This is a genomic window from Streptomyces narbonensis (assembly GCF_014649015.1).
Taxonomy (GTDB): Bacteria; Actinomycetota; Actinomycetes; order Streptomycetales; family Streptomycetaceae; genus Streptomyces; species Streptomyces narbonensis.
Window position 1 is genome coordinate 456,195 of record NZ_BMSF01000002.1, and the last position, 57,671, is coordinate 513,865.

Genomic DNA, 57,671 nt, shown 5'->3' on the forward strand with positions numbered 1-57,671 from the left:
GGTCTCGCCGCGCTCCTCGTGGACGCCGTCGACGGCGGGGCCTCCGTGGGCTTCCTGGCGCCCCTGGAGACGGCCGGGGCGGCCGCCTGGTGGTCGGGCGTCGCCGAGGACGCCGCGGCGGGCGTACGGGACGTCTGGGCCGCCCACGCACCGGACGGGACCCTGACCGGTGTCGTGACCCTCGTCCGTACCGGCACCGCCAACGGCCGGCACCGCGGCGAGATCGCCCGGCTCCTCGTCCACAGCTCCGCCCGCGGCCGCGGCCTCGGCCGGCGCCTGCTCGACACGGCCGAGGCCCACGCCGCCGCGACCGGCCTCACCCTGCTCGTCCTGGACACGCAGACCGACAGCCCCGCCGAGCGCCTCTACCGAGGAGCGGGCTGGACCGCCGCCGGCACGATCCCGGACTTCGCCGCCGACCCGGCCGGCACGCTCCGCCCCACCACGCTGTACTACAAGCGCCTCGGCTGAAGGCACCCGCCGCCGGGCACACGAAAGGGCCCCGGGAGGCTTGTCGCCTCCCGGGGCCCTGCACGTACCACTCGTTCGTTCCGCTAGCGCAGCTGCGCCGCGCGGGCCTCCCGGCTCTCACGCCGGTTGCCGCGGAAGGTGTTCACCCGGCGGGCCGTCGCGAAGAGGGGGATCACGGCGCCCATCACCACCTGGAGCGCGCACCCGGTCTGGAGCAGGAACGCCCCGCCCGGGGCGTCGAACGCCCAGGCGGCCAGCATGCCCATCGCTCCGACGATCCAGGCGAGCATCGCCACCGCGAGGACACCCCGCGGCTTGGGGTACTCGACCCGGCTCACCATCAGCCAGGCCACGCCGATGATCGCGAGGAGCGTCGGGACGAACGGCAGCTCGAGCAGCACGATCGAGACGACCGTCAGCGCGCCGAAGGGGCTCGGCATGCCCTGGAACATGCCGTCCTTCATGGTCACGCACGAGAATCTCGCGAGCCTCAGCACCACGGCGAGCAGCACCGCGACCGCGGCCACCGCCGAGACCTTCTGCTGCGCGCCGTCCGGCACCGCGACCATTCCGTACACGAGGACGAAGTAGGCCGGGGCCAGACCGAAGCTGATGAGGTCCGACAGGTTGTCGAGCTCGGCGCCCATCGGCGAGCTGCGGAGCTTGCGCGCCACGATGCCGTCGAAGAGGTCGAAGATCGCCGCGGCCAGCATCAGGATCACGGCGGTGGCGGCGCTGTTGCGCGCCATGCCGGTCTCCGTGCTGCCGGTGAGGTGCGGGATCAGGATGCCGGTCGTCGTGAAGTAGACCGCCATGAATCCGCACGTGGCGTTACCGAGCGTGAGGGCGTCCGCTATGGACAGCCTCAACGACAGCGGCATCTCCTCGGCCTCTTCGGCCGCCTCCGCCTCGGCGTCGGCAGCCCATTCGGCAGCCCGTGTGTCGGGATCAATCACGGTCAATGCGAGTCACCCCCGCGGTCGTGGTCTGGCCGACCTCGACGGCGACCTCGACACCCTCCGGGAGGTAGATGTCGACCCGCGAGCCGAAGCGGATCAGACCGATCCGGTCACCCTGCTCGACCTTCGTCCCCTGCGGGATGTACGGCACGATGCGTCGTGCCACGGCACCCGCGATCTGGATCATCTCGATGTCGCCGAGCTCGGTGTCGAAGTGCCAGACAACGCGCTCGTTGTTCTCGCTCTCCTTGTTGAACGCCGGGACGAACCCACCGGGGACGTGCTCCACGGAGGTCACGGTGCCGGACAGCGGCGCGCGGTTGACGTGGACATTCAGGGGGCTCATGAAGATGGCGACCCGGGTGCGCCCGTCCTTCCACGGCATGATGCTCTGCACCACACCGTCGGCGGGGGAGATGACCCGGCCCTGAGCGATCTCGCGCTCGGGGTCGCGGAAGAACCAGAGCATGCCGGCCGCGAGAGCGGTGGTCGGCACGGCGATGGCCGCGGCGCGCTTCGACTTGCGGGAGCGCACGAGGCTGAGCGCCGCGGTGGCCACGGTCGGCAGAAGCCACGGCGATGCTCCGCGTGCGATGCGTACGCCCTTGGGGCTGTCGCGGTGTGCAGAGGTTCGACTGTCGGGCATGGATGACCTTCGTAGCGGATGATGCCGCACGGGCAATGGGGGACGGCGGCTTTCCGGCGATGCTATCGGTTGCGGGGCGCAACTGGGCAAGCCAGGAACCGAGTCGACGGCCGGAAGACGAACACAGGGTGTGATCTTCTTCGCGGCCGAACCGACTCAAACGCGACAATCAACCCTGGAAGCGGTACTCCTCGAGCAGCCGACGACCAATGATCATTTTCTGGATCTCGGCGGTACCTTCACCGATGAGCAGCATCGGCGCCTCACGGTAGAGACGCTCGATCTCGTACTCCTTCGAGAACCCGTACCCGCCGTGAATGCGGAAGGCATCCTCGACGACCTCCTTGCAGTATTCGGAGGCGAGGTACTTCGCCATCCCTGCTTCGAGGTCGTTTCGTTCCCCGGAGTCCTTTTTGCGTGCTGCGTTCACCATCATGGCATGAGCGGCCTCGACCTTGGTAGCCATCTCGGCAAGCTTGAACTGAATCGCCTGGTGTTCGGCGATCGGCTTGCCGAAAGTGTGACGTTGCTGGGCATACGAGACACCCAGTTCGAAAGCACGCTGCGCGACACCGCAACCACGCGCCGCCACGTTCACACGGCCGACTTCCACGCCGTCCATCATTTGGTAAAACCCACGGCCCGTCGTGCCGCCGAGCACCCGATTGGCCGGAATGCGCAGTCCGTCCATGATGAGTTCGGTCGTGTCGACGCCCTTGTAACCCATCTTGTCGATCTTCCCGGGAATGGTGAGGCCGGGGCGGACCTCTCCGAAGCCGGGCTCCTTCTCGACGAGGAAGGTCGTCATCGACTTGTGGGGCGCGGTGCCCTCCGGGTGTCCTTCGTCACTTCGGACGAGAACGGCGACCAGCGTTGACGTCCCGCCGTTCGTCAGCCACATCTTCTGGCCGTTGAGGACGTACTCGTCGCCGTCCTTCACCGCCTTCGAGGTGATGGCGGACACGTCCGAGCCGAGGCCCGGCTCCGACATCGAGAAGGCGCCGCGCGTCTCGCCGGCCGCCATCCGCGGAAGGAAGTACTCCTTCTGCTCCTGCGTGCCGTGCTGCTTCAGCATGTACGCGACGATGAAGTGCGTGTTGATGATGCCGGAGACCGACATCCAGCCACGGGCGATCTCCTCCACGCACAGCGCGTAGGTGAGCAGCGACTCGCCCAGGCCCCCGTACTCCTCGGGGATCATCAGACCGAAGACGCCGAGCTCCTTGAGCCCGTCCACGATCTGCTGGGGGTACTCGTCGCGGTGCTCCAGCTCCGTCGCGACCGGAATGATCTCCTTGTCGACGAAATCCCGGACGGTGGCGAGGATCTCCTGCTGGACATCGGTCAGACCGTGGGTCTGGGCGAGACGCGCCATGGCTACTTCTCCGACTTCTTGGAGGGCTCGATCAGCTCGGGGCGGCCGGGCTGCTCGCCGCCGCGCTCCTTGATGTACGTCTCGGTGGGCACCATCACCTTGCGGCGGAAGACGCACACGAGGGTGCCGTCCTGCTTGTAGCCCTTGGTCTCGACGTAGACGATGCCGCGGTCGTTCTTCGACTTCGACGGCGTCTTGTCCAGGACCGTCGTCTCGCCGTAGATCGTGTCGCCGTGGAAGGTCGGCGCCACGTGCCGCAGCGACTCGATCTCCAGGTTGGCGATGGCCTTGCCGGAGACGTCCGGCACGGACATGCCGAGCAGCAGCGAGTAGATGTAGTTGCCGACGACGACGTTCTTGCCGAAGTCCGTCGTGTTCTCGGCGTAATTCACATCCATGTGCAGCGGATGGTGGTTCATCGTCAGCAGACAGAAGAGGTGGTCGTCGTACTCGGTGACCGTCTTTCCGGGCCAGTGCTTGTAGACGGCACCGACTTCGAACTCTTCGTAGGTACGGCCGAACTGCATGGTGCTACGCCTCCGGGATCTCGAACTTGCTGGTGCGCTGCATACCGGCGGCGCGGCCCTTGCCGGAGATGACCAGGGCCATCTTGCGGGAGGCCTCGTCGATCATCTCGTCGCCGAGCATCGCGGAGCCCTTCTTCCCGCCGGCCTCGGACGTGTAGTAGTCGTACGCGTCGAGGATGAGCTCGGCGTGGTCGAAGTCCTCCTGCGACGGCGAGAAGATCTCGTTCGCGGCGGCGACCTGGTCCGGGTGCAGCACCCACTTGCCGTCGAAGCCCAGGGCGGCGGCGCGCTGCGCGACGGCCTTGTAGCCCTCCGGGTTGCGGATCTGGAGGTAGGGGCCGTCGATCGCCTGGAGGTTGTTGGCGCGGGCGGCCATCAGGATGCTCATCAGGATGTGGTGGTAGGCGTCGGCCGGGTAGCCCGGCGGCTGCTCGCCCACGACCAGCGACTTCATGTTGATGGAGGCCATGAAGTCGGCCGGGCCGAAGATGATCGTCTCGACGCGCTGGGAGGCCTGCGCGATCGCGTTGACGTTGACGAGGCCCTGGGCGTTCTCGATCTGCGCCTCAATGCCGATCTTGCCGACCTCGAAGCCCATCGTCTTCTCGATCTGGGTGAGCAGCAGGTCGAGCGCGACGATCTGCTGGGCGTCCTGGACCTTCGGCAGCATGATGCAGTCGAGGTTCTGGCCGGCGCCCTCGACGACCGTGACGACGTCGCGGTACGTCCAGTGGGTCGTCCAGTCGTTGACCCGCACGACCCGGGTCTTGCCGGTCCAGTCGCCCTCGTTGAGGAACTTCACGATGGTGTGGCGGGCCTCGGGCTTGGCCAGCGGCGCGCAGGCGTCCTCCAGGTCGAGGAAGACCTGGTCGGCGGCGAGGCCCTGGGCCTTCTCCAGGAACCGCGGGTTGGAGCCGGGGACCGCGAGGCAGGAGCGGCGCGGGCGCAGACGGTTCACGGGGCTGGTCATGCGGGGACCTCCGTACTTTCAAGGGGGCTGAGCTTGTTCGCTTGCCGGATCTCGTCGACGATACGGCCGATGATCTCCGTGATGCCGAAGTCCTTCGGGGTGAAGACGGCGGCGACACCCGCGCGCTTCAGATCTGCGGCGTCGGCGTTCGGGATGATCCCGCCGACGATGACCGGCACATCGGTCGCGCCGGCCTCGCGGAGGCGGTCGAGGACGTCCGGGACCAGCTCGGCGTGCGAGCCGGAGAGGATCGACAGTCCCACGCAGTGCACGTCCTCGGCGAGCGCCGCGTTGACGATCTGCTCGGGGGTCAGCCGGATGCCCTGGTAGACCACCTCGAAACCGGCGTCACGGGCGCGTACGGCGATCTGCTCGGCGCCGTTGGAGTGCCCGTCCAGGCCCGGCTTGCCGACGAGCAGCCGCAGCCGTCCGGCGCCGAGGTCCTCGGCCGTGCGCGCCACCTTCTCCCGCACGAGAGCCAGCGGCGTGCCGGCCTCGGCCGTCACCGCGACCGGGGCCGAGGAGACACCGGTCGGCGCCCGGAACTCGCCGAAGACCTCGCGCAGCGCCTCGGTCCACTCTCCGGTGGTGACCCCGGCGCGGGCGCACTCGAGGGTGGCCTCCATGAGGTTGCCGGTGCCCTTGGCGGCCTCCTTGAGGCGTTCGAGGGCCTTGCAGGGGCGCGGGTGGTTGAACGGCGGCTGGTAGCGGTTGTCCCGCCAGGTCTTCAGCGAGCCGACCACCCGGGCCTCGACGGCCGGGTCGACCGTCATGATCGCGGTGTCCAGGTCGGCGGTGAGGGGGTTCTCCTCCGTCGACTGGAAGATGTTGACGCCGATGATCTTCTCGTCGCCGGCCTCGATCCGGGCGCGCCGTTCGGCGTGCGAGGAGACGAGCTGCGACTTGAGGTAACCGGACTCGACGGCGGCCATCGCGCCGCCCATCTCCTGGATCCGCTCGATCTCGGCCAGGCACTCCTCGACGAGCGAGTCGACCTTGGCCTCGATCACGTGCGAGCCGGCGAAGATGTCCTCGTACTCCAGCAGGTCGGACTCGTGGGCCAGCACCTGCTGGATGCGGAGCGACCACTGCTGGTCCCAGGGCCGGGGCAGACCGAGCGCCTCGTTCCAGGCGGGCAGCTGCACGGCCCGGGCGCGGGCGTCCTTGGAGAGCGTGACGGCCAGCATCTCCAGGACGATCCGCTGGACGTTGTTCTCCGGCTGGGCCTCGGTCAGACCGAGCGAGTTGACCTGCACGCCGTAGCGGAACCGGCGCTGCTTCTCGTTCTCGATGCCGTACCGCTCGTGGGTGATCTTGTCCCAGATGCGGCCGAAGGCGCGCATCTTGCACATCTCCTCGATGAAGCGGACGCCCGCGTTCACGAAGAAGGAGATACGGGCGACGACCTCGCCGAAGCGGTCCGCCGGGACCTGACCGGAGTCGCGGACCGAGTCGAGCACCGCGATCGCGGTGGACATCGCGTACGAGATCTCCTGGACCGGAGTGGCCCCCGCCTCCTGCAGGTGGTAGCTGCAGATGTTGATCGGGTTCCACTTCGGGATGTTGTTGACCGTGTACGCGATCATGTCCGTCGTGAGGCGGAGCGAGGGGCCGGGCGGGAAGACGTGCGTCCCGCGCGACAGGTACTCCTTCACGATGTCGTTCTGGGTGGTGCCCTGGAGCTTGGTGATGTCCGCACCCTGCTCCTCGGCGGCCACCTGGTAGAGCGCCAGGAGCCACATCGCCGTGGCGTTGATGGTCATCGAGGTGTTCATCTGCTCCAGGGGGATGTCCTGGAACAGCCGTCGCATGTCACCGAGGTGCGAGACGGGGACGCCGACCCGGCCGACCTCGCCGCGGGCGAGGATGTGGTCGGGGTCGTAGCCCGTCTGCGTCGGCAGGTCGAACGCGACCGAGAGGCCGGTCTGCCCCTTGGCGAGGTTGCGCCGGTACAGCTCGTTGGACGCCTCGGCGGTCGAGTGACCGGCATAGGTCCGCATGAGCCACGGCCGGTCCTTCTGGCGCTCAGTCATCTCTGTGATCCCGGGGGTCAGATGTTACGGAAGCGGTTGATGGCGTCGATGTGCTTCTCGCGGAGCTCCGGGTTGCTGACGCCCAGGCCCTCCTGCGGCGCGAGCGCGAGGACGCCGACCTTGCCCTGGTGCAGGTTGCGGTGGACGTCGTAGGCGGCCTGGCCGGTCTCCTCCAGGGAGTAGACCTTCGACAGGGTGGGGTGGATCTTGCCCTTGGCGATCAGGCGGTTCGCCTCCCAGGCCTCGCGGTAGTTGGCGAAGTGCGAGCCGATGATCCGCTTGAGCGACATCCACAGGTAGCGGTTGTCGTACTCGTGCATGTAGCCCGAGGTGGAGGCGCAGGTGGTGATGGTGCCGCCCTTGCGGGTGACGTACACGGAGGCGCCGAAGGTCTCGCGGCCAGGGTGCTCGAAGACGATGTCGATGTCCTCGCCGCCGGTCAGCTCACGGATCTTGGAGCCGAAGCGCTTCCACTCGCGCGGGTCCTGGGTGTTCTCGTCCTTCCAGAACTTGTAGCCCTCGGCGTTGCGGTCGATGACCGCGTCGGCGCCCATCGCGCGGCAGATGTCGGCCTTCTCCGGGGAGGAGACGACACAGATCGGGTTGGCGCCGCCGGCGAGGGCGAACTGCGTGGCGTACGAGCCGAGGCCGCCGCTCGCGCCCCAGATGAGGACGTTGTCGCCCTGCTTCATGCCGGCGCCGTTGCGGGAGACCAGCTGGCGGTACGCGGTGGAGTTGACGAGACCCGGGGAGGCCGCCTCCTCCCAGCTGAGGTGACCGGGCTTCGGCATCAGCTGGTTCGACTTGACGAGGGCGATCTCGGCCAGGCCGCCGAAGTTGGTCTCGAAGCCCCAGATGCGCTGCTCGGGGTCGAGCATCGTGTCGTTGTGACCGTCGGAGGACTCCAGCTCGACCGAGAGGCAGTGCGCGACGACCTCGTCGCCGGGCTTCCAGCTGTTGACGCCGGGGCCGGTGCGCAGCACGACGCCCGCGAGGTCGGAGCCGATGACGTGGTACGGCAGGTCGTGGCGCTTGCTGAGGTCGCTGAGGCGGCCGTAGCGCTCCAGGAAGCCGAAGGTCGACACCGGCTCGAAGATCGAGGTCCAGACCGAGTTGTAGTTGACCGAGGAGGCCATCACGGCGACCAGGGCCTCGCCCGGGCCGAGCTCGGGCAGGGGCACGTCGTCGAGGTGCAGCGACTTGCGCGGGTCCTTGTCGCGGCTGGCGAGCCCGGCGAACATCTCGGCCTCGTCCTTGTGGACGGTGATGCCCCGGTACGACTCGGGGAGCGGGATGTTCGCGAAGTCGGCGGACGTGGCGTCCTTCGACTGGATCGCGGCCAGGATTTCCTTCACGGGTTGCCTCCGGCGGTGAGCGTCCTGAGGGAGGGACGCCTGGGGGTTACGGCGGGAAGTGCTGCTGCTGTGGAGGTGTGCCGTCGGTTCGGCTCAGGTGGTGCGGTGGCGCGGCGCTGGTGGCGCGAGGGTGCCTGTGACGCAGGCGTCCGGGCGCACGAGCCGTCGGCTTGTGGGGACAGCCGGCGAACGAGGTGTTCTCTGCTCGCCGGCCGCCCGGACAACATCAACGTATGACACGCCGTGCCACCGCACAAGGCACTCGGTGCCAACAATTTCACTCAGATGCAATCCGCCCGTCACGGATGAGCGATGATCGATCGAAATCCGCCCTGAACTGGGACGATACGAAGAAGGCCGCCCCCGGAAACCGGGGGCGGCCTTGCTCCGTGGAGCGGGTCGAGGGGCTCGCGAGCCTCCCTCAGGGTTCTTCTCAGGGGTTCTTGAGGGCCTGCTGGATCGTGCGCATGACCTCGTCGAGCGGGGCGTCCGTGCGGGCCACGGCGACGACCACGTCACCGGTGGTGGAGGCCCTGGCGGCCGGCGCCTGCTCGGCCTGCTGGGACGGGGCCGGCCGGCCCGCGCCTATGCCGCTGCCGAAGGTGTCCCGGACGATCGCGAAGGCGTGGTCCAGCTGGGCCTCCACATCGCCCTGGCCGCCCGCCCGCAGCCAGCGGCGCAGCACGTGGTTGTGCGCGGTGACGACCGCCGAGGCGGCCACCTCCGCGAGCAGCGGGTCGTCGTTGCCGTCGTGGTGGTCGCGCTCGTCGAAGTGGCCCAGGAGATAACGGGTGAAGAGCCGCTCGTAGCGGGCCACCGAGGCGATCTCGCGCTCCCGCAGGGTCGGCACCTCGCGGGTCAGCCGGTAGCGCTCCACGGAGACCGCGGGGGAGCCCGCGTACATCTTCATGACTTCCTTGATGCCGCGGCACACGGTGTCGAGCGGGTGCTCGTGCGGCGGGGCGGCGTTCAGCACCGCCTCCGCCCGCACCAGCGTGTCGTCGTGGTCCGGGAAGATCGCCTCTTCCTTGGAGCGGAAGTGGCGGAAGAAGGTCCGCCGGGCGACGCCGGCCGTGGCCGCGATCTCGTCGACGGTCGTCGCCTCGTACCCCTTGGTGGCGAAGAGCTCCATCGCCGCCGTGGCCAGTTCCCGGCGCATCTTGAGCCGCTGGGCGGCGGCACGGGTGCCCGCCGCGCTCTCCGGAGCGTCGGACGGGGACGTGGCACGGGGTGTCTTCGCGGCCTTGGGCATGGTCCGAACGTACTGCATCGGAGTGGGAGTGTGCCCAGGTGGGGGCGGGGAGCCCCCCGGGGCACCGGTGGTGCCCGGGGAGCTCATCAGGCCGCCCCAGCCCGCGGTGGGCTGCTCAGCGGCGGGCATATTCGCGGAAGCCGCGTCCCGTCTTGCGGCCGAGGCAGCCGGCCGCCACCAGGTGCTCCAGGAGCGGGGCCGGGGCGAGGCCCGGGTCGCGGAACTCGCGGTGCAGGACCTGCTCGATCGCGAGCGAGACGTCCAGGCCGACCACGTCGAGCAGCTCGAACGGGCCCATCGGGTAACCGCCGCCCAGCTTCATCGCGGCGTCGATGTCGTCGAGGGTCGCGTAGTGCTGCTCGACCATCTTGATCGCGTTGTTCAGGTACGGGAAGAGCAGCGCGTTCACGATGAAGCCGGCGCGGTCGCCGCAGTCCACCGGGTGCTTGCGGATCTTCGCGGTGACCTCGCGGACGGTCGCGTGGACGTCGTCGGCCGTCAGGACCGTACGGACGATCTCGACCAGCTTCATCGCGGGCGCCGGGTTGAAGAAGTGCATCCCGATGACGTCCTGCGGGCGCGAGGTGGCCCGGGCGCAGGCCACGACCGGCAGCGAGGAGGTCGTGGTGGCGAGCACCGCGCCGGGCTTGCAGATCTTGTCGAGCCGCGCGAACAGCTCCTGCTTGATCTCCAGGTCCTCGGCGACCGCCTCGACGGCCAGGTCGACCTCGGCGAAGGCGTCCAGGGTGCCGGCCGCGGTGATCAGGGCCAGCGTCGTGTCACGGGCCTCGCCGGTCATCCGGCCCTTGTCGACGGAGCGGGCCAGGGACTTGGCGATCCGGGCCTTGGCCGTGTCCGCCTTCTCCTGCGAGCGGGCGGCGAGGACGACCTCGTACCCGGCCTTGGCGAAGACCTCGGCGATGCCGGAGGCCATGGTGCCGGAGCCGGCGACGCCGACCGAGCGGACCTCGCGGGCGGCGCCCGCGTCGGCGGAGGTCAGCGGGGTGAGCGCGTCCCGCACGACCTCGCCGGAGCCCGGCGCCTCGTACGTGTAGAAGCCGCGGCCCGCCTTGCGGCCGGTCAGGCCCGCCTCGCTGAGCTGCTTGAGGATCGGGGCGGGGGCGTGCAGCCGGTCGTGCGAGGAGGCGTACATGGCCTCCAGGACCGTACGGGCCGTGTCGACGCCGATCAGGTCGAGCAGCGCCAGCGGGCCCATGGGCAGGCCGCAGCCCAGCTTCATCGCCGCGTCGATGTCCTCGCGGGACGCGTACTTGGCCTCGTACATCGCGGCGGCCTGGTTCAGGTAGCCGAAGAGCAGCCCGTCCGCGATGAAACCGGCCCGGTCGCCGACCGCCACCGGCTCCTTGCCGAGGTCCTGGGCGAGCCGGGTGACGGCGTCGACGGCCCGCGGGTCGGTCAGCACGGAGGAGACCACCTCGACCAGCTTCATCGCCTGCACGGGGGCGAAGAAGTGCAGGCCGAGGACCCGCTCGGGGTGGGCCGAGTCGGCGGCGAGCCGGGTGACGGAGAGCGCGTTCGTGCCGGTGGCGAGGACGGCGTCCGGACGGACGATCCCGTCGAGCGCCCGGAAGACCTCCTGCTTCGCCTCGTACGACTCGGGCACGACCTCGATCACGAGGTCGGCCTCGGCGGCCGCCTGGAGGTCGGAGAAGGTGCGGAAGCGGGCCAGGACGTCCTGCCGCTCGTCCTCGGTGATCCGCTCGCGGGCCACGGCGCGGGCGGTGGAGGCCTCCAGGGCGGCGACGGCCCGGGCGGCGGCGGTGTCGTCGATGTCGATGCCGATGACCTCGCGGCCGGCCCGGGCGAGGACGTCGGCGATGCCGGTGCCCATGGTGCCGAGACCGACGACGGCGATGGTGGAGAGAGGGGTGTCCATCAGGGGACTCCAGGGAGGAAGAGTGACGACTGAGGGCAGTGCGCGCGCGAGGTGAAAGGGCGCGGGAAAGACCGAGGGCGAGGCCCTGGAAGTAAGGGGGATGCCCTGAGGAGAAAAGGCGACGGACTCTGTCCCGGAGCCACGTCGAACTGCCGAACCGACGAAACATTCACGACGGCTGCGTCACCAGGCCGTTGTGAGGAGCGGGGGGTGACCCGCTCACCTGAGACTAACCGGCCGGTAACGAGCGCGCCAGTCCCGGCAAGTTGAGAAAATGTGATCTGGATCGCGGATAGGCTCGGATTCATGGAAATCTCCGAGGATCCGGAATTCTGCTCGATGATCGATCGATTGCGGGACGAGATCGAGAATGACTCCGGAGAAGTCCCGGCGGCATTCGGAGAACTCGCCGGAACCGACGACCCGGAGGAACTCCACCAGGTCCTCACCGCGCCCGGACAGCCGCTCTGGGCCCGCGAGATCGCCGCCTTCAAGCTCGGACTCGCGGGCGACCCGCGCGCCTTCGAGGCGCTCGTCCTCCTCCTCAACCACCGCGACGCGGAGCGCTGTGTCACGGCCGCCCACGCCCTGGTCCGGCTCGGCGACCCGCGGACCGCGCGCGCGGCCGCGGCCCTCGCCACCAACGAACTCCGCGTCGGCTACGCCCTCCTGCCGGTCAGGCTGCTCGCGCAACTGCGCGCCCCCGAGTCCGTACCGGCACTGATCACCGTCCTCCAGCGGCGGCTGCCGGCCGACGACCCCCACTGGCGGGTCGGACTCGCCTGCGTCGAGGGCCTCGGCACCCTCGGCGACCCCCGGGCCCGCCCCGCCCTGGAGGCCGCGCTCCCGCACCCCCGGCTCGGCCGCGCGGCGGAGGCCTCACTGACCCGCATCGGCCCGCACGTCTGAGGCATCCCACACGTCCGACGGATCCCATACGTCCGAGGCATCCCACACGTCCGAGGGATCCTGGCGTCAACGAACCAGACGGAGCTCCGTGCCGGAGTCGCCCGCGGCCTGCTCGGCGACGAGGGCGAAGGCCTCGATCTCCACGAGGAGTTCCGGCCGGACCAGCGCCGACACCTGCATCGCCGAGCTCGCCGGGAGCGGCGCCCCCGCGAAGTACGCGTCCCGGGCGTCCCGCACCGCGGGGAGGTGCGCGACGTCCGTGACGTAGTAGGTGAGCTTCACGACGTCCCCGAAACCCGCGCCGGCGGCGGAGAGGCAGCGCTCCAGGTTGGCGAACACCTGGTGCGCCTGGGCCACCGCGTCGCCCTCCCCGACCACCGCGCCGGAGGCGTCCAGCGCGCACTGCCCGGATATCGCGACGAACCGGCCGGTCCCCCAGACGACGTGGCTGTACTGCGGACTGGGCGCGAGTCCGTCGGGCGCGGGTACGTGGGTGAGGTGCGGGCTGCTCATGCCCCACATCCTCGCGCACGCCACTGACAGTGCCCGTGTCCCCCCCGGGCGCGGGCACCGTCAGTGGGGCAGGGGGGTCGTCAGCGGACGTGGCCGAGGAGGCCGTGCAGGGTGACCGCGGTCGCCTCCGGGCGCAGGGCGCCGACCCGCCTGCCCGAGGCCGCGTCCTTCCCGGTCTTCTCCGCGTCCTTCCCGGCTTCCTTCCCGGTCTTCTTCCCGGCCGGGGCCAGGGGCTCGGGCTCCGGCTCCGGGAGTGCCTCGCACACCGCGTCGACCTCGGACCCGTCCTTGGCGCGCGGCACCGTGCCGGTGGCGAGGTAGGCCGCGAGGTGGTCGTCGAGGCAGTCGTTTCCGCCGAGCGTCACTCCGTGGTTCCCGCCGCCCTCCTCGACGACCAGGCTGGAGCCGCGGACCAGTCGGCGCAGCGCCACGGCGCCCTCGTACGGCGTCGCCGCGTCCTCCGTCGCCTGGAGGATGAGCACCGGCGGCAGCTGGTCGTTGGTGACGTCCGGCGGGGTCAGGGACGGGACGGTCCAGAAGGCGCAGGGAGCGTTGTACCAGGCGTTGTTCCAGGTCGAGAACGGCGCCTTCGCGTGGACGTCCCAGTTGTCCTTGCGCCAGACGTTCCAGTCGCGGGGCCAGGCCGCGTCCCGGCACTGCACGCTCGTGTAGACCGAGTAGCCGTTGTCGGCGGAGGCGTCGGCCTCCCCGTACTTCTCGTACGCCTCCGTCAGGCCGGCCGTCTCACCGTCGTTGACATAGGACGAGAAGGCGGCCGCGAGGCGGGGCCAGTAGCCGTTGTAGTACCCGCCGGGCAGGAAGGTGTCCTCCAGCTCGCCCGGTCCGACCTTCCCGCCGGCCGGGGCCTCGCGCAGCGCGTCCCGCATCCGGTACCAGGCGGCCTCGACCGCGGCCGGATCGGTGCCCAGCTTGTAGACCGCGTCCTGCCGGGCCACCCACGCCATGAAGTCCTTGTGGCGGGTGTCGAAGGCGTAGTCCTGCGCGATGTTGTCCTCGTACCAGACCCCGTGCGGATTGACGACGGAGTCGAGCGCCATGCGCCGCACCCGGTCCGGGTACAGCCGCGCGTAGACCGCGCCCAGGTAGGTGCCGTACGAGTAGCCGAGGTAGTTGACCTTCGGCGCGCCGAGCGCGTCCCGGATCGCGTCGAGGTCCCGGGCGGTGCTCACGGTGTCGATGTACGGAAGGACGTCGGCGTACTTCTCGCCGCAGGCCTCGGCGAAGGCCCGGGCCCGCTCGACCGCCTCCTTCTCCGCGTCGGCGCCGAGCGGCACCGAGTCGGCGCGGACCGGCGCGAAGTGGCCCGGCCGGCAGTCGAGCGCGGGCTCGCTGCGCCCGACCCCCCGCGGGTCGAAGCCGATCACGTCGTACTCGGCGGCCACCTTCGGGGGCAGTGAGGCCGCCACGTACCCGGCCATCGTGCGCCCGCTGCCGCCGGGCCCGCCGGGGTTCACGAGCAGCGGTCCCTGGAAGGTCTTCGCGGTGTGCGGGACCCGGGTCAGCGCGAGCGTGATGCGCCGGCCGGCCGGGTCGTCGTGGTCGAGGGGCACCTTCAGGGTGGCGCACTGGAGCTTCGGGTACGCCTGGGTGGCGCAGCCGGTCCAGGCGAGCCGGGGCAGCGGTCGGGGGGCCGGTTCACCGGCGTCGGCGGGGGCGGCGGGCAGGACGGTGACCGTCCCGGCGACCAGCGCTCCAGCGGCGATCAGCATTCCTGCGCGTGGGGTCATAGGGCGTTTGTGTCCCGAACCGGCCTGGAGAGGACCTGTTTCGCCGAGAGTTGACCCGAACGGAGGCGGATCCGACGGCGTGTCAGGTGACCGGTCCGATCATCGGAGGAGAGTGCTCAGAGGAGGGTGAGCTGCTCGGGGGCGGCCGCGAGGGAGGGTTCCTCCGGAACCGCGATCCGGCGTGGCGAGGTGCCCCGGTGGGCGGGTCCGATGCCGAACTCGGCCGCCAGCTCGTGCACCTGACGGGTGATCCGCCGCTGGTACCAGGTCGGCGCGTAGGCCCCCTCCGCGTACATCCGCTCGTATCGGCGCACCAGGCCCGGGTGGTGCTGCCGCAGCCACGTCATGAACCACTCGCGGGCGCCCGGCCGCAGGTGCAGGACGAGGGGGGTGACCGAACTCGCGCCGGCCTCGGCGATCGCCCGGACCGTCGCGCGCAGCTGCTCGGGCCGGTCGCCGAGGAAGGGGACGACGGGGGCCATCAGGACGCCGCAGTCGATGCCGCGCTCGCCGAGGGCGCGGACCACGTCGAGGCGGCGCTCGGGGGAGGGGGTGCCGGGTTCGATCGTCCGCCACAGCTCCCGGTCGGTGAAGCCGACCGAGACGGAGATGCCGACCTCGGTGACCCGCGCGGCCTGGGCGAGGAGCTCCAGGTCGCGCAGGATCAGGGTGCCCTTGGTGAGGATCGAGAAGGGGTTGGCGCGGTCGCGCAGGGCGGTGAGGATGCCCGGCATCAGGCGGTAGCGGCCCTCCGCCCGCTGGTAGCAGTCGACGTTGGTGCCCATCGCGACGTGGGCGCCCTGCCAGCGGGCGGAGCCGAGCTGGCGGGCCAGTACCTCAGGGGCGTTGATCTTGACGACGATCTGGGAGTCGAAGCCGAGCCCGGTGTCGAGATCCAGATAGCTGTGGGTCTTGCGGGCGAAGCAGTACACACAGGCGTGAGTACAGCCACGGTACGGATTGACCGTCCATTCGAACGGCATCCGGGAGGCGCCGGGCACCCGGTTCAGGACGGAGCGGGCCCGCACCTCGTGGAAGGTGATGCCCCGGAACTCCGGGGTGTCGAACGTCCGCGTGGTCACCGCGTCCGTACCGAACAGGCCGATGTCGGCGGGCGCGGACGGCCCGTCGCCCAGATTGTCCCAGCGCACGGACGCCTCCTCGGTTGCTCTGCCTCGCCTCTGACCCCACCCCGCACCCAGAATAGAACACCTGTTCCCTTGATCACCGCAACCCGGATTTCGTGCCCCGGACCCCTCGTGGTTCGCTTGGCCCACACCCCCGAGGAACCACAAGCTGGAGGAAGTCAATGGCGCAGGTCGAAGCCACGACGGAACGGATCATCGCCGCGGACGCGGAGACGGTGTTCGACGCGCTGGCGGACTACAGCGGCACGCGCGCGAAGGTGCTCCCCGAGCACTTCAGCGAGTACGAGGTGCGGGAGGGCGGCGACGGCGAGGGCACCCTCGTCCACTGGAAGCTCCAGGCCACCAGCAAGCGCGTCCGCGACTGCCTCCTGGAGGTCACCGAGCCCACCGACGGGCAGCTCGTCGAGAAGGACCGCAACTCGTCCATGGTCACCACCTGGACCGTCACCCCCGCCGGTGAGGGCAAGTCGCGCGCGGTCGTCACCTCCGTCTGGAACGGCGCCGGCGGCGTCGGAGGCTTCTTCGAGCGGACCTTCGCCCCCAAGGGCCTGGCCCGGATCTACGACGCCCTGCTCGCCAAGCTGGCGGACGAGGTCGAGAAGTAACGCTCCTGGCGTTCACCGATTCGAGTGGTTCGCCCGCGCCCCCGTACCGGAGCCCCCGCGCACCGAGGGGGCGCGGGCCTCCTCGTAAACGCGCTGATGAGCGACTCAAGTGCCCCGTAGCGCAGGGCCGTTCGCCGCCCGGGACGCCACTGACCTCCCGTACCGCCCGACTTGCTCCCGCTTCGCGCCGAATGCGAAGAATGGCGCGGCGCAGACGCCGTGTCGAGGGGAGCAGGTACGTGGGTGCGATCACCGTCGTGAAGGCCGCCGAGGGCGCGGAGGGAGCGAAGGGCGCGGAACCGCTCGCCGCGGACGATCCGCTCACCGAGGACGATCCGCTCTCCACGGACGGCCCGCCCGCCGGCCTCGCGCCGCCACCCGACCCCGGACCCGCACCCCTCGACCCCCGCCGCGTCCGGCTCGTCTTCTGCGGCCTCATGCTCGCGCTGCTCCTCGCCGCGCTCGAGCAGATGATCGTGGCCACCGCCCTGCCGAAGATCGTCGGCGAACTCCAGGGCCTGGACCGGATGTCCTGGGCCATCACCGCCTATCTGCTGACCTCCACCATCGGCCTGCCGATCTACGGGAAGCTCGGCGACCTCCTCGGCCGCAAGAGCGTCTTCCTCTTCGCCATCGTCGTCTTCGTCATCGGATCCGGCCTGGCCGGCTGGTCCCGCAGCATGGACGAGCTCATCGCCTTCCGCGCCCTCCAGGGAGCCGGCGCCGGAGGCCTGATGATCGGCGTCCAGGCGATCATCGCCGACATCGTCCCCGCCCGGGAGCGCGGCCGGTACATGGGCCTGATCGGCGCCGCCTTCGGTCTCGCCTCCGTCGCCGGACCCCTGCTCGGCGGCTTCTTCACCGACCACGTCTCCTGGCGCTGGTGCTTCTACTTCAACGTGCCCTTCGGGCTCGTCACCCTCGCCGTCGTCGCCGTCGTCCTCAAACTGCCCAGGCCCACGGCACGCGCGCGCTTCGACGTCCTCGGCGCGCTGCTCCTCGCCGCCGCCTCCACCTGCCTGGTCCTGCTGACCAGCTGGGGCGGGACCGAGTACGCCTGGGACTCCCGGGTCGTCCTCGGTCTCGCCTGTGGCGCCGCCGGAACGACCCTGCTGTTCCTGGTCGTCGAGCACTTCGCGCCCGAACCCCTCGTCCCGCTCCGGCTCTTCCGCGACTCCGTCTTCACCGTCACCGCCCTCGTCGGGGCCGTCGTCGGCATCGCGCTCTTCGGCGCCGCCAGCTACCTCCCCAGCTTCCTGCAGATGGTCGAGGGCGCCACCGCCACCGAATCCGGCCTCCTGATGCTGCCCCTCATGGGCGGGATCGTCGTCGCCTCGATCGTCTCCGGCCGGCTCATCACCCGCACCGGCCACTACAAGATCTACCCCGTGCTCGGCGGTGCCGTCTCCGTCCTCGGCATGTGGCTGCTCTCCCGGATGGACACCGACACCCCGCGCCTCCAGCACAGCCTCTGGCAGGCCGTCCTCGGCACCGGCATCGGCCTGGTCATGCCGGTCCTCGTGCTCGCCGTGCAGAACTCCGTGCGCCCCGCCGACCTCGGCACCGCCACCAGCGCCCACAACTACTTCCGCCAGATCGGCGGCAGCGTCGGCGCCGCGATCTTCGGCACGGTCTTCGCCGCACGGCTCGACGACGCCCTCGGCGACCGGCTGGCCGGGGTCCTCGCGCAGGGAGCCACGGTGTCCCTGCCACCGGCCGAGTCCATCACCCCGCAGACGGTGCACACCCTGCCGCCCGCCCTGCGCGACGCCTACATCCAGGCGTACGCGGACGCGATGCCGCGCATCTTCCTCTACCTCGTGCCGGTCCTCGTGCTCGGCCTCGTCCTCGCCTTCTTCCTCAAGGAGAAACCGCTGGTGTCCCACCACAGCCCCGCCACCGAGGCCATCGAGACCACCGACCTCGGCGGCGGCACCCAGGCGGTACCGCACGCCCGGCACGCGGCCCCCGCCCCTTCCCGGTCCTTCCAGGCTTCCCCCGATTCCCACGGAGGACCCGCCCGCTCCGGTGTCCCGGTCTGCGGCACCGTCCAGCACCACGACGGCAGCCGCGTGCCCCGGGCCGCACTCACCCTCATCGACATCCAGGGCCGTCAGGTCGGGCGCGGCGCGAGCGGCGAGGACGGGCGGTACGCGCTGAGCGTGCCCGACCGGGGCTCGTACGTCCTCATCGCGGCGGCCGGCGGACACCAGCCCCAGGCGGTCTCCGTCACCGTCGGCGACCGGCCCGTGGAGCTCGACGTCGTCCTCGGGGGCGCCGGGCGGCTCGCGGGCAGCGTCGTCACCGCCGACGGGACCCCCGTCCGGGACGCCGCCGTCACCCTCACCGACGTACGCGGCGAGGTCGTCGCCTCCACCCGCAGCGGACGCGAGGGCGGTTACGTCATCACCGAGCTCGTCGCCGGCGAGTACACGCTCGCCGCCAGCGCGCCCGCCTTCCGGCCCGCCGCGCTCCCGGTCAGCGTCCAGTCCTCCCGCGAGACCCGTCAGGACATCGAACTGGCCGGCGGGGCGGTGCTGCGCGGCACCGTGCGGGCCGGGGGCGGACGCCCCGTCGAGGACGCCCGCGTCACCCTCCTCGACGCCGCCGGAAACGTCATGGACACCCTCACCACCGGGGCCGACGGCACCTTCCGCTTCGTGGACCTGTCCTCCGGCGAGTACACCGTCATCGCCGCCGGGTACCCGCCGGTCGCCACCGTCCTCCAGATGGCCGGCGGGGGTCGCACCGAGCGCGACCTCCAGCTCGGTCACCAGGACTGAGCGGCCGCCGGGGAACGCGAAGCCCCGGCCGCCTGCTGCGAGGCAGGCGGCCGGGGCTCGGGATCAGCGGCCGGGGCGGGGTCAGCCCAGAGCGCGGATGCCCCGCCAGTCGACGCCCAGGACGGTCCTGACCGGCATGTTGGTGTTGGTGGTGGACGGGTAGTACAGCTTCATGTTGCCGGTGTCACCGAAGCGGGCCCAGATGTCCGGCACGCCGTCCTTGTTGACATCGGGGATGCCGATCGCGGACAAGACGTTGGTCTCGGTCCACGACCCGCCGAAGAGGACGTCCCCGCTGACCGCGTTGGCCGCCACCTTGATCGACTCCAGGTCGACGCTGCCGGCGCCGCCCGTGCCGGGCTTGCCGTGGCGGGCGTACATGTTGCCGTTGTCCAGGTTGCGCCACAGCAGGTCGGGCGTGCCGTCCTTGTTCATGTCCGCGATGTTGACGATGTCACGGCGGGCCCAGGCGGTGCCCTCCATCAGCGTCGCGGTCTGGAAGGTGGCGCCGGTGTAGCCGGACAGCACCCAGAACTGCGTCCCGGCCCGCAGGGTCAGATCGGGCAGCTTGTCGCCGGTGATGTCGCCGATCGCCTTCAGCTGCGTCCAGGTGGACGGCGCGGGGGCGTTGGCCGGCAGGCGGATCGCGATCCGCTCGTCGACGTTGAAGGTGCCGTAGCCGTCACCCGGGTAGAGCCAGAACTTCTTGTCCGGGGTGACCGCGAACATGTCGGTCGAACCGTCGCCCGGGTACGTGTCGTTGTAGTGCGCGATCAGCGAGGCGGTGCCCGCCGCGTCGATCCAGTGGTTCGGCGGGTCGACCGCCTTGTCCTTGGTGACGTACGACGCGGCGAGGCAGCTGTACAGCTCACCGCCGGTGTCGAGGACCGCCGGGTTGGCGGGCGCGCCCACGCAGTTCTTCAGCTTGCCGTCCGGGTAGAGCACCAGGAGGTCGGCGATGTCGTCGCCGCCGGTGTCCATCGGACCGTCGGCGCGGTCGCGCGGCGGCAGGTAGAAGGAGTAGTCGCCCTTGATGCTCTGGTTGCCGTTGGCGTCGTAGGCGTAGACGTACAGGGCGGTCGGACCCGCGTGCCGGGGCCGGACATCGGTGAGGGTGATCTTGCCGTTCGTGGGAGGCGGCGTCTCGATGAGGGCCTCGCCCTCGAAGGCGTACTTGAACTTGGTCGCACCGGTGGCGCTGAAGGTGAAGTCACCGGGAGTGCCGTACTTGACCTTGGCCCAGGTCATGCCGTCGGGCGTGGCCTCGGTGAACACGGTGCTGCTGATGTCCGGCTGCGGCGGCGCGGTCGGGTCCACGGTGATCCGGCACGACTCGGTGCCTTCCGGGAAGAACGTCGAGACCGCACCGGCCGCGTCCTCGGCACGTACGTCCCAGGAGAAGAGGGTGTTGGTCTGGAGGTCCTTGAGCAGCGCGTGGTCGGCCTGGATGACCATCTGGCCGTAGCCGGTGGAGTCCGGGGTGGCGAGGTACTCGGTCTTGGTGGTCGTGCCGGCCTTCCAGATACGGAAGCGCAGCTTGGGAATGGTCTTGTCCGCGTCGTAGCCCTTGGCCTTCAGCGTGAGGGTCGTCCGGCCGATGAGGGCGCTGTTGGTCGGTCCGGGCACACACGTACCGCCCGGGGAGGACGTGCCGTTGGTCGGCTGCGACGGGGGTGTGTTGAAGTCGCCCTCCACCACGGCGGAGGTCGCGAGGAACTTGCGCCAGGTCTGGGTGTCGCCCTCGCTCGTGGCCCGCATGCCGAAGGTGAGGGTCTCGGCTCCGGCGTCCGCGCTCTTCTGGACGCCCGCCAGCACGTTGAACGCCTCGTAGGCGTCCGGGCAGCCGGTCGAGGACCAGCCGTGGGCGAAGGACTGCCAGTCCAGCTTCGTCGACCAGCTCGGCTGCGCGTTCCACGTCGTACCGGACGAGATGGAGCCGGTCTGCCAGAACTGGAACTCCCGCGCGGTGCAGGACCAGGAGTGGTTGTTCTTGACCTTGAAGGTGGCGCGGGTGAACTTCGCGCCCTCGTAGGTCTTGGAGAACTTCATCCGCCAGAAGGAGCGGCCGAGACCGCCGGTGTCGCTCTCGTAGCCCACGCGGGCGTCGGAGGTGCCGGAGGAGAAGTTCGTGCCGTTCCAGAAGCTGGAGGTCGGGTACTTCTTGTACGCGGTCGTCCAGGCGGCCCAGCCGCTGTTGAGCGGCGGGTCGATGAAGACCGGGTACTTCGTGTCCTCGTGGGCGAGGAGGCCGGTCCGGCCCAGGCCCAGGTTCAGGGTGGCCGCACCGGTGCCGTCGCCGTCGAGCGCGACCGGGAGCTGCGCGGAGCGCGCGCCCGGCTCGATGCCCGTCAGGCCCGACAGCTTCAGGACGTCGGCGGTAGTGGCGACCGAGGTGCGCTGCGGCGTGCCCGGCTTGAGCTCGGGGTCACGGCCGCTGGAGTCCCAGGCGAAGGGGGTCGGGATGGTGCCGACCTCCGTGCCCGCCTTGTCCAGGACCTGGATCCGGTTGGCCTTCGCGTCCTGCCGGAAGACCGCGGTCTTCGACCGCAGGCCGTACGAGACGGTCGCGAGGTTCTTGTTCTGCGCGGCCTCGCGGTTCTTGACGATCAGGAGCTGGCCGAAGCCGCCCTCCTCACGCGCCACGAGGAGCAGGTCGACGCCGGGGAACACCTCGGAGTAGAGGGCGCGCGGGCCGTCGAGCACCGGCTCCGGCAGGGCGCCGGGCCAGGTGTAGGCGATGGTGTGGCCGCCGAGGTCGACCTCGGCGAGGACGGACGCGTCGCCCGCGCTCTCGGCGAGCGGCAGCCGGGCGTACGAGCGGTCGGCGCGGTCCGCGCCGGAGGTGCCCCCGGAGAAGCGGACCGGCACGGCGGCGTTGACCGGGCGGACGGTCAGGGTGCCGGCGTCCTCCGTCTTGCGCAGGGTGTTGTCGATCGGCGCCCACTTGCCCTTGGCGTTCTTCGCGCGCTGGGGCAGGGCGTGGATCTGGGTGCGCAGCTGGCCGTTCGGCAGGGCCCAGAGCAGCTCGGTGGCGGTGGTCGCCGTGTCGACGAGCACCTTCTTGCCCGTGCGCTTGGCCTCGGCCGACGCGGTGGCCTCGTCCTTCAGCCCGGTCGACGCCTGCTTGGCTTCCGTGCGGGGCGACTTGGGGGAGGTGGGGGAGCTGGCGGTCGAAGGCGCGCTCGGCTGCCACCAGGGCAGGAGCGCGGCGGTGAGTGCGGCCAGTACGAGGCCGAGGGTGAGTGTCAGCCGTGTGCGCGTGCGCACGAACGGGCTGAGAAGACGAGGCGGCGCGGGCACGGCGGTCTACTCCCGTGGGACCAGAGGGATTTTCGGACAGCGCAGACGGCCCCGACGGACCGTCCGCGGGGCACAAGGCGCGCACACGATCACACGTGCGCCACGTGACGTCCATTTCTGAGGACTTTATGAAGATGTTATGAGTTTCATGGAACGGGCTTGACGGCGAGTCATTTAGCCCTGCTTCGAGCCGTTCTGGTGGTGTTTTAGGTCGTAATTGCACTCGGTGTCTGATCTATCGCGAACATCGGCAGTGTGAGCTTCTGTTTGCGACTGCACCGTGGCGAATCTCACTGTCGACGCGCTTCGACCGATTGACCGATCTTGAAAACGGAACGCGCATGACACAGAGTGCGCACGCACGCGCCTGATCCAGGTGCGTGCTCTTTGGTGTTTCCGCACCTCCTCCGTTGTCTTGTTCGTTGGGTGGGAGTCGACGCGTGATGCGTGCTTCAGAACCACTGTCATGGGTGGGGCGGAATCGCCTAGCCATGACAGAGTCACAACGACGGCGCCGTCGGCGAAGCCGCATGGCGACCGTCCTTCTTTTGTCCTCGGTATTGACGGTCACGAGCCTGGGCGGGCAGGCCCTGGCCGTTCCCGGCGACGGGATGAGCCGCGAAGAGACGACCTCCCAGGTCGACCTGCCGGACATCCCCGAGAGCACCGCGCTCGCCGACGACGCCAGTGCCGACAAGGCGCTGAGCCTCGGGGACGAGCAGCAGCTCACCCCCTACGTGCCGGCGAAGGTCGACCCGTGGGCGGAGGACGCCGGCAAGGCGCCGCTGACCGCAGAGACCCAGCCGGGCACCATGGTCCCGGTGGTGAACGAGACCACGTCGGCCGGTCTGCCGGTCGCGGTCGGCGTGCCCGTCGGTCAGGACCCGACGAAGATCGACGGTGACTGGCAGGTCGCGGTCAAGTCGACCACCACCTCCGAGGAGACCGGCGTCCCCGGCATGATCCTCGAGGTCGTCCCGCCGGTGGACGCCGATCCGGCCGCGCAGGTCACGATCGAGGTCGACACCACCGGCTTCGCCGACCGCTACGGCCCCCAGGCCGCCGAGCGCTTCGGCCTCGTCCTCCTGCCGAACTGCGTCATCGACTCCCCGGACTCGGGCGACTGCGCCCCGGACTCCGGCACCGAGACCATGTCCGGCACCACCGAGGTCGCCGACGACATCGAGCGACTGCGCTCCACGGTCAAGGAGGTGCCGGCCGCCAAGGCCCCCACCAAGGTCAAGCTCAAGAAGGCCGCGCCCACCCGCAAGATCCTCTCCGGATCGGTGCCGGTCGCGAACCTGCTCGAGGACGGCGTCGCCCGCTCGAGCGTCTCCGGCGCCTCGGCTCAGCAGGTCGCCCTCCAGGCCGTCGACACCTCCGGCCGCCAGGTCGTCGGTGCGATGGACACCGGCGCCTCGGCCACCGGTGACTTCACCGCCTCGCCGCTGCTGTCCGCCGGCTCCTGGGCCGCGGGCTCGTCCAACGGCGCCTTCACCTACGGCTACCAGGTGCAGGTCCCGGAGGCCGCCGGCGGTCTGACCCCGAAGGTCAGCCTGGGCTACTCGTCGCAGACGGTCGACGGCCGCACCTCGGCGTCGAACAACCAGGCCTCCTGGATCGGTGACGGCTGGGACTACAACCCGGGCTCCATCAGCCGGACGTACGTCAACTGCCGCCAGGACTCCAAGAAGGCCGGGTCGAACAACTCGACCCACAAGACCGCGGACCTGTGCTGGGGCTCGGAGAACGCCACCCTCTCCCTGGGCGGCATGACCACCGAGCTGGTGTGGGACGAGTCCAAGGACAAGTGGTTCAGCGCCAACGGTGACGGCTCGAAGATCGAGCGGTTCAAGGACACGTCCAAGGACCCGCGTTCGGACATGAAGGACGCCGACGGCGAGTACTGGGTCGTCACCACCAAGGACGGCACGAAGTACCACTTCGGCCTGAACAAGCTCCCGGGCTGGTCGGACAACGGCACCGCCGCCGACGACGCGTACACCAACTCCGTGCTCGCGGTGCCGGTCTACGGCAACCACGCGGGCGAGCCCTGCTACAAGGGCTCGACGACCGCCGACTGGAAGTCCTCCGCCTGCAACCAGGCCTGGCAGTGGAACCTCGACTACGTCGAGGACGTCCACGGCAACGCCATGTCGCTGTGGTGGGAGCGCGAGAAGAACTACTACGCGAAGAACTTCTACTTCAAGGGCCCCGTCGAGTACCACCGCGGCGGCTACCTGAAGCGCATCGACTACGGCCAGCGCAAGGACACCGTCTTCAGCGCCGAGGCCCCGGCCCGCGTGCGCTTCGACGTCGAGGAGCGCTGCTACGCCGAGGGCAACCTCACCTGCAGCCCGGAGAACTTCACGTCGACCGACCCGGGCAAGTACCGCATCTGGTACGACACCCCCGCCGACCTGCGGTGCCAGGCGGTCACCTCGACGGACAAGAAGAAGTGCTGGAACGCCGGCCCGACCTTCTGGTCCACCAAGCGCCTGGACAAGATCACCACCTCGGCCCAGCGCCGCACCGACACCACCGCGCGCCAGGACGTCGACAAGTACCAGCTCAAGCAGAGCTTCCCCGTCCTCAAGACCGGCCCGAACACGGCCCTGTGGCTGGAGTCCATCCAGCGCACCGGCTACGCGCGCAAGGGCTCCACGGACGCCGCGGTCACGCTCAACCCGATCCGGTTCGAGTCCAACGAGGAGGAGATGCCGAACCGCGTCCTCCTGCGGAAGACGGCCGGGGAGGAGAAGGGCGACCCGATCGACGCGCGCCCCGGCTTCGCCCGGCTGCGCATCGGCCGCGTCATCAACGAGTACGGCGGCGAGACCGTCGTCACGTACAAGATGCCGACCTGGGGTGACGCGGCGGACGGCTGCGCCAGCAGGACGGGCCTGCCCGGCAAGACGGACACGGCCGCGCTGAAGGCCAACACGCGTCTGTGCTACCCGATGTTCTGGCACCCGGACGCCGAGGTCGAGGACATCGACTGGTTCCACAAGTACGTGGTCGACTCGATCGAGGAACTGCCGAACGTCGACGGCTCCCACTCCACGCGGACGTCGTACGACTACAAGAACGCCGGCTGGAAGCTCGCCGAGGCGGAGTTCAGCAAGAAGTCCACGCGCACGTACTCGCAGTTCGCGGGCTTCGAGCAGACGGCCGTCGTCACGGGCGAGCGTCAGGTCGCCGCCGACAACGGCGAGGGTTCCAGCCCGGGCGAGGACACGCCGGGCGTGGAGGGACCGAAGACCAAGGCGGTCACCCGCTTCTACCGGGGCATGGGCGACACCGTCCCGATGAAGAACATCGCGGGCGCCACGCTCACCCACAACGGTGCGACGGTCTACGACCGCGAGGCCTTCGCCGGCCGAATAGCCGAGGAGTTCAGCTACTCCGACGCGACCGACGCCGACGGCGACTGGCTCACCCGCAGCCTCACCGTCCCCGAGGCCACCGAGCTCGCCAGCCGCGTCCGCGGCGACGGCCTCGACCCGCTGAAGGCGTGGCGCGTCACCGAGCCCGAGGAGATCGCGTACACGAAGTCGTCGGGCACGGGTGACGACACCCGCACCCTGCGGAGCGTCCGCACCAAGACGACGTTCGACAGCGTCCACGGTCTGCCCACCATGGTGGAGTCGTTCGGCGACGCCGACCCGACCAAGACCGGCGACGAGTCCTGCACCAAGCTCGAGTACCTGCACAACACGACCCGGAACATCATCGGTCTGACCAAGCAGGTCCTCGTGTCGCCGACGGCGTGTGCCGACGCGAACTGGGCCGATCTGAAGACTCTGAGCAGCGGAGGGCGGACGTCGTACGACAACATGACGTACGGCACAGCGCTCGCCGACACCACCCGCGGTCTGGCCACCGAGACGTGGTCCCTGAACGACGACGGCACCGGCTGGCGGACCGGCGGCACCGTCGTCTTCGACTCCCTCGGTCGTGTCACCAAGCAGATCGACCCGGACAAGAAGGAGTCCACGACGACCTTCGACCCGCCGACGGGTCAGGTCTTCAAGGTCACCCAGACGAATCCGCTGGGCCACACCCAGGTGCAGGAGGTGGAGCCGGGCCGCGGGGTCGCGCTGACGACCACCGATGCCAACGGCCACGTGAGCCAGGCGACCTTCGACCCGCTGGGCCGTCTCGCCGAGGCATGGGCCCCCGGCCGGACCCCGTCGCCGAGCGCGATTCCGGACTTCAGGGCCGAGTACGTCACTCCGGCCGACCAGCCCGATCCGAACGACCCGAACGGCGGAGTGCTCCGCAAGCCCCCGTACATCACGACCTACAGCCGTGGCTACGAGGACCGGGTCGAGAAGTCCGTCACCATCTACGACGGTCTCGGCCGCGAGCGCCAGTCGCAGGAGGAGGCGGACGGCGGTGGCCGTCTGATCACCGACACGCTGTACAACAGCGCAGGTGAGGTCTACCAGACCAACAACGCGTACCTCAACGGGGACGCCCCCAGCGGCGAGCTGTTCACCCCGCGCGCCGACACCACGGTCCCGAACATCACTCGCTACAAGTACGACGGTCTCGGCCGCGTACTCGAGGAGATGCCGGTTCTCAAGGTGAAGTCCTCCGGGTCCACCGAGGCCATCTCGCAGGAGGTGCCGGAGAAGGCGACCCGCTACGAGTACGGGGCCGACTGGTCGAAGGTGATCCACCCGCAGGGCGCCTCGTCCTACAAGGTCTACACCGACGCCCTGGGCCGCACCGTCCGCACGGACACCACCAACCCGGCGGCGCCTGGCGGCTTCACGTCGACGCGCTACACGTACGACAGCCGTGGTCAGCTGACGAAGGCGACGCCCTCGGCCGACACGACCCACCCGTGGTCGTGGACGTTCGACCAGCGTGGCCGACTGGAGACCGCGACCGATCCGGACACGGGCACCACGCGGATGACGTACGACCACCGTGACCGGCTGCTGACGAGCACCGACGCCCGGGGCAACACGACCTGGAACGCGTACGACGAGCTGTCCCGGCCCAAGGAGCAGCGACTGGGCGGCTCCACGGGAGCGCTGCTCGCCGCGTTCTCGTACGACACCGTCGCCGGTGGCAAGGGCATGCCCGCCTCTGCCACCCGGTACACCGACGGTCTGGCGTACACGCAGAAGGTCAACGGTTACACGAAGGACTACCAGCCGACCTCGACGACGCTGTCCCTTCCCGCGTCGCTGGCCACCACGTGGGGCATCCCCGCGGACTACAAGTACGACTACAAGTTCTCCGACAGCGGCATGCTGGAGGAGGCGAACCTTCCGAAGGCCGGCAAGTTCGACGCGGAGAAGCTGGTCATCCGCTACAACAAGGATGGCAACCCGCTCTCGATCTCCGGCAAGGACTGGTACGGCTCCGAGACTCTCTACTCGCCCTACGGCCAGGTCCTGCGCTCGACGCTGGGCGCGGTGCCGTACCGGGTGTGGGCACAGAACTCCTTCGACGAGTCGACCGGTGAGCTCCAGAACCAGATGGTCTACCGGGAGCAGACCGGTGGTGCCGGTCCGGTCGCGGGCAACCTGGTCTCGAAGCGCGAGTACGCCTACGACCCGGCCGGCAATGTCACGGGCATCCGTGAGCACGCCACCGGGATCGAGGAGCGGCAGTGCTTCACGTACGACCCGCTGGGCCAGCTGAGGAACGCCTGGACCTCGAAGGACCAGGAGAACTGCACCGGTCCGAAGAACCCGGACGGCACGCTCAACGTCGCCGCGGGCGCAGACAACTCCGGCTACTGGCAGGAGTACGAGTACGACCTCCTCGGCAACCGCACCAAGCTGGTCGAGAAGGACCTGACCGGCGCGACGGCCAAGGACGCGACCACCACGTACCAGTACGGCGTGGGCGCGGCCAAGAGCCAGCCGCACACGCTCACCAAGGTCTCGAAGACCTACACCACCCCCGCGGGTGCCCAGGTCAAGGCCGAGGCCGAGCGTCTGTACGAGCTGACGGGTGAGACGAAGTCCGTCACCTCGCTCGACAACGGTGACAAGCAGACGCTGACCTGGACTCCGGACGGCAAGGTCGACCGGATCACGGGCGCGGGCACCGGCGGCAAGACCCCCTACGTGGGCCTTGCCGACAAGTGCCTCGACCTCAAGAGCGGTCTCGCGCTCGCGGCGCAGCCGGTCCAGCTCTACAGCTGCAACACCACTCTGGCGCAGAGCTGGAAGTTCACGCCCACCCCGAGCACCCCGGCGACTCCGCAGACCGACCCCAACCGGGGCACGCTGTCGGTGTACGACGACTGGTGCCTCCAGCCGGCCGCCAACACAGTCGGGTCCGCGCTCCAGATCCAGAAGTGCGCCGGCACCGCCGCGGCGGCGACGGCGCAGGAACTGAAGCGCAACGCCGCCGGACAGCTGACGCACGTCGCGTCCAACCTGTGCCTGGCGGTACAGGGTGGCAACTCGGCCAACGCCACGGCGATCGTCCTGGCCACGTGCGACGGAGCCTCCGCCGCGCAGCTCTGGGCGCCGCAGAACGACACCCGTCACATCTACGGCCCCGGTGGCGAGCGTCTGCTCACCATCAAGGGCAAGACGGCCACCCTGAACCTGGGCGACACGGAGGTCACCGTCCAGCAGGGCGGCGCCCTGGTCAACTCGCAGCGCACCTACACCACGCCTGCCGGCGCGGTCATGCGCTACGCCAACGGCACGGCCGCGGACCAACTGGTTGCCATGACCGTGGACCACCAGGGCTCGACCTATGCCGAGGTGCTGCTGGGCGGCTCGATGGACGTGCGGATCCGCAAGCAGGATGCGTTCGGCAACCAGCGGGGTGCGGGCACGTCCGGCGTCAACCTGCAGACGCACACCGGATTCCTCGGCAAGACGAGGGACGACTCCTCCGGCTATACGCTGCTCGGTGCCCGTCTCTACGACCCGCTGGTCGGACGCTTCCTGTCCGCCGACCCGCTGATGGACCTGAACGACCCCCTGCAGGCCAACGGGTATATCTACGCGCACAACAACCCGGTCACCCACGCGGACCCGACGGGTCTGGCGATCACCCTGACGGCCTCGGAGAAGGCGGCTGCCCTCGCGGGCGCGGGCCTGTCCGCGGCGCAGGTCGCGCAGGCGCAGGCCACCATGGGCAAGTCCCTCACCTCGGTGATCCTCGCCGCCGCATGGAGCGTCCTGAGCGACTTCATCGGTCTCAGTGACGCCATGGCCTGCTTCGGCGGTGACATGTGGTCCTGCGGCAGCATGATCATCGGGGCGATCCCGTGGACCAAGCTGGGCAAGATCCCGTCCGTCCTGAGGGCGGTCGACCGCACGATCAACGCCATCCAGGCGTTCAAGAAGGCCAAGGCGGCGGCGGAAGCCGTCCTCAAGGCGGCCAAGGCGGCCGAGGCGGCGGCTCTGAGAGCCAAGAAGGCCGCCATCGAGAAGGCGAAGAAGGAGGCCGCGCAACGGGCCAAGAAGAAGGCGGCCGAGGAGGCGAAGCGGAAGGCCGACGCCGCGGCGGCAGCCAAGAAGAAGACCGGTAACCCGGTCCAGAAGAAGGCTCAGGCCAAGGCGGCCCCGAAGTCCTCGTCCGTAGCCGGTGGCAAGGGCGGCGGCAACAAGGGCGGTGGCAGCAAGGGCGGCAGTGGCAAGAGTGGCGGTGGCACCAAGGCCAGCACGTCGAAGCCCGGGGGCTCGTCGGGTGCCTCGTCCCGCAGCAACGGCGGCTCCAGCGGCGGTTCCTGCAAGACGGGTGACAACAGCTTCGTGCCCGGCACGAGGGTGTTGATGGCCGACGGCTCCACCAAGTCCATCGAGGACGTCAGGACGGGTGACAAGATCGTCGCCACCGACCCGAAGACCGGGGAGACCCGGATCGAGACGGTCACGGCGGAGATCAAGGGTGAAGGCCTCAAGCGCCTGGTCAAGGTCACCATCGACACCGACGGTCCGCAGGGCACGAAGACGGCCGAGGTCACCGCGACCGACGGTCACCCCTTCTGGGTGCCCGAACTGGGCGCGTGGATCGAAGCCACGGACCTGAAGGCACGCCAGTGGCTCCAGACGAGCGCGGGCACGTACGTTCAGATCACGTCCGTCACTCGTTGGACGGCGCAGGGCGCGACGGTTCACAACCTGACGGTCTCGGACACCCACACGTACTACGTGCTGGCCGAGCGGACGTCGGTCCTGGTTCACAACTGCCCGCCGTCACAGGCGCTGCAAGATTTGGCCGACGTGGCGGAAGCGTATGGCGCGGAATATGCCGCCGAATACACTTCGCTGTCGGGCGAGACCTATCGAGCGCATAATAAGGAAGAGCTCCCCGTGCCTCCCGGCATGCAGGACGTGTTCGATGAGCTCGATCACCATGGCGGATGCGCCGAGGCCAAGTGTCTGATCAAGGCTTACAATGCCGAAGGCCCCGCCGGGATACGTGGAGGTCACATGGATGTCGTCCATGTGGGTGACGACGACGACGGCAACTGGGAGCACGGTGACGTGGCCAGGCCTTGCGGTAGGTGTGTCCGGCTCAAGAAGGGACTTTTCATTGGGCCCTGAACCGGATGCGCCTGACCATGGGCTGACTCTTCCCGTCCGTGAAGCTCTCCTGGCCGCCGGATGGCGGCCGGGCAGGTGCGTGGACATTGCGGATACGGTCGAACGTCTCACGCTCGCCGGATACGCGATCCATGAGAATTTCATCTCTTTCATGAGGGAATTCAGGGGTCTGGAAATTCAGCCGGCCTTGGCCGCCGGTCCGAATTTCATGAATGACGAACCCTACTGGGTCAGTCCGAATCGAGGAGTCCGCTATCTGGACGAGGCGCTCCTGCTGGAGTCCGTGTTCGGGGAGAATCACAACCCGGTGGGCTGGTGGCTGAGCAGTAGCCATGTGTTCATGGGAGCCAGCGGCAGAGTGCGGGCATACTTGGACGGGCTCGTCTGGGAGCTGGGCGAAACGCCCTATGAGGCGTTGGAATTCGCCGTGCGGCCCACTCGACCGCTGGTCTGCGCCTGGTCCTCTCCAGGTCGAAGGCCATGGCCCAAGCAGCCCTGAGTCCTTCTACTCCTCGGTAGCGAGTGTCACCGGGCCGGTCATGCCGGCCCGGTGACACGTCAAGCAGTACGGGAGCCCCGACCGGGACATCGGTCGGGGCTCCCGCCCTTTCGGCTGAGCAGCGGCACTCAGGACGTGGTCGTCGCCTTGCGCAGCGCGCTGATGCAGGTGCCGATCGCCTCCTGGAGGGCTTCGAGGCGCTGGAGCATGTCGGCCTCGTAGATGTCCTCCTCCATCACCTCGTCCAGGGTCAGCTCCTCGAAGACCTTCGTCGCCTTCTGCAGGCTGTTGTAGAACTTGGTGCGCCGCTCCTGGACCCGCAGCGTCGGGTCCTCCTCGACGGCCCGGGCGACCAGGCCCTTCACCGCGTCGTACGCCTCACCGGCCCACTCGCCCGCCTCCTCGGAGTCGTCGAGCTCGTCGATGAGCGACAGGTGCCGCTCCGCCTCGGCGCGCAGCTCGGCGGGCGCCTCCACGGTCTGGCCGGCCGGGGTCTTGATCTGGCCGTTCTCGACGATCTGCCGCACGTACCCGATACGGTCCGCCGCCTTCGCCTCGCTCGCCACCGCCTTCTTCAGGTCGTCGGTGCGGGCGATCGCGCGGGCCATCTCCGTCTGGAGCGCCGGGTCCTCCTTCATTCGGTCGAGGAGCGCCCCGCGCGCCGCCTCGGCCGTTCCCGGGTCGGCGAGGATCGCGGCCCGCAGCGCCGTCGGGTTCTCGGCGACCTCCAGGGCCTTCGTCGGCCGGATGCCCTCCGCCTCGGCCGCGGCGGTGATCGCCTGGCCGCGCACGGAGGACGCGCTGCTGCGGGAGGTGTAGTACGAGAGCCAGACGTCCGCGTCGGGCAGCTCGACGTCCTCGCCGGGGACCAGAACCTCGAACTGCGGGACCAGGTCGTCGTCGGCCGCCATGTCCCAGGCCTTGTAGTAGCGCATGACCCGGTCGGGCGAGCATCCCGCGAGCGCGGCGAAGGCCTTCGCGGAGACCTTCGCGGCGGCCGTGCCCTCGGCGGGCTGGCCGCCGGGGCGCACGCTCCGCGCGACCTTGAGCGCGAAGGCCCAGCCGCCGGTGCGCGCGTAGATCCCGAAGTCCTGGGCGTCGCGGACGACGACGGGGTCGTGGCCCCGGTCGGCGTCCCGGCCGTCGTCCGAGTCGTCGTCCAGGTCGGCGTCGGTGGCGTCGTCCAGGTCGGCGTCCGTGGCGTCGTCCGGGACGTCCTCGCTGTGGACCTCCAGAGGCTCGGGAGCCGACGGCTCCCAGAACTCCGGCTCCTCGGCCATGACGGGCGCGGTTTCGGACGGGGTGTAGGCGGTGGTCACCGAGGGCTCTCCGGAAGGTCGGGTACGACAACTGAGACAGCCTATACGCACCCGTTGACGACGTTTCGCCCTATTCGGACATGCGATAAACGGCTGGCGGGACGGGCACCCAGGAGGGCAGCATGCTCCCATGACCTACGGAATCGAGCTCCACCCCGCGCGATGAGCGCCCCGCACGAGCGCCCGACGCTCGCCCCCTCGCTGTACGCGTACGCCAAGGGCCTGTGCGACCGTGACCCCGACGGGCAGCCGCCCCAGGGCGGCCACCCCCTCCCTGACACGGCACGGACCCGGGGTCGCAGGCGTCCGGGTCTCCGCTACCACGAGGCTCTGGCCGCTGTCACCGATGCCCTGCTCCCGTTCCTCGACGCCCCCGACCCCGAACGGGCGGCCGCCGAGGTGGAACGCGCGCTCGCCACGACGGGCGTCGTCCGCGAGCAGGTCGTCTTCGCCGCTGCGGCGGCCGTCGAACGGCCCGACGAACCCGCCGCCCGCGCCCTTGTCCGATCGTTGGCCCGACACCTCGTCCGGACCGGTACGACCGCCCTCGGCGTATCCGCCGGGCTCGGGCTCCTGAGCCGGCTCGCGGAACCCGAGGACGTCCCGTACCTGCGTGTCCTCGGCCTGCTCGACGGTCTCGTCCACCCCGTCGACGCGGCCCTGGCCCCTCTGGACAGACCGGCCGCCGCCCTGGTGTGGCTGATCCACCGCACCCGGAGCGAGGAACTGAGCGGCCTCGTCGCCGCCCTGACCACCGGTGATCGGGCGGCCGTGCCCGCCTTGCTCCTCGGGCTCCCCACGGATGCGCGGGGAATGGGTCCCGAGGTCGCCCGGCGGGTGACCGAGGCCGCCGACCTCGCCGCTCTCCTGCGGGCGGACCCGGACCGCCCCGAGCTCCTCGGGCGGGCCGTGCACCTCCTCGCCCGGATGACCAGCAGCCGGGACTACCACGCCGAGATCCTGCGGTACGGAGAAGCCGTCGACCTGTACGAGACGGTGGCCGCCCACGCCCACCGGCTGCCCCGGGACGTGGACCACCGGGCCAGGCTGCTCACCCTCGCCCTCGACCTGCACAGCGGCGCCTCGTACCTCCTTCCCTGGCCGCCCGGCCGACGGGAGGCGATCCACCGCACCCTCCTGGACACGGCGGCGTGGCACGGTGAGGCTCCGACCGACTCGGACGGACGGCGGCGCGCCGACTGGATCCGCCGTACGGCACGCCGGCTGCGCGCCGCTCCGTCGGATGCCCCCCGGTTCCGGATCGAGGTGGCAGTCGCCGACCCCGGCGACCCGGACGTCGTCGAGACCCGCTTCCTGATCGACGGACGCCCCCTCGTGCCGGAGGCCTTCGGCCCCGGGCCGGGGGAGTCCCCCGAGCGGCTCCTCGACAGCGGGGCTCTGCGGGCCGGGCCCGAACCCCGCGAGGTGCGGCTCGCCGAGGCGTACTGCACCGAAGGGTGCTGCGGAGCCCTGTACGTGACCGTGCGCCGGGAGGGCGAGCACGTCGTGTGGAGCGACTGGCGGCGACCGGGCGGACCGGCCGGGCGGCCGGACCTCCCCGTGTACCGTTTCGACGCCGCCGCGTACGACGCCGAGATCGCCCGCGCCGAGCACGACCACGGCTGGACCTGGCCGGCCCGGCTCACCGCCCGGCTGATCACGGCCGGACTGCGCGACCGACCGGACCTGCTCACCCGCTGGGGCCTCCGGCAGGGCTGGATCAGCACGGACTTCAGCGAACCGGACACCACCGTGGTCACTTTCACCGGGCCGCCGCTCGGTGACCCCCGCCCCGGCCCGAACGGGGCGGAGCGTGAGTCCCGTCAGTTCCTGTGGCGGCTGCCCGACGACGGCACTCCGCCGGAGCGCCGAGCCGCCCGGGTGTTGCGCCGGCTGGTCGACGAGGATCCGAGGGCCTTGGCGGAAGGTTCGTAGCAGCCGGTACCGCCGTCCCGGTGACCGCCAGTGGTCCACTCCAACGGCGGTTATCCACAGGGGTGGTAGGGCCGCGGGGTGACGCGTACGGTGCCAGACATGAAGATCCTGATCAGTGCCGACATGGAGGGCGCGACCGGTGTGACCTGGCCCGCCGACGTGCTGCCCGGTACCCCCCAGTGGGAGCGCTGCCGCTCGATGTTCACCTCCGACGTGAACGCGGCGGTGCTGGGCTTCTTCGACGGCGGCGCCGACGAGGTGTTGATCAACGAAGCGCATTCGAGCATGCGGAACCTGCTCCTGGAGCAGCTCGACGAGCGCGCCGAGATGCTCACCGGCCGGCACAAGTCGCTGTCGATGGTCGAGGGCGTGCAGCACGGCGACGTCGACGGCATCGCCTTCGTCGGCTACCACACGGGCGCGGGCTCCGAAGGAGTCCTCGCGCACACCTACCTCGCGAACTCGATCACGGGCGTCTGGCTGAACGGCGAGCGGGCCGGCGAGGGCCTGCTCAACGCCCACGTGGTCGCGGAGTACGGCGTCCCGGTCGTCCTCGTCACCGGCGACGACCTGACCTGCGAGGACGCCCTCGGCTACGCGCCGGAGGCCCGCAAGGTGGCCGTCAAGGACCATGTCTCGCGTTACGCGGCGGTGTGCCGCACTCCGGCCAGGACCGCCGCCGACATCAGAGCGGCCGCGAAGGACGCGACCGCGCTCGCCGTCCGGCACGAGCCGGTCCGCGGGGGACCGTTCACCGTGGAGCTGGAGTTCGACGCCGACCACCTGGGAGCCGCCGCCACGGTCGTTCCCGGCGTGGCGCGGAGCGGCGAGCGGCGCGTCTCCTACACGGGAGGGACGATGTACGAGGCAATTCGCACGTTCAAGGCGGTCACGACCATCGTCTCGGCCGCGGTGGAGGAGCAGTATGGCTGAGGAGGTCCGGGGCCCGGACACGACGGCGCTCGACGAGGTGGTCACCTTCACCTCCGAGCTCATCCGCATCGACACCACCAACCACGGCGACGGCGACTGCCGCGAGCGCCCCGCCGCCGAGTACGTCGCCGAGCGGCTCGCCGCCGCCGGCATCGAACCCACCCTCCTGGAGCGCACCCCGGGCCGCACCAACGTCGTCGCGCGCATCCCCGGCACGGACCCCTCGGCCGACGCGCTCCTCGTCCACGGCCACCTCGACGTGGTCCCCGCCGACCCGGCCGAATGGACCGTGCACCCCTTCTCCGGGGAGGTCCGCGACGGAGTCGTGTGGGGGCGCGGCGCCGTCGACATGAAGAACATGGACGCGATGGTCCTGGCCGTCGTCCGCTCCTGGGCCCGCCAGGGCGTCCGGCCGCGCCGCGACATCGTCCTCGCGTACACCGCGGACGAGGAGGCCAGCGCCGAGGACGGCTCGGGCTTCCTGGCCGACCGGCACGCCGCGCTCTTCGACGGCTGTACGGAGGGCATCAGCGAGTCCGGGGCGTTCAGCTTCCACCCGCAGCCCGGTACGACCCTCTACCCGATCGCGGCGGGGGAGCGGGGCACCGCCTGGCTCAAGCTGACCGCCCACGGCCGGGCCGGCCACGGCTCCAAGGTGAACACGGCCAACGCGGTCACCCGCCTCGCCTCCGCCGTCGCCCGGATCGGCGCGCACACCTGGCCGGTCCGTCTCACCACCACCGTCCGCGCCGCCCTCGCGGAACTGGCCGAGCTGTACGGCATCGACGTCGACACCCGCGCCGGCGACCTCGACGTCGACCTCCTCCTCGACAAGCTCGGACCCGCTGCCGCGCTCGTCGCGCCGACCGTCCGCAACAGCGCCAACCCGACGATGCTGAAGGCCGGCTACAAGGTCAACGTCATCCCGGGCCAGGCCGTCGCGTACATCGACGGACGGACCCTGCCCGGCGGCGAGGAGGAGTTCGCCGCGACCATGGACGAGCTCACCGGGCCCGACGTGGAGTGGGAGTACCAGCACCGAGAGGTGTCCCTCGAGGCCCCGGTCGACTCGCCGACCTTCGCGAAGCTCCGGGCCGCCGTCGAGCGCTTCGACCCGGCCGGACACGTCGTGCCGTTCACCATGTCCGGCGGCACCGACGCCAAGCAGTTCTCGCGCCTCGGCATCACCGGCTACGGCTTCTCGCCGCTCAAGCTGCCACCCGAGCTCGACTACGGGGCGCTCTTCCACGGCGTCGACGAACGCGTCCCGGTCGACGCCCTGCACTTCGGCGTCCGGGTGCTCGACCACTATCTGAAGACCGCGTAGGACCGTGACAGGGGGAGTCCAGATGGCCACCACGGAGACGGGACAGACGACCACGGGGACGGGGCCGACGACCACGGAGCCGGGGCCGACGACCACGGGGACGGGGCACACGACCACGGCCGCCCACGGCGGCTGGCCGTCACCCGTCGACGCCGCGCTCACCGCCGCCCACGACGGACGGCCCGAGTACGTGGGAACCGTCGGCGACGAACTGTGGTGGACCGCGCCCCGCCCCGCCGAGGGAGGCAGGCGCGCCCTCGTCCGGCGGCGCGCCGACGGCACCGAGGAGAGCGTCCTCCCCGCCCCGTGGAACGTCCGCAGCCGCGTCGTCGAGTACGGCGGGCAACCCTGGGCCGCGACCGCGCGGCCCACCGGCGGACCCCTCGTGGTCTTCAGCCACTTTCCCGACCAGCGGCTGTACGCGTACGAGCCGGAGGCCGGAGCGGACTCCGCGCCGCGGCCGCTCACCCCCGTCTCCGGCGTCGGCGGCGGAGCGCGCTGGGTGGATCCGGTGATCCACGAGGACCGGGGCGAGGTGTGGGCCGTCCTGGAGGAGTTCACCGGGCCCGCACCGACCGACGTGCGCCGGGTCCTCGCCGCAGTGCCGGTGGACGGATCGGCCGCCGAGGACCGCGGTGCCGTGCGTGAACTCTCCGACGGGCGGCACCGGTTCGTCACGGGACCCCGGCTCTCCCCGGACGGGCGCAGGGCGGCCTGGATCGCCTGGGACCACCCCCGCATGCCCTGGGACGGCACCGAGGTCCAGCTCGCCGAGGTCGCCCCCGACGGCACCTTCCGCGGGGCCAGGACCGTCGCCGGCGGGCCCGCCGAGTCGATCCCCCAGGTGACCTGGGACCCCGCCGGACGGCTGATCTTCGCGAGCGACCGCACCGGCTGGTGGAACCTCTACCGGGCGGAACCCACCGCCGACGGGGGTCTCGACGAACCGGTCCCGCTCCACCCCCGCGACGAGGAGTTCGCCGGCCCGCTCTGGAAGATCGGGCTGACCTGGTTCACCCCCCTGGAGAACGGCCTGATCGCCGTCGTCCACGGCAAGGGCACCACCGCCCTCGGGATACTCGACCCCGACAGCGGCACCCTCGTCGACGTCGCGGGACCCTGGACCGAATGGGCCGCCACCCTCGCCGCCCACGGCACCCGCGTCGTCGGGGTCGCCGCGGGACCCCGCAGCGCCTACGAGCTCGTCGAGCTCGACACCCGCACCGGCCGCACCCGGGTCGTCGGCGCCGCGCACACGGACGCCGTCGACCCCGCGTACTACCCCGAGCCGCAGGTCCGCACCTTCACCGGCCCGGGCGGGCGCGAGATCCACGCGCAGGTGTACCCGCCGCACCACCCCCGGTTCACCGGGCCCCCCGACGAACTGCCGCCCTACGTGATCTGGGCCCACGGCGGGCCCACCGGCCACGCCCCGCTCGTCCTCGACCTGGAGATCGCCTACTTCACCTCGCGCGGCATCGGCGTCGCCGAGGTCAACTACGGCGGCTCGACCGGCTACGGCCGGGAGTACCGGGATCGGCTGCGCGAGCAGTGGGGAGTCGTCGACGTCGAGGACTGCGCCGCCGTCGCCACGGCCCTCGCCGCCGAAGGCACCGCCGATCCCGCCCGGCTCGCGGTGCGCGGCGGCAGCGCGGGCGGCTGGACGGCCGCCGCCTCCCTAGTCGGTACCGACGTGTACGCCTGCGGCACGATCATCTACCCCATCCTCGACCTGCGGGGCTGGGCCACCGACGAGACCCACGACTTCGAGTCCCGGTACCTGGAGGGCCTCGTCGGCCCCCTCGACGAGGTCCCCGACCGCTACGCGGAACGCTCACCGATCGAGCACGTCGACCGGATCACGGCTCCCTTCCTGTTGCTCCAGGGACTCGACGACGTCATCTGCCCGCCCGTGCAGGCCGAGCGCTTCGTCGCCCGGATGGCCGGCCGTGGCGTCCCCCACACCTACCTGGCCTTCGAGGGAGAGGGGCACGGCTTCCGCAGGGCCGACACGATGACCCGGGCCCTGGAAGCCGAACTCGCCCTGTACACCCGGACCTTCGGTGTCACCCGCACCGACGTCCCCGACCTGGACCTCCGCTCGTGACCGCGCGGGAACCGCTCGCCGCCACGCCGCCCCTGACGCGGGCCGCGCGCCTCCGGCCCGGGGCGCGCGTCGCCGTCGTCGCCCCCAGCGGACCCATCCCCGAGGAGCGGCTCCGGGCCGGGCTCGCCATCCTGCGCGGCTGGGACCTGGACCCGGTGGTCGCCCCGCACGTCCTGGACACCCACCCCACCCTCGGCTACCTCGCCGGCGCGGACCGGGCACGGGCCCGTGACCTCACGGAGGCCTGGTGCGACCCCTCGGTCTCCGCCGTGATCTGCGCGCGCGGCGGATACGGGGTGCAGCGCATGGTGGACCTCGTCGACTGGCCGGCGATCCGGGCCGCCGGGCCGAAGGTGTTCGTCGGCTACAGCGACGTCACCGCCCTGCACGAGGCGTTCGCCGTGCGGACGGGGATCGCCACGCTCCACGGACCGATGGTCGCCGCCGCCACGTTCCTCGCGGACCCGCGCACCCAGGAGTCGCTGCGGGCCACCCTCTTCGAGCCGGAGACGGTACGGACGCTCGGCCTGGACACCGCGCGACCGCTGGTCCCCGGGCGCGCCCGGGGCGTCACGCTCGGCGGCTGCGTGAGCCTGCTCGCCGCCGACCTCGCCACCCCGCACGGCAGACCCTCGGCACGCGGCGGGCTGCTACTCCTGGAGGACGTCGGGGAGGAGCCGTACCGCCTCGACCGGACCCTCACCCAGCTGCTGCGGTCGGGCTGGCTGGACGGCGTCGCGGGCGTCTGCCTGGGCTCGTGGGAGGAATGCGGCCCGTACGAGGACGTGCGGGCGGTACTCCTCGACCGGCTGGGCGGCCTCGGGGTGCCCGTGGTGGAGGAGCTGGGGTTCGGCCACAGCGCGACGGCCCTGACCGTGCCCCTCGGGGTGCCGGGAGTGCTCGACGCGGAGGCGTGCACCCTGACCCTGGACGTACCGGCGCTGAGCTGAGCCGCACGACGCCGGACCGACGGGACGGGAACAGCGCCCCCGCGAGAACACGGGGGCGCTGGGTGCAGGACGCAGGACGCCGGTGGCCAGGGCTGACGACGGTGCGTCCGGCGGAGGCGGTCAGAGCGCGGCGTAGCCCGGGCGGACGACCTCGTCGATCAGTCGCTGCCGCTCCGGCAGCGGCAGGAAGGCGGCGTCCAGAGCGGCGACCGTGAACTCCTCGAACACCTCGGGGCCGTAGCCGAAGGCGTCCACCATGTGCTGGAACTCCTCGCTCATGGTGGTGCCGGAGACCAGGCGGTTGTCGGTGTTGAGCGTGATCCGGAAGCCGAGGCGGCGAAGCTCGTCGATCGGGTGCGAGGCGTAGTCCTTGGCGGCGCCCGTCTGGAGGTTCGAGGTCGGGCAGACCTCCAGGGCGATGCGGTTGTCCCGGACGTACGAGGCCAGGCGGCCCAGGGTGCCGTCCTCCGCGATGTCGTCCGTGATCCGCACGCCGTGGCCGATCCGCTCCGTGCCGCAGACCTGCACGGCCTCGTGGATCGACTCCGCGCCGACGGCCTCGCCCGCGTGGATCGTGAAGTGGCAGTTCTCCCGCTTCAGGTGCTGGAAGGCGGGGAGGTGGCGGGCCGGCGGGTTGCCGATCTCGCCACCGGCGATGTCGAAGCCCGCCACGCCGTTCTCCCGGTGCGCGACGGTGAGCTGCGCTATCTCCAGGGAACGGTCCGTGTGCCGCATGCCCGTGAGCAGCGTACGGACGGTGATCCGGCCGCCGGCGCGACGCTCGCCCTCGCGGAAGCCGTCGTTGACCGCCTCGACGACCTCGTCGAGGGTCAGCCCGCCCTCCAGGTGCTGTTCGGGGGCGTAGCGGATCTCGGCGTAGACGACACCGTCCGCCGCCAGGTCCTCGGCGCACTCGGCCGCGATGCGCTGCAGCGCGTCGCGGGTCTGCATCACCGCGCAGGTGTGGGCGAAGGTCTCCAGGTACCGCTCCAGCGATCCGGAGTCGGCGGCGTCCCGGAACCAGACCGCGAGCTCGGCCGGGTCCTCGGTCGGCAGCGCGGTGTAGCCGTGCTCCCGCGCCAGCTCGACGATCGTCGCGGGGCGCAGCCCGCCGTCGAGGTGGTCGTGGAGGACGGCCTTGGGGGCCCGGCGGATCCACTCGGAGACGGTGGCGGCGGCAGGCGTGGCAGGGTTGTCAGACAAGTGCATGGCGGGGAAGTGTACGCCACGACCGGGAGGGGTGCGGCGACGGCCGGGGTGAGCGGCTCCGGCACGGGGCCGGGGCGCGGTTTCGAAGAGTGCCGGGCCCAGTGCCGTACGAGGGCTGGAGCCCTTGCCGCACGAGGGCTGGAGCCCTTGCCGCACGGGGGCTGGAGTCCGTGCCGCACGAGGGCTGGGGCCCGTGCCGTACGGGTTGGGGCCCGTGCAACACGAGACCCCTTTCCGTCCCGCTCGGATCAGTGCGACTGGAGTACCGGCAGGGCCGGGGTCCCCGTCGGCAGCATGTGCTTGGCGGCCAGGATCGGGGTCTCGCCGATCCGTACGACCTGGGTGACCAGGACGGCCGGGGTGTCCGCCGGGCGTCCCAGCTGGTCCCCGCGCCGCCGGCCGAGCAGCGTCGCCGTGATGCCGCTGTGCGCGCTCAGCGCGGTCTCGCGCGAGGCGCCGAGGAGGACCGCGAGCATCGAGGAGGCGGCAGCTTCCGGTGCGCGCAGGGCGCGGGCGAACTCGGGGTGCACCCGGTCGAGCACGTCGTCCGCGGCCGCCCACTCGTGGCTCAGGGCCGCCGCCGTACCCTCCCCGGTCAGTACGGACTCCCAGAACCGGAGCTCGGCGCGGGCCGGGGCGAGCAGATGCTGCGTCGTGAAGTCGGTGGGCTCCTCCACCGTCCGCAGCAGCGCCCGCACGCGCAGCGGACCCCCCGAGCCGATCAGCTCCTCCAGCGGCTGGACGTGCTCGAAACCGCGGCGCGGCGGACGGTCGTTGACGGTCCGGCCGACCCCGCGGCGCACGGTCAGCAGCCCGTCCTCCTGGAGCAGCAGCAGCGCCTCGCGGAGAGCGGGCCGGCTCACGCCCAGTTCGGCGGCGAGCTTCGGCTCGGAAGGGAGCGTCGAACCCGGCGGGTAGGTGCCGTCGTGGACGGCGTCCGCGATCCGCTCGTACAGCGCCACGACCGGCCGACGCCGCTGTCCGCTGACCGCCACGGCCGCCTCCTCGTGTGGTTCCCGCCGGTGTTTCCACTGGTGTCCGGGACCACCGTAGTCGGCCCGCGTTGTCTGACAAGTCACCCGTACGGCTCTTCTCACCGTCCCGGTAAGGCCCCGCTCACCCCATTCTGGTCCCACGGCTCGTCCCGCGGCACGGGCCGGGTAGGACCGACGGCACGACGGAGGAGAGGGCCGGGCATGAGTCCCAAGGACACGGCAGGGGCGTCCCGCGCGAGCGGGGGGTCCCGGTTCAGCGAGGCCTTCACCCCGGGCCGGATCGCGATGACGGTGGTCGCCGTCCTCACGCTGGTCTTCATCTTCGAGAACACCCGGGAGGTCAGGATCCGGATCCTGATTCCCGAGGTGTCCATGCCGCTCTATCTGGCGCTCCTCGCGACCGCCGTCCTCGGCGCAGGCTGCGGCTACTACGCCGCGGCCCGGAGGCAGAAGTGAGGCGGGCCGCCGTCGTGGGCGCGACCGCCGTCATCGCGCTCGCGGCCGTCGCCGTCTCCTCGGCCGAGGAACCCGCCGTGCCGGGCGACGAGTCCCGGCCGCGGTCGATGCCGGACCTGTTGGGCGTACCGCTGTGGCGGGTCTTCACCCGGCTCGACCGCAGGACCCGCCTGGACGTCCATGACGCGAGCGGACGCGACCGGCGGGTGCTGTGGCCGCCGAACTGGAGGGTGTGCACGCAGTACCCGGCGGCCGGCGCGGACCTCGACCGGCGGACCGCCGTCACGATCGGGGCCGTACGGAAGGGCGAGACCTGCCCGCCCCGCGTCCGGACCGCCCGCCGCTGACCTCACGCGAGGCGCCGTGACGGGCATCGCGCCTGGTCAGGAGGTAGATCAGCGCTGCCGCCACCTGCACGAGGGCGATGCCGGCCAGGTACTCGCGCGCCGTGCCGGCCGTGGCCGCTCCGGCGAGGGCTGCACCGGCAGCGGCGGCGGACATCTTCAGTCCGGCCCCGGTGGTGAACACCTGCGTGCGCCACCGGGCGGGGGAGTGATCGGCGCGGAGACGGAGGGTCACGGTCAGGACGAGCCCGTCGAACGCGCCGGCCACGGCGAAGCAGGCCGCCGCGACGGGGACGGAGGGCGCGCCCGCCGCTGCGGCGAGCCCCGCGGCCGTACCGAGCAGTCCGGCGACGGCCAGTCGCTGCGGGGCGAGCGTGGGCCGCAGCCGGGCGAGGCCCAGCGTCCCGGCCAGGGCGCCGACCGCGAACGCGGTCATCAGCAGGCCGCCGGCTCCCGCGCTGCCCAGGTGGGTGGCGAGCAGGACGCCGGTCGTGGTGAGGGCGCCGATGCCGGTGAAGGCCAGGCAGGTGGCGGCGGTGACGGCGCGCAGTTCGCGTTCCCGCCACACCGTCTTCAGGCCGTCGGCCAGGTCCCGGTGAAGTCGGGTCGGCGCCGCCTGCGCGTCCTCGGCGCCGACGCGCAGCGGGAGCAGCGCCGTGAGCGCGCAGGCGCAGGCCGCGGCCGCCGAAAGGACGAGCAGCGCCGCCACCGGGGAGACGGCCGAGGCGAGGACCCCGGCGGTGCCGGGGCCGGCGACGGCGGCGGCGTTGTAGATCACGGCGTCCCAGGCGTAGGCGCGGTCCCGCTCCCCGCCGGCCGGCACCAGCCGGGCGACGAGGCTGGAGAGCCCGCCGGAGACGATCGGTCCGCAGCAGCCCCCGGCCGCCGCGACGGCGAGGACCAGGGCGAGGGGCAGGCGTCCGACGCCGAACGCCACCGCGGAGATCGCCAGGGCGAAGCCGCCGAGCGCGCCGCAGTAGAAGAGCCGGGGCCGGCGTGCGCGTTCCGCCATGGCGCCGGCCAGGGGAGCCGCGAGGACATGAGGAGCCGTCCAGGCCGTCAGGACGAACGCCCCCTGCGCCGCGCTGCCCGTGCGGGCCACGGCCAGCATGACCACGGCCACGGCCGTGCCCTCGTCGGCCAGTCGCGCGACGAACGCGGTCAGCAGGTAGCGCGGTACTCCCCGTCGTTCACGCGATCGTTCATGTGGCCGTCCACCCGATCGTTCCGACATCCGACCCCCGCCTCGTAACGCCTTATGATGAGAAGACGTTACCGTCGGAGTCGTGACACAGGGAGCGCAGACGTGAGAACCCGGGGATTCCAGGCCGCCCAGCGCCTGATCGACTTCGCCAACGCCGTACGGACCCACCCCGACCTGCCCCGCGAAGTGGCGGTGCCGCTCCTGGCGAGCCACGGCGAGAGCCCGCAGGACCTGACCGAGACGGCGCTCTCCGACGCGGACCTGCGGGAACTGCGGGACGCCGTCTCGAAGATCACCGGCATCCTCACCGAGACCGACACCGACCGGGCGGCCGCCGCCCTCAACGCGACCCTGGCCGACCACGCCGCCGCTCCCCGCCTGTCCCGGCACGACGGCCACCCCTGGCACCTGCACGTCGACCGCCACGACGCCGGATGGGCCGACTGGTTCCTGGCCTCCAGCGCCCTGGCCCTCGCCCAGATCCTCACCGAGCACGGCCGCGCCACCTGGGGCGAATGCGCCGCCCCCGGCTGCCACAGGCTCTACCTCGGCACCGGCCCCGGCAGCCCGCGCCGCTACTGCTCCACCACCTGCGCCTCACGCGTCCGGGTCGCCGAACACCGCCGCCGCAGACAGGGCTGAACCGCTCAGTGGTGCAGGCCGTGCGTGTCTTCGCGGCGGGCCCTGTACAACACGCACCGGCGCAGCGGCCCCTCGGGCACGCTCGGATCGTCGAAGTCATCGGCCGGGTCCCGGGTCATGCCGATCCGGCGCATCACCGCCCGGGAGCGAAGGTTGTGGACCGTCGTCGTCGCGATGATCTCCGACAGCCCGACGGTCCCGAAACCGAAGGCCCGGCAGGCCAGCGCGGCCTCGGTCGCATATCCGTGACCCCACGCCGGGCGGGCCAGCCGCCACCCGATGTCCACGCCCGCGAACGGCATGCTCTCGTCCACCACGTCCAGGCCCGCGCGGCCGAGGAACTCGCCGGTCTCGCGCGATTCCAGCGCCCACCACCCAAAACCGCGCGCGTCGAACTCCGCCCGCATGTGCGTCACCGTCGCATCGCTCTGCTCCCGGGTCAGCAACTCGCCCAGGTATCTCCGGACTTCGGGGTCGGCGTTCATCGCCGCCCACGGTTCGAGGTCGGACTCCCGCCACCGGCGGAGCAGAAGACGATCGGTACGCAGCTCGGGCATGCGGCCGAGTCAACGCGATCGGCAGCGGAGTGTCGATCGGATATGCCCCGGCGCCGACCCCGTCGCGCGTCCTAGGGGGTGTCGTCACATTCCCGTCTGCCCCGCGGCGTTCCCCCAGCTGCCGCTGGGAGGTGCCCCCAGGCACGCACTCTCGCCGCACCGGGCGAAAGCCCACGTACGTCCAGTACGTGGGCTTCCACCCGGCACGCCGAGAGCACGCACCAGGCGCCGCGGGGCCGCCCTTCGGGCGACGACGGGAATGTGACGACACCCCCTAGTCTGGCTCCATGCCCGACGATCTTGGCCGATACCTCACCGCCGGGCCCCGCGTGGGCCTGCGCCCCTTCTCGCCGGACGACGCCGAGGAGTTCACCGCCCGTGCCCGCGAGAGCAGGGAACTCCACCGGCCCTGGCTCTTCCCGCCGTCCACCCCCGAGGCGTACGCCACCTACGCGGGCGCGCTCATCGAGGACCCGGCGCGCGCCGGATTCCTGGTGTGCGAGCACGCCCAAGGGGTGGCCGGCGGGCGGATCGCCGGCTTCGTCAACATCAACAACATCGTCCACGGAGCCTTCCGCAGCGGCGCCCTCGGCTACGGAGCCTTCGCGCACGCCGCCGGCCGCGGACTGTTCACCGAGGCCCTCGGGCTGCTCCTGGCGTACGCCTTCGGGCCCCTGGAGCTGCACCGCCTGGAGGCGAACATCCAGCCCGGCAACACCGCCTCCCGTGCGCTCGTCCAGCGCACGGGCTTCCGCCTGGAGGGCTTCTCGCCCGCGATGCTGTTCATCGACGGAGCCTGGCGGGACCACGAGCGCTGGGCGGTCACCGCTCCGTCATAGGTGAGCGAACCCCTGGTCAGGACCGGCCCCGGCGTGTTCCATGGGTGGATGACGACCGTGCGACGTGCCGTACTGACGCTGCCCGCGGCCCCGTTGGGCCCGGACAGCCCCCTGCCCGCCCTGCGGACCCACCACGGGACCCACGCGGTCGACGAACAGACCCTCGCCGAACTCCCGCGCGACATGGCCCGGGGCATCGGACACGCACCCCTGCGCAGCCTGCTGCCCGCCCCCGTGCGGGACGGTTACGGGCGCGAACGCACCCCCACCGACCTCGACGCGATCGTGATCGAGAACGACCGGATCCGGGCCACCGTGCTCCCGGGGCTCGGCGGCCGCGTCCACTCCCTGTTCCACAAGGCCGGCGGACGCGAACTCCTCTACCGCAACCCGGTGATCCAGCCGGCCGCCTTCGCCCTCAACGGGGCCTGGTTCTCCGGCGGCATCGAGTGGAACATCGGAGCCACCGGCCACACCACCCTCTCCTGCTCGCCCCTGCACGCGGCCGTCGTCCGCGCGCCCGACGGCGGCCGGATGCTCCGGCTGTGGGAGTGGGAGCGCCTGCGGGACCTGCCCTTCCAGGTCGACCTGTGGCTCCCGGACGGCTCCGACTTCCTCCATGTCGGCGTCCGCATCCGCAACCCCCACGAGCGGCCCGCCCCCGTCTACTGGTGGTCCAACACCGCCGTACCGGAGGACCGCCGCGTCATCGCGCCCGCCGACGCCGCCTGGCACCACGGCTACGAACGCTCGCTGCGCCGCCTGCCCTTCCCCGTCCCCGAGAGCGGTGGCGGCACCGACCGCTCGTACCCGCTGAACGGGGACCACGCGGCCGACTGGTTCTACGACCTGCCTGACGGGCAGCGCCGCTGGATCGCCGCCCTCGATGCCGACGGCACCGGCCTCGTCCAGACCTCCACCGATCCGCTGCGCGGACGCAAGCTCTTCCTGTGGGGCCGCGAGCGCGGCGGCCGGCGCTGGCAGGAGTGGCTCACCGAGCCCGGCACCCCCGGCTACGCCGAGATCCAGGCCGGCCTCGCCCGCACCCAGCTGGAGCACCTGGAGCTGCCCGGCGGCGGGGAGTTCAGCTGGCTTGAGGCGTACGGACCGCTCGCCGCCGACCCCGCCGCGGCGCTCGGCGACGACTGGGGCGCGGCCCGCGAGGCCGTCGAGGGCGGCCTCGCCGAAGCGCTCCCGCGCGCCGCGGTCGACACGGCCTACACGGCCTGGCGCGAGCAGGCCGCCGACTCCGGGCCCGAGACCGTCCTCGCTGTCGGCTCCGGCTGGGGAGCCCTCGAAGTCCTGCGCGGACACTTCGAGTTGCCCGGCACGCCCTTCCCCGAGTCGACGCTCGGGCCCGAGCAGGAGCCCTGGCGCGCACTGCTGGACACCGGAGTCCTGCCGGCCCCCGAGAAGGGAGCCGCGCCCGGCGCGCCGCTGGTCTCGTCGCCCTGGCGGGACATGCTGGAGACCGCCCCGGCCGACCCCTCCACCGAGTACCACCTCGGCATCGCCCAGTGGCACGCCGGAGACCGCGCCCAGGCCGTACGGAGCTGGGAACGCGGACTGCGCGAGGCCGCCGTCCGCTGGCCGTTGCTCCGCTGCCTCGCCGTCGCCGACCGGGAGGACGGACACCCGGCCCGCGCCGCCGAACGGTTCGCGGAGGCCTTCACCGACCACACCGACCACACCGACCAGGCGGACCGGGCCGCCGAGGACGAGGTGGTGAGCGCCGCGCTCGGCCGCGAGGCCGTCACCGCGCTGCTCGCCGCCGGACGCGCGGGCAGGGCACGCGAGACATGGAAACGGCTCCCGGAAGAGGCCCGGGGAAGGGGCGCCTTCCGGCTCCTGGAGGCGCGGCTGCTCCTCGCCGAGGGCAGAAAGGACGAGGCCCGCGCCGTCTTCGGCGCGGGCTTCGAGGTCGCGGACCTGCGCGAGGGAGTCGAGATCCTCGGCGAGGTCTGGGCGGAGATCACCGACGAACCACTGCCGTACGCCTATGAGTTCAGGATGCGACCGAGCTGACGGACGGCTGCGGACGGCTCGTCTCCGGTGGGCGGTCGGGCGGTCAGGACACCCGGCACAGGATCTCGCCGTGCGGGACCATGAACCAGGCGTCCTCCTGCGCGCCCCACTCCCGCCAGGCCTCCCCGATCGCCTTCAGCTCGGCCTCGGTCGAGTGGCCGCCCTTGACGGCCAGTTCGGCGTAGACGGAGGCGGTCGTGCGGTCCGCCCACAGGCCGCTCCACCAGGCGCGCTCCTCGGGCGTGGCGAAGCACCAGGTCGCCGCGGTCGTCGTGACGGCGGTGAACCCCGCCTCCCGGGCCCAGGAGAACAGCCGACGCCCGGCGTCGGGTTCGCCGCCGTTCGCCCGTGCGACACGGTGGTACAGGTCCAACCAGCCGTCCAACGCCGGGCGTTCGGGGAACCAGGCGAAGGCCCCGTAGTCGCTGTCTCGGGCCGCGACGACTCCGCCCGGCCTGCACACCCGCCGCATCTCGCGCAGGGCCTGGACCGGGTCTCCGACGTGCTGCAACACCTGGTGGGCGTGGACGACGTCGAAGGAGTCGTCGGGGAAGTCCAGGGCGTGTACGTCCGCCACCGCGAACTCGACGTTCTCCAGGCCGCGTTCGGCGGCCACCGCGCGGGCCTTGTCCAGGACGTCCTCGGCGGCGTCGACGGCGGTCACCCGGCCGGGCGCCACCAGCGCCGCCAGATCCGCCGTGATCGTGCCCGGGCCGCAGCCCACGTCCAGGACGTCCAGCCCCGCCCGCAGCTCGGGCAGCAGGTAGGCGGCGGAGTTGGCGGCGGTCCGCCAGTTGTGCGAACGCAGGACGGACTCGTGGTGGCCGTGGGTGTAGACAGCGGTCTCGTGGGCCGCGGACGAGGCGGAGGCATGCGTCATGGAAGTGACTCCCTCGGTGTGGGTGCGTGCCCTCACCGTACGCACCCACGCCGAATAGTGAGACCCTCGTCTTGAGATGTGGACAGCCGCTCAGCCGAACAGCGCCCGGCGGTACCGGAGTTCCTCGAGCTCCCGACCGCCCGTGACCTCGCGGACGGCCGTGCCGTCCGGTCGCCAGCCGGCCGCCTCGTAGAAGCGTCGGCCCCGCGTGTTCCCGGCGAGCACCCACAGTGCGGCGGTCCGGAATCCGGCCGTCACGAGCACCTCCGTGGACGCGGCGAGCAGCGACCGCCCGACGCCCGTGCCCCACGCCTCCGGCAGGGCGTACAGCGCCGCCAGTTCGGCGGTGGAGACGGGGTCGAACGCACGGGACGCACCGGCGGTGCCGACGGCACCGGCCGTCCTGGCCACATCGGTCGCACCGGCCGCTTCAGCCTCCGCGGGCTCCTCGTCCGGCCAGGCCCTGAGGCAGGAGAAGGCCACGACCCGCCCGTCGGGCTCCGTCGCCAGGAGCACCGTGGGCCGGTCGGGCGCGGTCAGCCGGTCGTGCCAGACGGACGCCCGCTCCTCCGGGTCCAGCGAGGCCAGGTACGGCCCGGGGAGGAGATCGCGGTAGGCGGCCCGCCAGGACAGGACGTGCACGGAGGCGACGTCCGCCGCGTCCTCGGGAAGCGCCTCGCGTATCGATGGGGTCGCGCCGTTCGATGTCGTCATGCCGCATTCTCCGCCGGGGAGACCGAGCGCCGCTGCCGTATTTCCCGGACCCGGGTCCGGGCGGACGGATCCATGGGTGACGGCACCCGGGTTCGGCGTCCACTCCACCTGCGGGCGGCCGCGCGACCTGCCCTCCGTCACCCGAACGGCCCTGATCGAGCACACCGGAAACGGCCGCAGCTCACTCGTACGCCACCCGGTCACCGTCGCCCGAGCGGGGTGGTCGTCCCGGCGCCCCACCCGGCTCGCCCCGGCAACCGAAGCGACTCCTGGAGCGGCGAAACCGCCTGGATCTTCGTATAAAGGGCTCGGGGTGCCGTTCCCGGTGCCCCGTGCGCTCAGGAGGTACGGGACATGCCCCACGCGGCTCCGGAAGGCCGAGGGCCGGTGCGCTACGGCCCTCCCGCGCCCGACGCGGGCCTGCCCGTCCTTCCCGGGCTCGCCGCCCTCCTCGCCGCGGCGGCGGGACGCGCCGCCCCCGAACCGCCCGGCGGCGGCCCCGTCCTGCGGGAGGCCGCGGCCGGCTACTGGTGGCGGCGCGGCCTGCGGACGCACGCCGAGGACGTCGTGGCGGCCCCGGGAGCCCCCGCCCTGCTCCTCGCCCTGATCGCCGCGCACGGCGGAGACCTCCTGCTGCCCCGCCCCTGCCCCGCCTGGTGGGCTCCGCAGGCCCGCCTCCTCGGCCGCCCCGCCTACCACGTACCCACCCCCGCCGAATGCGGTGGCGTCCCCGATCCGTACGCCCTCCTGGAGACCGTCCGGAGAGTGCGGGCCGAGGGCGGCGACCCCCGGGTCCTGCTGCTCTCCGTCGCCGACGATCCCACCGCCACCGTCGCCCCGCCCGAGATCGTGCGCGAGGCCTGCGAGGCCGCCGTCGCCGAGGGCCTCCACGTCATCAGCGACGAGACCTGGCGCGACACCCTCCACCACCCGCACGACACCGTGCTCCTCAGCCCCGCCGAGATGTGCCCGGACGACGTCACCGTCCTCGGCGACCTCGGCGGCGCCCCCCTCACCCCGGCCGCCTGGCCCTGCGCCGTCGCCCGCTTCCCGCCCACCGACCCGTCCCGCGCCGACCGCTGGACCGATCGCAGGGCCCGCGCCCTCGACGTCCTCACCGCCCTCGGCGCCGTCGTCCCCGGTCCCGTCGCCCCCGCCGCCGCGCACGCCCTCGACGAACCCGAGGACGTGACCGTGCCGGCCCGGCGCGCCGCCGCCGTCCACGGCCGGCTCGCCGCCGCCGCGCACCGCACCGCCCTGGCCGCCGGAGCCCTCTCCCGGCCTCCGCAGGCCGGTCGCCATCTGTACGTGGACCTCGGCAGGTTGAGGTCCGGACTCGCCGCCCGGGGCGTCACCGACTCCCTGGAGCTGGAGAGCCACCTGACCGCGCGACTCGGCGCCCCCGTCCCCGGCGGGCACAGATTCGGGGACGAACTCGGCGCCCTGCGCGTCCGGTTCGGCACCAAGATGTTCCTCGGCGCCACCGAGGAGGAGCGCGCCGAGACCCTCGGGTCCCGGAACCCCGAGGAACTCCCGCACGTGACGGGCGCGTTGACGGACTTCGGAGGAGCCCTGGAGGAGCTCAGGTGACCCGCCCCGGACATCCGGCCCGGCCAGGCCCCCCGCTCCAGTCCGGACGTCCGGCCCGGCTGGGACACCCCCTCCAGTCCGGACACCCGGCCCGGCCAGGCCCCCCGCTCCAGCCCGGACGTCCGGCCCGGCTGGGACACCCCCTCCAGTCCGGACACCCGGCCCGGCCAGGCCCCCCGCTCCAGTCCGGACACCCCGCCCACCCCGTACGAGCCGCGACGCAGGACGGAGCCCGCAGATGACCGAACGGACGGCACGCCCCGCCCGGGCCGCCGAGGCCCCGTACCCCGCCGCCCCCGCTCAGCCCCCCACCACAGCCCCGGTACCCACGGCCCCGGCACCCACGGCCCCGGCACCCGCAGCCCCGGCACCCACAGCCCCGGCATCCACCACAGCCCCGGCACCCCCCACGACCCCCGCCCCGTCGCCCACCCCCGTGCTCCAGCCGGTCGGCCGGCTGCGCGCGGACTGGCCCCGGACCTTCGTCGACCGGCTCACCGCTCCCCTCCCCGGCGTCCGCGCCCTGGCGCGGCTGGCCCGCGAGGGAGCCGTCCGTCCCCGCCCCGAAGGCCTCCGCGACATCCCCCTGCTCCCTTTTGAGCCGGGTCCGCTGCCGCCCGCCGGGCCCGACACCCTCGCCGTCACCTGGGCGGGCCACGCCAGTTGGATCCTGCGCCTCGGCGGACTCACCGTCCTCACCGACCCCGTCTGGTCCCGCCGGATCTTCGGCACCCCGGCCCGGCTCACCCCGGTCGGCGTCCGCTGGGAGGACCTGCCACGCGTCGACGCCGTCGTCATCAGCCACAACCACTTCGACCACCTCGACGCCCCCACCCTCCGCCGACTTCCCCGCCGCACACCGGTGTTCGTCCCCGCAGGCCTCGGACGTTGGTTCTCCCGCAGGGGGTTCGGCCGGGTGACCGAGCTCGACTGGTGGGAGGCGGCCGAACTCGACGGCGTGCGCTTCGACTTCGTCCCCGCCCACCACTGGTCCAAGCGCACTCTCCTGGACACCTGCCGCTCCCTGTGGGGCGGCTGGGTGCTCACCGACCCGTCGGGCCGCCGGATCCACTTCGCGGGGGACACCGGGTACGGCCACTGGTTCGCCGAGATCGGCCGCCGCTTCCCCGGCATCGACCTTTCCCTGCTCCCGATCGGGGCCTACGCCCCCCGCTGGTGGCTCAGCGACGTCCACACGGACCCCGAGGAGGCCGTCCGCGCCCACCAGGACCTGGGCGCACGGAGGATGGCCCCCATGCACTGGGCCACCTTCGTCCTCTCCGCGGAACCCGTCCTGGAACCCCTCACCCGCGTCAGGGCCGCCTGGGAGAAGGCGGGACTGCCCCGCGAGGACCTGTGGGACCTCCCGATCGGCGCCTCACGGGTGCTCACTCCCTGAAGTGCCCGAGGCCCCATGCGTACGCGAGGGCCGCACCCGCCGCCACAGCGCCGGCAGCGCGCTGATCAGCACCGTCAGACCCACTGCCGCCACGACCCCCTGCCACGGCTCCGGGAAGAGTGAACCGCCCAGGATGCCGATCAGCTGGTACGTCGCCGCCCACGCGAGGCACGCCGCCATGTCCCCCCGCGCGAAACGCCGCAAAGGCATCTCCGCGAGCAGACACGCCAGCATCACCGGGATCCGCCCCGCCGGCACCAGCCGGGACAGCACGAGCACGGACACCTGATGCGTGTCCAGCCGTTCCTGCGCCTGCGCGAGCCGCTCCGGCGTCACCCGGCCCCGCAGTGCGGCCAGCCACCGCGAGCCGTTGCGGGAACGCACCCCGCGCTGCCCGAGCCAGTACAGCGCCAGGTCCCCCAGGAACGCGGCGAACGCCGCCACGAGGAAGACGAGGAGCAGCGCCACCGGCGAGCTCTGGTGGAAGGCGACCACCGCTGCCGAACTCACGATGGCACCCGTCGGCACGATCGGCACCAGAGCGCCCAGCGCCACGAGGAGGAACAGCGAGGGATAGCCGACCGCCTGCTGCGTCGACTCGGTCGGCAGCTCGCGCACCGCTCCGGCGACCCGCACCAGACCGTCGATCACCTGGCGACCTCCGGCCGCACCCGCTCGCCGTGGGCCAGCAGGTGCACCACCACCTTCGGGGCGAGCCGGGCCGCGTGGCGGACGAACTCGTCCCCCGGCGCGTGGAACTCGTGCGGCCGGACCCCGTCGAGCCCGATCGGCCAGTACGTGCCGTAGTGCACCGGCACCGCCGCCGCGGGCGACAGCGCGGCGAGCGCCTCGGCAGCCCGGCCCGCGTCGAGGTGCCCGTGCCCGAGGTACGGCCCCCAGCCGCCGACCGGCAGCAGTGCCACGTCCACCGGACCCACCGCCTCCGCCATCCCGTCGAACAGCCCGGTGTCCCCGGCGAAGTACGTCCGCGCCTCGCCCTCGACGACGTACCCGAGGGCGGGGGAGCGGTGCGGACCGACCGGCAGCCGCCGCCCGTCGTGGGCCGCCGGGACGGCCCGTACCGTCACGCCCTCGACCGTCACCGTGTCGCCCGGCTCCACCTCGGTCACCCGCAGCCCGTTCCCGTCGAGCCTGCGCAGCCCCGGTACGGCGGCCGGCGCCCCGCGCGGCACGACGATCCGGGTCCCGGGCGCGAGCCGGGCCAGCGAGGGCACGTGCAGATGGTCGGCGTGCAGGTGCGAGACGAGCACGGCCTCGGCGCGCGTGGCCTCGGGCGGCGGCGGGGCGCCGCGCCGCCGCCGCAGGTGCGCGAGCCGCCGCGCGAACAGCGGGTCGGTGAGGAAGCGGACCCCGGAGTCCTCGACCGTGCAGGTCGCGTGACCCCACCAGGTGACCTCCACCGGCATGCCGCCTTCCGTCTCCGCTCGTCGTCCCGGGGGCTCCGGCCGCCGCGCCCCGATGTCCGCGACCGTTCCGTACCTCCGTAACGAGGGTAAATGTCCGGAGCGTGCTCCGGAGGATGTTCGGCCGTGCCGATCCCCAGTAGGGTCGGTCCATGGACGACGTTCGGGTGGCGGCGATCGCCAGCCTCACCCCGCTCGAAGAGCTGGACAGCGACCCCTTCCTGGTGGACACGCGAGGCCAGCACGCGCTGTGCGCCCGCTGGGCCGTCGACAAGGGGTACGTGCTCGCCCGCCAACTCCTCTTCTACGGCATCCGTCCCGACCACGCGGCCCTGTGGCAGGACGTCGAGGACGGGGAGGTCGACCTCTTCGTCGCCGCCAACGATCGTGTCCTCGCCCGCGCGTTGACCTCGGTCTCCGGCTTCCGCGCCGAGTGCGAGCGCCGAGGCGTGCGGGTCGAGACCGTCGGCCTCGACGAACCGTCGTACGACACGGCGGCCAAGGCCGGAGTGCACCGGCGGCTCTCCATGCCCACCGCCGGATACGACGGCTGCTGACCCACGGGACGTTCCCCGCCCCACCCGGTCCGACCTGACACAGGACGGGGTCCGACCTGACACACCCCGGCCGTTCTCCGTCACCCGTTTTCCGCCTTGACCGTGGGCGTTGTGCCACGCTTGAGGCAGGAAACGGGCGAAAGGTGAACCGGGCGTGGGAGACGGGCGATGGGGTGGGGCCGGGCGCTGGCGGACCGCGGGCAGCGCGGTGATGCGGATGGTCGTGGTCTGGGCGGTGTCCACCCTCACCATGCTCGCCCTCGCCGGACTGCTCCCCGACTTCGAGCTCCAGTCCGCGGACGGCGACAGCATGACGCGGACGGCCGTCACCGCCGCCACCGCCGCGGGTGCCTTCGGTCTGCTCGGCGCGCTCGTGTGGCCCGTGGTCGTCCGCGCCCTCCTCCTCGTCCCTGCGCTCGTCCTCGGTCTGCTCGTCTTCTTCCTCAACGGCTCGCTGCTGCTCGTCGCGCTCTGGCTGATCCCCGACGGGCGCGGCGCCGCCGACCCCGAGACCGCCGTCGTGGTCGCCGCCGTCATGTCCGCCGTCGCCTCCGCGACCGCCACTGCCCTCGCCGTCCGCGACGACGACGCCTACCGCCGCCGCCTCTACCGCCTCACCGGCCGCACCCGCCCCCGCGACCCCGCGGACTCGCCTGAGGCCGCCCCCGGCACCGTCTTCCTCCAGCTCGACGGCGTCGGCCACCACGTCCTGCGCACCGCCGTCGCCGACGGGCTCATGCCGACCGTCGCCGGCTGGCTCGACACCGGCCACCACCTCACCCCCTGGCGGACCGACTGGTCCAGCCAGACCGGCGCCAGCCAGCTCGGCATCCTGCACGGCTCCAACGAGGACGTGCCCGCCTTCCGCTGGTACGAGAAGGACACCGGCCGGCTCATGGTCTCGAACCGCCCCGCGAGCGCCGTCGAGCTCCAGCGGCGGGCCGTGCGCCGCACCGGGGACGGCGGGCTGCTCACCCTCGACGGCGCCTCCCGCGGGAACCTCTTCAGCGGCGGCGCCGACCAGCTCGCCCTGGTCCTGTCGATGGCCGCGCGGCGCGGCAGCCGCAACCGCTCCCGGGCCGGCTACTTCGCGTACTTCTCCGACCCGGCCAACGCCGTCCGCACCGCCGGCTCGCTCGTCGCCGAGTGCGCCCGTGAGGTGTGCCAGTCGACCCGGGCGCTGCTGCGCCGCGACACCCCGAGGGTCTCGCGCGGCGGCACGTACCCCTTCGTCCGCGCCTTCGCGACGGTCGTCGAGCGGGACGTGGTGGTCGCCGCCGTGATGGGGGACATGCTGGCCGGGCGCACCGCGGTCTACGCCGACCTCGTCGCGTACGACGAGGTGGCCCACCACTCGGGGCCGCACGGCCGGGACACCGACCAGGTCCTGCGCCGCCTCGACCGCTCGATCGCGCTGATCGCGACCGTCGCCGAGCACGCGCCGCGCCCGTACCGGATCGTGCTCCTCTCCGACCACGGGCAGAGCCCGGGCGAGACCTTCGAGTCGGCGTACGGTCTCTCCCTCAAGGAGCTCGTGCGGGCCGGGTGCGGGCTGCCGGTGCCGCGCCGCGTCCGGCGCACCCGCAGCGGTTCGGAGGCGCGCGACGCGGCCAGGGACGCCTTGCGCAGCGCCCTGCACCGGCCGCTCGACGAGAACGGCGAGACCGCGCGCGAACTGCCCGCCAAGCCCTCCGAGCCGGTGGTCCTCGCCTCGGGCAACCTGGGGCTGATCTCCTTCCCCGACGTGCCGCACCGGATGACGCGCGAGGAGATCGACCGGCGCCACCCGGCTCTGCTGCGGACCCTCGCCCACCACCCGGGCGTCGGCTTCGTGCTCGTGGCGAGCGCCGAGCACGGCTCGCTCGTCCTCGCCCGCGACGGCGTGGAGGTGCCGGTCGCCGAGCTCGCCGACGAGGGGCCGCTGGCCGTCTTCGGCCGGGGCGCGGCGGACGCCGTGCGCCGCACGGACGGCTTCCCGCACGTCGCGGACGTCATGGTCAACTCGATGTACGACCCGGCGACGGGCACCGTGCACGCCTTCGAGGAGCAGATCGGCTCGCACGGCGGCCTCGGCGGCGAGCAGTCGCACCCCTTCCTGCTGTCGCCGCCGGAGCTGTCGCCGCCGGTCGGCACGGGGGAGGAGCTGGTCGGCGCGGAGCGGATCCACCGGGTGCTGCGCCGCTGGCTGCGCGAGTCCTCGGGCCCGCAGGTGCCGCTGGGGGTCTCCCCGCCCGTGGAAGTCGCTCCAGCCATGGAGGTTTCCCCACCCCTGGAGATTTCCCCGCCCACGAGCCGATCGGAATCACATCTTCCGGTTGATGACGGGGTCGTACAGGACAAAAGCCGCTGATTTGGACGCTTGTTCGTCGTTACCGGACGATGTCCGCGCTTGTACGACGGAAGGCGCACCACCCCATGAGCACGGCCACAACTCCACAGACCGGAACCGACCCCGGCCTCGCTCCGGCTCCCGACAGGCCCAGCCCGAGCCCGAGCCCGAGCCCGAGCCCGAGCCCGAGCACGGGCACGGGCACGAGCCCGAGCAGGCACGCCCGGCGCTTCGGACTCCCCGTCGCGACAGCCCTCGTCATGGGCAACATCATCGGCGGCGGAATCTTCCTGCTGCCCGCCTCCGTCGCCCCCTACGGCACGATCAGCCTCGTCGCCTTCGGCGTCCTCACCCTCGGCGCGATCGCCCTCGCCCTCGTCTTCGGCCGCCTCGCCCGGCGCCTCCCGAT

43 protein-coding genes (2 of these 43 cut by a window edge) are annotated in these 57,671 nt (G+C 71.8%); 21 read left to right on the forward strand and 22 right to left on the reverse strand.

The window, feature by feature from the left end:
- Positions 1–471: the end of a GNAT family N-acetyltransferase gene (locus IE124_RS35490; protein WP_189505387.1), read on the forward strand. Its footprint begins 549 nt before the window's first position; only the last 471 of its 1,020 coding nucleotides appear in the window; its start codon lies beyond the left edge, outside the window; its stop codon occupies positions 469–471.
- An 83-nt stretch (positions 472–554) separates the two neighbouring features.
- Here the strand turns inward: IE124_RS35490 and pssA are convergent, their stop codons facing one another.
- From pssA to IE124_RS05670, 9 genes are all read right to left on the reverse strand, one after another.
- A complete protein-coding gene (pssA, locus tag IE124_RS05630) occupies positions 555–1,427 on the reverse strand; it encodes a CDP-diacylglycerol--serine O-phosphatidyltransferase (protein WP_189505576.1) in 873 nt (290 codons plus the stop codon).
- Positions 1,420–2,076, reverse strand: coding sequence for a phosphatidylserine decarboxylase (locus IE124_RS05635; RefSeq protein ID WP_189505389.1), 657 nt, complete (start codon positions 2,074–2,076; stop codon positions 1,420–1,422). Before IE124_RS05635 ends, pssA begins: the two co-directional genes overlap by 8 nt.
- A 169-nt stretch (positions 2,077–2,245) precedes the next feature.
- Positions 2,246–3,451 (reverse strand): acyl-CoA dehydrogenase family protein, encoded by a 1,206-nt coding sequence (locus tag IE124_RS05640; RefSeq protein WP_189505391.1) that lies wholly within the window; start codon positions 3,449–3,451, stop codon positions 2,246–2,248.
- Between the two features lie 2 nt (positions 3,452–3,453).
- A complete protein-coding gene (locus IE124_RS05645) occupies positions 3,454–3,978 on the reverse strand; it encodes a MaoC family dehydratase (RefSeq protein WP_019890462.1) in 525 nt (174 codons plus the stop codon).
- 4 nt (positions 3,979–3,982) lie between these two features.
- A complete protein-coding gene (locus IE124_RS05650; RefSeq protein WP_189505393.1) occupies positions 3,983–4,948 on the reverse strand; it encodes an HpcH/HpaI aldolase/citrate lyase family protein in 966 nt (321 codons plus the stop codon).
- Positions 4,945–6,981 (reverse strand): protein meaA, encoded by a 2,037-nt coding sequence (locus IE124_RS05655; RefSeq protein WP_189505395.1) that lies wholly within the window; start codon positions 6,979–6,981, stop codon positions 4,945–4,947. The genes IE124_RS05650 and IE124_RS05655 overlap by 4 nt, the downstream gene beginning before the upstream one ends.
- Positions 6,982–6,998: 17 nt before the next feature.
- Entirely contained in the window at positions 6,999–8,336 is a 1,338-nt protein-coding gene (gene ccrA / locus IE124_RS05660; protein ID WP_056647276.1) for a crotonyl-CoA carboxylase/reductase, read from the reverse strand.
- Between the two features lie 433 nt (positions 8,337–8,769).
- Entirely contained in the window at positions 8,770–9,588 is an 819-nt protein-coding gene (locus tag IE124_RS05665) for a TetR family transcriptional regulator (protein ID WP_189505397.1), read from the reverse strand.
- A 115-nt stretch (positions 9,589–9,703) separates the two neighbouring features.
- The gene (locus IE124_RS05670; protein WP_189505399.1) at positions 9,704–11,485 is read right to left on the reverse strand and encodes a 3-hydroxyacyl-CoA dehydrogenase family protein; all 1,782 of its coding nucleotides are present in this window, start codon (positions 11,483–11,485) and stop codon (positions 9,704–9,706) included.
- A gap of 306 nt (positions 11,486–11,791) precedes the next feature.
- Here IE124_RS05670 and IE124_RS05675 point away from each other — a divergent pair, with 306 nt between their 5' ends.
- Positions 11,792–12,394, forward strand: a complete 603-nt coding sequence (locus IE124_RS05675) for a HEAT repeat domain-containing protein (RefSeq protein WP_189505401.1) — start codon at positions 11,792–11,794, stop codon at positions 12,392–12,394.
- A 66-nt stretch (positions 12,395–12,460) separates the two neighbouring features.
- On the opposite strand, the gene IE124_RS05680 is transcribed toward IE124_RS05675, so the two are convergent.
- From IE124_RS05680 to IE124_RS05690, 3 genes are all read right to left on the reverse strand, one after another.
- Positions 12,461–12,907: a RidA family protein gene (locus IE124_RS05680; RefSeq protein WP_189505403.1), complete on the reverse strand. Its 447-nt coding sequence runs from the start codon at positions 12,905–12,907 to the stop codon at positions 12,461–12,463.
- A gap of 80 nt (positions 12,908–12,987) precedes the next feature.
- Entirely contained in the window at positions 12,988–14,655 is a 1,668-nt protein-coding gene (locus tag IE124_RS05685; protein ID WP_229832168.1) for an alpha/beta fold hydrolase, read from the reverse strand.
- A gap of 116 nt (positions 14,656–14,771) precedes the next feature.
- A complete protein-coding gene (locus IE124_RS05690; protein WP_189505405.1) occupies positions 14,772–15,806 on the reverse strand; it encodes an Rv2578c family radical SAM protein in 1,035 nt (344 codons plus the stop codon).
- Between the two features lie 158 nt (positions 15,807–15,964).
- Here IE124_RS05690 and IE124_RS05695 point away from each other — a divergent pair, with 158 nt between their 5' ends.
- Both IE124_RS05695 and IE124_RS05700 read left to right on the forward strand, forming a co-directional pair.
- Positions 15,965–16,408 (forward strand): SRPBCC family protein, encoded by a 444-nt coding sequence (locus tag IE124_RS05695; RefSeq protein WP_055640569.1) that lies wholly within the window; start codon positions 15,965–15,967, stop codon positions 16,406–16,408.
- 200 nt (positions 16,409–16,608) lie between these two features.
- Positions 16,609–19,191, forward strand: a complete 2,583-nt coding sequence (locus tag IE124_RS05700; protein ID WP_370468733.1) for an MFS transporter — start codon at positions 16,609–16,611, stop codon at positions 19,189–19,191.
- Positions 19,192–19,272: 81 nt separating this feature from the next.
- On the opposite strand, the gene IE124_RS05705 is transcribed toward IE124_RS05700, so the two are convergent.
- Positions 19,273–22,458: a hypothetical protein gene (locus IE124_RS05705; protein ID WP_229832170.1), complete on the reverse strand. Its 3,186-nt coding sequence runs from the start codon at positions 22,456–22,458 to the stop codon at positions 19,273–19,275.
- A gap of 563 nt (positions 22,459–23,021) precedes the next feature.
- On the opposite strand from IE124_RS05705, the gene IE124_RS05710 reads away from it, so the two are divergent.
- Positions 23,022–31,028 carry a ricin-type beta-trefoil lectin domain protein gene (locus IE124_RS05710; protein ID WP_189505412.1) on the forward strand — a complete coding sequence of 2,669 codons (8,007 nt, stop codon included), beginning with the start codon at positions 23,022–23,024 and terminating at the stop codon, positions 31,026–31,028.
- Positions 30,928–31,527 carry an SUKH-3 domain-containing protein gene (locus tag IE124_RS05715; RefSeq protein WP_268246704.1) on the forward strand — a complete coding sequence of 200 codons (600 nt, stop codon included), beginning with the start codon at positions 30,928–30,930 and terminating at the stop codon, positions 31,525–31,527. Before IE124_RS05710 ends, IE124_RS05715 begins: the two co-directional genes overlap by 101 nt.
- Positions 31,528–31,655: 128 nt before the next feature.
- On the opposite strand, the gene IE124_RS05720 is transcribed toward IE124_RS05715, so the two are convergent.
- Positions 31,656–32,846 carry a hypothetical protein gene (locus IE124_RS05720; RefSeq protein WP_189505417.1) on the reverse strand — a complete coding sequence of 397 codons (1,191 nt, stop codon included), beginning with the start codon at positions 32,844–32,846 and terminating at the stop codon, positions 31,656–31,658.
- Positions 32,847–33,008: 162 nt separating this feature from the next.
- Here IE124_RS05720 and IE124_RS05725 point away from each other — a divergent pair, with 162 nt between their 5' ends.
- From IE124_RS05725 to IE124_RS05745, 5 genes are all read left to right on the forward strand, one after another.
- Positions 33,009–34,781 (forward strand): serine/threonine-protein kinase, encoded by a 1,773-nt coding sequence (locus IE124_RS05725; RefSeq protein ID WP_189505418.1) that lies wholly within the window; start codon positions 33,009–33,011, stop codon positions 34,779–34,781.
- A 99-nt stretch (positions 34,782–34,880) separates the two neighbouring features.
- The gene (locus tag IE124_RS05730; RefSeq protein ID WP_189505420.1) at positions 34,881–35,714 is read left to right on the forward strand and encodes a M55 family metallopeptidase; all 834 of its coding nucleotides are present in this window, start codon (positions 34,881–34,883) and stop codon (positions 35,712–35,714) included.
- On the forward strand, positions 35,707–37,041 hold the full coding sequence (locus IE124_RS05735) for a M20/M25/M40 family metallo-hydrolase (protein ID WP_189505423.1): 1,335 nt from the start codon (positions 35,707–35,709) through the stop codon (positions 37,039–37,041). The genes IE124_RS05730 and IE124_RS05735 overlap by 8 nt, the downstream gene beginning before the upstream one ends.
- A 22-nt stretch (positions 37,042–37,063) precedes the next feature.
- On the forward strand, positions 37,064–39,148 hold the full coding sequence (locus IE124_RS05740) for a S9 family peptidase (RefSeq protein ID WP_189505425.1): 2,085 nt from the start codon (positions 37,064–37,066) through the stop codon (positions 39,146–39,148).
- Positions 39,145–40,098 (forward strand): S66 peptidase family protein, encoded by a 954-nt coding sequence (locus tag IE124_RS05745; RefSeq protein ID WP_189505427.1) that lies wholly within the window; start codon positions 39,145–39,147, stop codon positions 40,096–40,098. Before IE124_RS05740 ends, IE124_RS05745 begins: the two co-directional genes overlap by 4 nt.
- A 120-nt stretch (positions 40,099–40,218) precedes the next feature.
- Here IE124_RS05745 and IE124_RS05750 read toward each other — a convergent pair whose 3' ends face one another.
- Positions 40,219–41,307, reverse strand: a complete 1,089-nt coding sequence (locus IE124_RS05750; RefSeq protein ID WP_189505429.1) for an adenosine deaminase — start codon at positions 41,305–41,307, stop codon at positions 40,219–40,221.
- A gap of 248 nt (positions 41,308–41,555) precedes the next feature.
- On the reverse strand, positions 41,556–42,302 hold the full coding sequence (locus IE124_RS05755) for a GntR family transcriptional regulator (protein ID WP_189505431.1): 747 nt from the start codon (positions 42,300–42,302) through the stop codon (positions 41,556–41,558).
- A gap of 201 nt (positions 42,303–42,503) precedes the next feature.
- Here IE124_RS05755 and IE124_RS05760 point away from each other — a divergent pair, with 201 nt between their 5' ends.
- Both IE124_RS05760 and IE124_RS05765 read left to right on the forward strand, forming a co-directional pair.
- Positions 42,504–42,758 (forward strand): LapA family protein, encoded by a 255-nt coding sequence (locus tag IE124_RS05760; protein WP_189505433.1) that lies wholly within the window; start codon positions 42,504–42,506, stop codon positions 42,756–42,758.
- Positions 42,755–43,105: a hypothetical protein gene (locus IE124_RS05765; RefSeq protein ID WP_189505435.1), complete on the forward strand. Its 351-nt coding sequence runs from the start codon at positions 42,755–42,757 to the stop codon at positions 43,103–43,105. Before IE124_RS05760 ends, IE124_RS05765 begins: the two co-directional genes overlap by 4 nt.
- On the opposite strand, the gene IE124_RS05770 is transcribed toward IE124_RS05765, so the two are convergent.
- Positions 43,041–44,336, reverse strand: a complete 1,296-nt coding sequence (locus IE124_RS05770) for an MFS transporter (RefSeq protein ID WP_189505437.1) — start codon at positions 44,334–44,336, stop codon at positions 43,041–43,043. The two genes, IE124_RS05765 and IE124_RS05770, sit on opposite strands and share 65 nt — an antisense overlap.
- A 27-nt stretch (positions 44,337–44,363) precedes the next feature.
- Here IE124_RS05770 and IE124_RS05775 point away from each other — a divergent pair, with 27 nt between their 5' ends.
- Positions 44,364–44,948 (forward strand): CGNR zinc finger domain-containing protein, encoded by a 585-nt coding sequence (locus IE124_RS05775; protein ID WP_189505439.1) that lies wholly within the window; start codon positions 44,364–44,366, stop codon positions 44,946–44,948.
- Between the two features lie 5 nt (positions 44,949–44,953).
- Here the strand turns inward: IE124_RS05775 and IE124_RS05780 are convergent, their stop codons facing one another.
- Positions 44,954–45,505: a GNAT family N-acetyltransferase gene (locus IE124_RS05780; protein ID WP_189505441.1), complete on the reverse strand. Its 552-nt coding sequence runs from the start codon at positions 45,503–45,505 to the stop codon at positions 44,954–44,956.
- 287 nt (positions 45,506–45,792) lie between these two features.
- On the opposite strand from IE124_RS05780, the gene IE124_RS05785 reads away from it, so the two are divergent.
- Both IE124_RS05785 and IE124_RS05790 read left to right on the forward strand, forming a co-directional pair.
- Entirely contained in the window at positions 45,793–46,344 is a 552-nt protein-coding gene (locus tag IE124_RS05785) for a GNAT family N-acetyltransferase (RefSeq protein ID WP_189505443.1), read from the forward strand.
- A 48-nt stretch (positions 46,345–46,392) separates the two neighbouring features.
- Entirely contained in the window at positions 46,393–48,369 is a 1,977-nt protein-coding gene (locus IE124_RS05790; RefSeq protein WP_189505445.1) for a DUF5107 domain-containing protein, read from the forward strand.
- A gap of 43 nt (positions 48,370–48,412) precedes the next feature.
- On the opposite strand, the gene IE124_RS05795 is transcribed toward IE124_RS05790, so the two are convergent.
- Positions 48,413–49,249, reverse strand: a complete 837-nt coding sequence (locus IE124_RS05795; protein WP_189505448.1) for a class I SAM-dependent methyltransferase — start codon at positions 49,247–49,249, stop codon at positions 48,413–48,415.
- Positions 49,250–49,339: 90 nt separating this feature from the next.
- Positions 49,340–49,963, reverse strand: a complete 624-nt coding sequence (locus IE124_RS05800; RefSeq protein ID WP_189505450.1) for a GNAT family N-acetyltransferase — start codon at positions 49,961–49,963, stop codon at positions 49,340–49,342.
- A gap of 354 nt (positions 49,964–50,317) precedes the next feature.
- Between IE124_RS05800 and IE124_RS05805 the strand changes: the two genes are divergently transcribed.
- Both IE124_RS05805 and IE124_RS05810 read left to right on the forward strand, forming a co-directional pair.
- Positions 50,318–51,553 carry an aminotransferase class I/II-fold pyridoxal phosphate-dependent enzyme gene (locus IE124_RS05805; protein ID WP_189505451.1) on the forward strand — a complete coding sequence of 412 codons (1,236 nt, stop codon included), beginning with the start codon at positions 50,318–50,320 and terminating at the stop codon, positions 51,551–51,553.
- A gap of 238 nt (positions 51,554–51,791) precedes the next feature.
- Positions 51,792–52,952 carry an MBL fold metallo-hydrolase gene (locus IE124_RS05810; protein WP_229832174.1) on the forward strand — a complete coding sequence of 387 codons (1,161 nt, stop codon included), beginning with the start codon at positions 51,792–51,794 and terminating at the stop codon, positions 52,950–52,952.
- Here the strand turns inward: IE124_RS05810 and IE124_RS05815 are convergent.
- Both IE124_RS05815 and IE124_RS05820 read right to left on the reverse strand, forming a co-directional pair.
- On the reverse strand, positions 52,932–53,603 hold the full coding sequence (locus tag IE124_RS05815) for a DedA family protein (RefSeq protein WP_189505453.1): 672 nt from the start codon (positions 53,601–53,603) through the stop codon (positions 52,932–52,934). The two genes, IE124_RS05810 and IE124_RS05815, sit on opposite strands and share 21 nt — an antisense overlap.
- Complete coding sequence (locus tag IE124_RS05820) at positions 53,600–54,379, reverse strand: MBL fold metallo-hydrolase (protein WP_189505455.1); 780 nt, start codon at positions 54,377–54,379, stop codon at positions 53,600–53,602. The genes IE124_RS05815 and IE124_RS05820 overlap by 4 nt, the downstream gene beginning before the upstream one ends.
- A gap of 149 nt (positions 54,380–54,528) precedes the next feature.
- Between IE124_RS05820 and IE124_RS05825 the strand changes: the two genes are divergently transcribed.
- From IE124_RS05825 to IE124_RS05835, 3 genes are all read left to right on the forward strand, one after another.
- On the forward strand, positions 54,529–54,933 hold the full coding sequence (locus IE124_RS05825) for a recombinase family protein (protein ID WP_189505457.1): 405 nt from the start codon (positions 54,529–54,531) through the stop codon (positions 54,931–54,933).
- 211 nt (positions 54,934–55,144) lie between these two features.
- On the forward strand, positions 55,145–57,283 hold the full coding sequence (locus IE124_RS05830; RefSeq protein ID WP_189505577.1) for a phage holin family protein: 2,139 nt from the start codon (positions 55,145–55,147) through the stop codon (positions 57,281–57,283).
- 65 nt (positions 57,284–57,348) lie between these two features.
- Positions 57,349–57,671, forward strand: the 5' end (the start) of a protein-coding gene (locus tag IE124_RS05835; protein WP_189505459.1) for an amino acid permease. It continues 1,147 nt past the right edge of the window; 323 of the gene's 1,470 nt are visible here — the first part of the coding sequence; the start codon lies at positions 57,349–57,351; its stop codon lies off the right edge, out of view.

Bases quoted from the DNA above. Each gene is read 5' to 3' on its own strand.
- IE124_RS05635 (WP_189505389.1), bottom strand. From the start codon at position 2,076: ATGCCCGACAGTCGAACCTCTGCACACCGCGACAGCCCCAAGGGCGTA.
- IE124_RS05780 (WP_189505441.1), bottom strand. From the start codon at position 45,505: ATGCCCGAGCTGCGTACCGATCGTCTTCTGCTCCGCCGGTGGCGGGAG.
- IE124_RS05695 (WP_055640569.1), top strand. From the start codon at position 15,965: ATGGCGCAGGTCGAAGCCACGACGGAACGGATCATCGCCGCGGACGCG.
- IE124_RS05680 (WP_189505403.1), bottom strand. From the start codon at position 12,907: ATGAGCAGCCCGCACCTCACCCACGTACCCGCGCCCGACGGACTCGCG.
- IE124_RS05655 (WP_189505395.1), bottom strand. From the start codon at position 6,981: ATGACTGAGCGCCAGAAGGACCGGCCGTGGCTCATGCGGACCTATGCC.
- IE124_RS05700 (WP_370468733.1), top strand. From the start codon at position 16,609: ATGGCGCGGCGCAGACGCCGTGTCGAGGGGAGCAGGTACGTGGGTGCG.
- IE124_RS05795 (WP_189505448.1), bottom strand. From the start codon at position 49,249: ATGACGCATGCCTCCGCCTCGTCCGCGGCCCACGAGACCGCTGTCTAC.
- IE124_RS05640 (WP_189505391.1), bottom strand. From the start codon at position 3,451: ATGGCGCGTCTCGCCCAGACCCACGGTCTGACCGATGTCCAGCAGGAG.
- IE124_RS05710 (WP_189505412.1), top strand. From the start codon at position 23,022: ATGGCGACCGTCCTTCTTTTGTCCTCGGTATTGACGGTCACGAGCCTG.
- IE124_RS05650 (WP_189505393.1), bottom strand. From the start codon at position 4,948: ATGACCAGCCCCGTGAACCGTCTGCGCCCGCGCCGCTCCTGCCTCGCG.
- IE124_RS05830 (WP_189505577.1), top strand. From the start codon at position 55,145: ATGCGGATGGTCGTGGTCTGGGCGGTGTCCACCCTCACCATGCTCGCC.
- IE124_RS05675 (WP_189505401.1), top strand. From the start codon at position 11,792: ATGGAAATCTCCGAGGATCCGGAATTCTGCTCGATGATCGATCGATTG.
- IE124_RS05740 (WP_189505425.1), top strand. From the start codon at position 37,064: ATGGCCACCACGGAGACGGGACAGACGACCACGGGGACGGGGCCGACG.
- IE124_RS05730 (WP_189505420.1), top strand. From the start codon at position 34,881: ATGAAGATCCTGATCAGTGCCGACATGGAGGGCGCGACCGGTGTGACC.
- IE124_RS05810 (WP_229832174.1), top strand. From the start codon at position 51,792: ATGACCGAACGGACGGCACGCCCCGCCCGGGCCGCCGAGGCCCCGTAC.
- IE124_RS05790 (WP_189505445.1), top strand. From the start codon at position 46,393: ATGACGACCGTGCGACGTGCCGTACTGACGCTGCCCGCGGCCCCGTTG.
- IE124_RS05750 (WP_189505429.1), bottom strand. From the start codon at position 41,307: ATGCACTTGTCTGACAACCCTGCCACGCCTGCCGCCGCCACCGTCTCC.
- IE124_RS05645 (WP_019890462.1), bottom strand. From the start codon at position 3,978: ATGCAGTTCGGCCGTACCTACGAAGAGTTCGAAGTCGGTGCCGTCTAC.
- IE124_RS05715 (WP_268246704.1), top strand. From the start codon at position 30,928: ATGTGGGTGACGACGACGACGGCAACTGGGAGCACGGTGACGTGGCCA.
- IE124_RS05820 (WP_189505455.1), bottom strand. From the start codon at position 54,379: ATGCCGGTGGAGGTCACCTGGTGGGGTCACGCGACCTGCACGGTCGAG.
- IE124_RS05760 (WP_189505433.1), top strand. From the start codon at position 42,504: ATGAGTCCCAAGGACACGGCAGGGGCGTCCCGCGCGAGCGGGGGGTCC.
- IE124_RS05775 (WP_189505439.1), top strand. From the start codon at position 44,364: ATGAGAAGACGTTACCGTCGGAGTCGTGACACAGGGAGCGCAGACGTG.
- IE124_RS05785 (WP_189505443.1), top strand. From the start codon at position 45,793: ATGCCCGACGATCTTGGCCGATACCTCACCGCCGGGCCCCGCGTGGGC.
- IE124_RS05670 (WP_189505399.1), bottom strand. From the start codon at position 11,485: ATGGACACCCCTCTCTCCACCATCGCCGTCGTCGGTCTCGGCACCATG.
- IE124_RS05725 (WP_189505418.1), top strand. From the start codon at position 33,009: ATGAGCGCCCCGCACGAGCGCCCGACGCTCGCCCCCTCGCTGTACGCG.
- IE124_RS05770 (WP_189505437.1), bottom strand. From the start codon at position 44,336: ATGTCGGAACGATCGGGTGGACGGCCACATGAACGATCGCGTGAACGA.
- IE124_RS05825 (WP_189505457.1), top strand. From the start codon at position 54,529: ATGGACGACGTTCGGGTGGCGGCGATCGCCAGCCTCACCCCGCTCGAA.
- IE124_RS05805 (WP_189505451.1), top strand. From the start codon at position 50,318: ATGCCCCACGCGGCTCCGGAAGGCCGAGGGCCGGTGCGCTACGGCCCT.
- IE124_RS05735 (WP_189505423.1), top strand. From the start codon at position 35,707: ATGGCTGAGGAGGTCCGGGGCCCGGACACGACGGCGCTCGACGAGGTG.
- IE124_RS05685 (WP_229832168.1), bottom strand. From the start codon at position 14,655: ATGACCCCACGCGCAGGAATGCTGATCGCCGCTGGAGCGCTGGTCGCC.
- IE124_RS05800 (WP_189505450.1), bottom strand. From the start codon at position 49,963: ATGACGACATCGAACGGCGCGACCCCATCGATACGCGAGGCGCTTCCC.
- IE124_RS05665 (WP_189505397.1), bottom strand. From the start codon at position 9,588: ATGCCCAAGGCCGCGAAGACACCCCGTGCCACGTCCCCGTCCGACGCT.